Below are 50,930 nucleotides of genomic sequence, written 5' to 3'. Positions count from 1 at the left end.
GGCCGAATCAATACAGCATGAGCGGTCAGGGAGGTTCGTCCATGTCCGGTGACAGCACGAGCGGCCGGCGCCCCCTGTCCGGGCTGCGCGTGGTCGAGGTGTCCAGTTTCGTCGCCTCCCCGCTGTGCGGCCTGACGCTGTCCCAACTCGGCGCGGAGGTCATCCGCGTCGACCCCATCGGCGGCGCGGGTGACCGGAACCGCTGGCCGGTCACCGAGTCGGGCGAGTCCATCTACTGGGCCGGGCTCAATCGCGGAAAGCGTTCGGTCACCTGCGATCTGCGCAGTCAGGAAGGCCGGGAGCTGGTGCAGCGGCTGATCACCGCACCGGGCGAGGGCGGCGGCATTCTGGTCACCAACGCGGGCGGCCGCGGCTGGATGAGCCACGAGGCCCTGAGCGCGCTGCGCCCGGATGTCATCACCGTGCAGATCCTCGGCAAGCGCGACGGCAGCGCGGCGGTGGACTACACCGTCAACGCCGCCACCGGGTTCCCGCTGATCACCGGCGCCCGCACCCACGACGGACCGGCCAATCACGTGCTGCCCGCCTGGGATGTGGCCTGCGGCCTCTACGCGGCGCTGGCCGTCACGGCGGCGGTCCGCAGGCGCGAGTCGACCGGGCAGGGCTCGGCCGTCGACCTGCCGCTGTCGGATGTCGCGCTCGCCGTCGCGGGGCACCTCAGCTACCTGACCGAGGTGCAGATCAACGGCGTCGAACGCGAGGCGACCGGCAACGCCGTCTACGGCACCTACGGCAAGGACTTCCGGACCGCCGACGGCGCGCGCTTCATGATCGTGGCGCTGACGCCCCGGCACATGCGCGATCTGGTGCAGGTCACCGGCCGCGGCGAGGTGGTCGCGGCGCTGGAGAACTCGCTCGGCGCGGACTTCTCCCGGGACGCCGACCGCTACCGCTATCGCGAACTGCTCGACGCGCTCTTCGCCACCTGGTTCGCCGAGCACACCGCCGCCGAGGTCGAGGCCGCGCTCTCGGGGACCTCGGTGCTGTTCGACCGCTACCGCGGCTTCGCCGAGATCGTCGCCGGCGGCGAACTCGCCGACAATCCGCTGTTCAGCCCGCTGGACCAGCCGCGCATCGGCACCTACCTGGCCGCCGGTCTGCCCGCCGCGTTCGACGGCGAGCACCTGTCGACCGGCCCCGCGCCCGCGCTCGGCGCCGACGGCGTGGAGGTGGTGCGCGACCTGCTCGGCGCCGGGCAGGAGGAGATCGACGCACTGGTCGACGGCGGACACTTGGGAGGACCGGCCGGATCGCCGGCGCCGTGAACCAGGCCGACCAGCAGCACGCCATCGAGAAGAGGGCCAAGCTATGAGCGAATACGCCACCACCAACCCCGCTACCGGCGAGATACTCGCCCGTTTCCCCGAGGCGACCGACGCCGAGATCGACACCGCCGTCGCCGCCTCGAAAGCCGCCTATGACGACTGGCGGCGCGTCCCCCGCACCGAGCGCGCGGACCTGCTGCGCCGGGTCGCCGCGGGCTACCGCGCCGACTCCGACCGGCTGGCCGCTCTGCTGACCCTCGAGATGGGCAAGCCGATCAGCCAGGCGAAGGGCGAGGTCGCGCTCAGCGCCGCCATCTACGAGTACTACGCCGACAATGCCGAGGCCTTTCTGGCCGACGAACCGCTGACCATCGCCGGCACCGGAACCGCCGTGGTGCGTACCGAGCCGATCGGCCCGCTGCTGGGCGTCATGCCGTGGAACTACCCCTACTACCAGGTGGCCCGCTTCGCCGCGCCGAACCTGGTGCTGGGCAACACGATTCTGCTCAAGCACGCCCAGATCTGCCCGCAGTCCGCGCTGGCGATCGCCGAGGTGTTCGCCGAGGCCGGTGCGCCGGAGGCGGTGTATCTGAACCTGTTCGCGAGCAACGAGCAGGTCGCCAGGATCATCGCCGACCCCCGGGTGCAGGGCGTCTCGCTGACCGGTTCCGAGCGCGCGGGCGCGGCGGTCGCCGAGGTCGCGGGCAGACACCTCAAGAAGTACGTGCTCGAACTGGGCGGCTCCGATCCGTTCCTGGTGCTCGACGACGCCGATCTGGAGCAGACCGTGGCCGCCGCGGTGGGCAACCGGATGGGCAATGCGGGTCAGGCGTGCACGGCCTCCAAGCGCTTCATCGTGCTCGACGAGATCTACGACAAGTTCCTCGACGCCTTCGTCGCCGCCATGCGCGACCAGGAACCCGGTGACCCGACCGACCCGGACACGACGTTCGGCCCGCTGTCCTCGCAGCGCGCGCTCGACGATCTCGCCCGCCAGGTGGACGAAGCGATCGCGCAGGGGGCGACCGTGGCCACCGGCGGGCGGCGCGTCGACGGGCCGGGCGCGTACTACGAGGCGACCGTCCTCACCGACGTCACCCCGGACATGCGCGCCTACCGGGAGGAGCTGTTCGGTCCGGTCGCGGTGGTCTACCGGGTGCCCTCGGTGGACGCGGCCGTGGAGCTGGCCAACGACTCGCCCTACGGCTTGGCTGCGGCGGTCTTCGCCGCCGACGAGCAGCTGGCGGCCGAGGTCGCCGACCGGCTGGAGACCGGCATGGTGTGGATCAACGGCACCAGCCGCTCGGCGCCGGATCTGCCCTTCGGCGGCGTGAAGCGTTCCGGCGTCGGCCGCGAGCTCGCGCACTACGGCATCGCCGAGTTCGCCAACAAGAAATTGATCCGTAACCCGCGCTGACGGCGAACCTTTTCCAGCAGAGGAGCATTCGATGGCTGCCGACCCGGCCGCCCTGGTGTCACAGGTGTCCGACCAGGACTTCGCCGACATCCTGGCCCAGACCAGGACCTTCGTCCGCGAGGTGGTGGTGCCGCGCGAACAGGAGATCGCCGACACCGACCGCATCCCCGACGACATCCGCCGCGCCGCCGCCGACATGGGGTTGTTCGGCTACGCGATCCCGCAGGAGTGGGGCGGCCTCGGGCTGAACCTCGCCCAGGACGTGGAGCTGGCGATGGAGTTCGGCTACACCACCCTGGCATTCCGCTCGATGTTCGGCACCAACAACGGCATCGCCGGACAGGTGCTGGTGAACTACGGCACCGAGGAGCAGAAGCAGACCTGGCTCGAGCGCATCGCCTCCGGCGAGGTGGTGGCCTCCTTCGCCCTCACCGAGCCGGGCGCGGGCTCCAATCCGGCCGGGCTGCGCACCAGAGCCGTTCGCGACGGCAGTGGTGGCGCGAACGCGGATTGGGTGATCGACGGCGAGAAGCGCTTCATCACCAACGCGCCCTCGGCCGATCTGTTCGTGGTGTTCGCCCGCACCCGCGCCGCCGACGCCGACGGGCCGGGCATCGCGGTCTTCCTCGTTCCCGCCGACACTCCCGGCCTCGAGGTCGGCGTCAAGGACCGCAAGATGGGCCAGGAGGGCGCCTGGACCTCCGACGTGCGGTTCTCCGGTGTGCGCGTGCCGAATTCGGCGCTGGTCGGGGGCAGCGAGGACGTCGGCTACCGGGCCGCGATGGTGTCGCTGACCCGCGGCCGGGTGCACATCGCCGCGCTCGCGGTCGGCGCCGCCCAGCGTGCCCTCGACGAATCCGTCGCCCACGCGGCCACCGCTACCCAGGGCGGCACCGCGATCGGTGACTTCCAGCTGGTCCAGGCCATGATCGCCGACCAGTACACCGGCGTGCTCGCCGGGCGCGCGCTGGTGCGCGATGTCGCCGCCCGCTACGTCTCCGGTGAGGACCGCCGGGTCGGCCCATCGGCAGCCAAGCTGTACTGCACCGAAATGGTCGGGCAGGTGGCCGATCTCGCGGTGCAGATCCACGGCGGCACCGGCTACATGCGCGATGTCGCGGTCGAGCGCATCTACCGCGACGTGCGGCTGCTGCGGCTCTACGAGGGCACCAGCGAGATCCAGCGGCTGATCATCGGCGGTCAGCTGGTGAAGCAGGCCAAGCGGGAGGCGACCGGTGGGCAGCGCTGACATCGAGAACCCGGATTCCGGCGACCTGCCGCTGGCAGGGGTGACCGTGGTCAGCCTCGAACAGGCCGTCGCCGCCCCGATGGCCAGCCGCCACCTGGCCGATTACGGCGCCAGGGTGATCAAGGTGGAACGGGTCGGCGAAGGTGATTTCGCCCGCAACTACGACGCCGCCGTGCACGGCCTGGCCTCGCACTTCGTCTGGCTCAACCGCGGCAAGGAGTCGGTCGCCCTCGACCTCAAGAACGAGCGCGGACGGAAGCTGTTGCGGGAGTTGATTTCCCGCGCCGACGTGTTCATCCAGAATCTCGCCCCCGGCGCCGCCGCGCGCTTGGGCTTCGGCGCCGACGAACTGCGCGGCGAGCAGCCCGGCCTGATCGTGGTCAATATGAGCGGCTACGGCACCGACGGCCCGTACCGCGACCGCAAGGCCTACGACATGCTCATCCAGGCCGAGACCGGCCTGTGCTCGATCACCGGCACCCCCGAGACCGCCACCAAAACCGGTGTCCCTTCGGCGGATATCGCCTCGGGCCTCTACGCGCTGTCTTCCATCCAGGCCGCGCTGTTCCGCCGCGAGCGCACCGGGAAGGGCGCCACCATCGAGATCGCCATGTTCGACGCCACCGTCGAATGGCTCGGCCACTCCATGTACATGCAGATGTACCAGGACAAACAGGTCCAGCGCATGGGCCTGTCGCACGCCTCGATCGCCCCCTACGACGCCTACCCCACCGCCGACGGCCAGATCCTCATCGGCGTGCAGAACGATCGCGGCTGGCGTGTGCTGGTGACCGAGGTGTTCGGCGTTCCGGGCCTGGCCGACGACCCGCGCTTCGTCACCAATATCGACCGGGTCCGCCACCGCGCCGAAGTCGACGCGGCCGTGGCCGAACAGACCCGCCGCTTCGGCACCCGCGAACTCGATGAGCTGCTGGCGCAATTCGGCATCCCGGCCGCCCAGCTCAACGACATGAGGGGCCTGATCGCGCACCCGCAGCTCGCCGAGCGCGATCGCTGGCGCGAGGTCGGCACCTCCGCCGGGCCGATCCGCGCGGTGCTGCCGCCCATGACGTTCTCCGATGTGGAGATGCGCATGGACGCGGTGCCCGCGCTGGGCGAGCAGACCGACGCGGTGCTGGCGGAGTTGGGCGTAGGCCGGGAAGAGATCGAGCGCCTGCGCGCGGACGGAGTCGTGCAGTGATCCCCGGCGGAATCGCCACGCACGCTACGAGCAGCGGAATCGCCGCGCACGGTGCGAGCCGCACGCGCGGCACGACTGACAGGGGCCGTGGCGACACGGGCTCACACACACGAACGGATCGGAGCTGATATGGGCTTGCTGGAGGGTCGGGTGGCCGTGGTCACCGGCGCGGCCCAGGGAATCGGGCTGCACATCGCACGCCGCTTCGTCGCCGAGGGCGCCAAGGTGGCCATCGGCGACATCAACGACGAAGCGGGCGCGGCGGCCGTCGCCGAACTCGGCGGCGAAACGGTGGCCGCCTACTCGCACTGCGATGTCCGCGACGCCGGGCAGGTCCGCACGCTGATCGAGACCGCCGAGCGGTTCGGCCCGCTCGGCGTGTTCGTCAACAACGCGGGCCTGACCCGCGACGCCACCATGCGCAAGATGACCGAGGACGATTTCGACGCCGTCATCGGCGTCCACCTCAAGGGCACCTGGAACGGCACCCGCGCGGCCGCCGACCGGATGCGCGAGCACGGCGGCGGCGCCATCGTCAACATCTCCTCGCTCTCGGGCAAGATCGGCCTGCCCGGCCAGACCAACTACTCGGCCGCCAAGGCGGGCATCGTCGGCCTGACCAAGGCCGCCGCCAAGGAGGTCGCGTTCAAGAATGTGCGCGTCAACGCCGTGCAGCCGGGCCTGATCCGCACCGCCATGACCGAGGCCATGCCGCAGAAGGTGTGGGACCAGAAGATGGCCGAGATTCCGCTCGGCCGGGCGGGCGAGCCCGACGAGGTCGCGAACGTGGTGCTGTTCCTGGCCTCGGATCTGTCCTCCTACATGACCGGTGCGGTTCTGGAAGTCACCGGCGGAAGGTTCATGTGATGCGTGACGTGGTGATCTGCGAACCGGTTCGCAGCCCGATCGGCCGCTTCGGCGGCTCCCTGGCGAGCCTGTCGGCCGCCGACCTCGGCGAGACCGTGCTGCGCGGCCTGCTCCAGCGCACCGGCCTGGCCCCGCGCGCGGTCGAGGACGTCATCCTCGGCAACTGCTACCCCAACAGCGAGGCCCCCGCCATCGGCCGCGTGGTGGTGCTCAACGCGGGCCTGCCGGTGACCGTGCCCGGCATGCAGGTCGACCGCCGCTGCGGCTCGGGCCTGCAGGCGGTGTTGCAGGCGGGCATGCAGATCGCCACCGGCGTCAACGACGTGATCGTGGCCGGCGGCGTGGAGAGCATGAGCAATGTCGTCTTCTACGCCACCGACATGCGGTTCGGTGTGAAGGGCCCGGCCGTGAGCCTGCACGACGGCCTGGCCCGCGGCCGGGTCACCGCGGGCGGTCGTGACTACCCGGTGCCCGGCGGCATGCTCGAGACCGCCGAGAACCTGCGTCGCGACTACAACATCGGCCGCGCCGAGCAGGACGAGCTGGCCGTCACCTCGCATCGGCGCGCGGTCGAGGCCCAGACCTCCGGGGTGTTCGCCGAGGAGATCATTCCCGTCACGGTGCGCTCGCGGCGCGGGGAGACCGTCGTCGACACCGACGAGCACCCGCGCGCCGACTCCACGCTGGAGAAACTGGCGACGCTGAAGCCGGTGCTCGCCGCGAAGGACCCGGAAGCCACGGTCACAGCCGGCAATTCGAGCGGCCAGAACGACGCCGCCGCCCTGTGCGTGGTCACCCATCCCGAACGCGCCGACGAACTGGGCCTGCGCCCGATCGCGCGGCTGGTGTCCTGGGGCGTGGCGGGCGTCGAGCCCAAGATCATGGGCATCGGTCCGGTCCCGGCCACCCAGGCCGCGCTCGACCGCGCCAACCTGAAGCTCGCCGACATCGACCTGATCGAGCTCAACGAGGCCTTCGCCGCCCAGGTGCTCGCTTGCACCCGCGAATGGGGTTTCAGCACAAGTGATTTCGAGCGCCTCAATGTGCGCGGCTCCGGCATCTCACTGGGCCATCCGGTCGGCGCCACCGGCACCAGGATGATCGCCACCATGACCAGGGAGATGCAGCGCCGCGACGCCCGCTACGGCCTGGTCACGATGTGCATCGGCGGCGGTCAGGGTCTGGCCGCCATCTTCGAGAAGGTCTCCGCGTGACCAGGCTCGCCCGCACCGCCGGGCTCACCGAGGTCCAGACCGACATCCTGGCCACCGTGCGCGCGTTCGTCGATCGCGAGATCATCCCGAACGCGCAGAAACTCGAACATTCCGACACCTATCCCGCCGACATCGTCGAGCGCATGAAGGAGATCGGGCTTTTCGGCATCACCATCCCCGAGGAGTACGGCGGCCTCGGCGAATCCCTGCTCACCTACGCGCTGGTGGTCGAGGAGATCGCCCGCGGCTGGATGAGCGTGTCCGGCGTGATCAACACCCATTTCATCGTCGCGCACATGATCGCCCGGCACGGCACCGACGCCCAGAAGGCGCACTACCTGCCGAAGATGGCCACCGGCGAGATCCGCGGCTCGTTCTCCATGTCCGAACCCGACCTCGGTTCCGACGTGGCCGCCATCAAGACCCGCGCCACCCGCACCGCCGACGGCTACACCATCGACGGCGCCAAGATGTGGCTGACCAACGGCTCCACCTCCAACCTCACCGCTGTGCTGGTGAGAACCGATCTCGGCGCCGGGTCGCACAATGCCGACAAGCCGCACAAGAACCTCACCACCTTCCTGATCGACAAGCCCGAGGGCACCGGCGAGGTCCTGCCCGGCCTCACCATTCCCGGCAAGATCGACAAGATGGGCTACAAGGGCGTCGACACCACCGAGGCCCTCTTCGACGGCTTCCGCATCGGCGCCGACTCGATCCTCGGCGGCGAGCCCGGCAAGGGCTTCTCGCACATGATGGACGGCATCGAGGTCGGCCGCGTCAATGTCGCCGCCCGCGCCTGCGGCATCGCCATCCGCGCCTTCGAACTGGCCATCGGCTACGCCCAGCAACGTTCCACCTTCGGTAAGCCGATCGTCGAACACCAGGCCATCGCCTTCAAACTCGCCGAAATGGCCACCAAGGTCGAAGCCGCGCACCTGATGATGGTCAACGCCGCCCGCGCCAAGGATTCCGGCGAACGCAACGACGTCGTCGCGGGCATGGCCAAGCTCATCGCCAGCGAGTACTGCGCCGAGGTCACCCAGGAGGCCTTCCGCATCCACGGCGGCTTCGGCTACTCCAAGGAAGCCGAGATCGAACGCCTCATGCGCGAGGCCCCCTTCCTGCTCATCGGGGAAGGCACCAGCGAGATCCAGAAAACGATCATCAGCAAGGGCCTGCTCCGCGAGTACCGCCTCTGACCTGGACGTCCTGTGTCGCATCGCCCTCATAGGTGCGACACAGGACACCGGACACGGGCTCACAGGGATCGAGCGGCGGCGTACTCGGGGAAGCGCTCCGCGAGGCCGTTGTCGAGAGTCACGGCCCGCCCGTGGACCCTCGGTCGATCCCGCGACTGCTCCAGCACACCGCCAACGCGCCCGGTGGGCGGACGGCGCCCGGCGGGCAGACGAATGCCCCGCCACCGATGGTGGCGGGGCATTGTCGGGTGCAGCCGGGTCCGGCGCGATGGTGCTGCCGGGGCCGGCGCGGGCGGGGGAACGATCAGTCCGGCGGTTCCTGGACCACGCCGGGGGCCTCGCCGATGCTGCTCTGATCCACCTCGGCGCTGCCGGGGCCGAGATCGTGGGCGGGCCGGCGATCCTGGGCGGCCTGTTTCTCCGCCGCGCGCGGGTCGGTCGACGGCTCGGCGTCGTGGGCCTGCTCGGCGCGGGCCAGCTCCTCGCGCAGGCGGTCGGCGGTGGCCCGGTCGCCCGCGTTCTCGGCGGTGGTGATGTCCTGATGGAGCTGGGCGATCACGTCTCGGGAAACCATGATTCCTCCTGGGTCGGCCCGGTATGGGCAGGGACAGCGGGCCGCCGACAGATCTGTCGGCGGCCCGCCTGAATCCAGCCGGTGACCGGGTCAGTTGTCCTGGTGCGAAGACTGGCGTGCCTCGTCGACATCGGCCTTCGCGCGCGCCTTCTCGGCTGCGGCTTCCTTCTCCGCGGCCTCGCGCTGCGACTCGGCCTTCTGCTGCTGAGCGCGGCCTTCCTCGGCGAGATCGTGCTTGCCGGTCACCGCGCCCGCGGCTTCCTTGGCCTTGCCCTTGACGTCCTCGACGACGCCTTCCACGCCTTCGCTGATACCGCTGGTGTGTTCTGGCATCTGTCCTCCTAGATAGTTAGGACCCTGACAACAGAGGCCTACCCGGCCTCGCGGATCCCAATCAGACGCCGCCGTGCGAGCCGGATCACGACATCCCGCGGCGGCGTCCGACGGCGGCAAGCGGCAGGCCGGGCCGACGAGCTCTCGTCGACCCCGCGTCGAGCACCGGCTCAGGAGGCCAGTTGAGCGGCCCGCGACCACACCCGGTGTCGGGGCAGCGCCTCGGCGATCAGCGCGAACGCGGATTCGATGCTGGAAGCGGTCTCGATGCCGTCGAATCCGTCCGCGATTCCGGCCGTGCGCAGCGCCGCCTCACCCGCCGGGGTGTAGGCGACGACCTTGAGGTGACGGTGCGCCTCCTGCAGGAGAACCGTGAGTTTCGGGTCCGGCAGGGTCGCGGCGACGAGCAGGGCGTCGAATTCGATGGAGCGCGCGGTGTCGAGCGTGCGCGAGATCGGGACAGCGTGCTTCCCGGAGCCGAGTTCGCCGCCGTGTGCGGCGATGACCAGCGGAGTCATCGAGCCGTCGAAGGCCTTCTCGATCGTCGCCGCCAGATCCTCGGCGTCGGTGTCGTCGTCGGCGACGATGCCGATGATCCGCCCGTCGGCGGGCCAGCTGCCGCGGATCTGCGGCAGCGCCTCGGAGGTGGTGACCTCGCCACCGGCCGGGGCATCGCCCTCGACGGAAAGGCCGAGATTACCGGCGACGGTCTGCGCGAGTTGTTCGTCGATATTGCGCAGGACGTTCACTGTGCGCTGTTTGATCGACTTCTCGTAGCACTTGCCGAGTTCGAAACTATAGGCGTCGGCCACGTGCTGCTGTTCGATCGGGGTGAGGCTGGCGTAGAACAGGCGCGCGCCGCTGAAATGATCGTCGAAACTCGCGGGCGCTTCTCGCACCTTGGCGCCCTCGACCGGGGCGGGGAATTCGATCAGTTCCTCGCCGGGTCGCGCGGTGAACGGGCAGCCGCCGTCGAGACTGTTCGGGCGGTACGGCGCCGCGCCGGCGTGCACCGCGGTCTGATGCATGCCGTCGCGGAACATGTCGTTGATTTCTGTGTGCGGCCGGTTGATCGGCAACTGCGCGAAATTCGGGCCGCCGAGCCGGGAGATCTGGGTGTCGAGGTAGGAGAACAGCCGTCCCTGCAGGAGCGGGTCGTTGGTGAAATCGATACCGCGCACCACATGACCGGGATGGAAGGCGACCTGCTCGGTCTGGGCGAAGAAGTTCGTGGGATTCGCGTTCAGTGTCATCGTGCCGATGATCTGGACGGGCGCGAGTTCCTCCGGCACGAACTTCGTGGGGTCGAGCAGATCGATCCCCTCGAACATCTGGTCCTCGTTGTCGGGAAACACCTGGACGCCGAGATCCCATTCCGGATAGGCGCCCGCTTCGATGGCATCGGCCAGGTCCCGGCGATGGAAGTCCGGATCGACGCCCGCGGCGATCTGCGCCTCTTCCCACAGCATCGAGTGCACGCCGAGCTTGGGCTTCCAATGCAGTTTCACCAGAACGGTTTTGCCGTCGGCGTTGACGAACCTGAAGGTGTGGACGCCGAAGCCTTCCATCATCCGGTAGGAGCGCGGGATCCCGCGATCGGACATGTTCCACAGGGTGTGCGCGGTGGCCTCGGTGTGCAGCGAGACGAAATCCCAGAAAGTGTCGTGAGCGCTCTGGGCCTGCGGGATCTCGCGATCCGGATGGGGTTTGGCGGCATGGATGACGTCGGGGAACTTGATGCCGTCCTGGATGAAGAACACCGGAATGTTGTTGCCGACCAGATCCCACACCCCGTCGTCGGTGTAGAACTTGGTGGCGAAGCCACGGGTGTCGCGGACGGTGTCCGCCGAGCCACGCGAGCCGAGCACGGTGGAGAACCGCACGAATACCGGTGTCTGCTTGCCTTTCTGGAATACCGACGCGCACGAAATGCTCTCGGCCGCGCCGTTGGCGACGAATACGCCGTGCGCCGCGGCGCCGCGCGCGTGCACGACCCGTTCCGGGATCCGCTCGTGATCGAAATGGGTGATCTTCTCGCGCAGGTGATGGTCCTGCAGCAGGACCGGCCCGCGCGGCCCGGCCTTGAGGGAATGATCCGTATCGGCGATCCGCGCGCCCTGCGCCGTGGTGAGGAACGCGCCCTGTTGCGCGTCGGCCCCTTCGGGCTGCTCGACGACCGCTCCGGTCGGGGTCACCGGCGCCGGCGCACGCTGATCGGGTTTCGGCGCCAAGGGCTCCCGAGGTTCGGTCGGCTCGGTCGGCTGGGCCGGTTCCGAGGAAGGGACTCCGGGCGGCATCTTCGACATCGTCACACCTCTCTACCGGGGGTTTCCTGGCACGCGGTCGCCGGCCGGGCAGTTGCCCGACCGGTCGACGCACCCAGGCACTACCCGGTTCGATCCGGTGCAATCAGCCGGCGCTCGCCACGGCGGACAGGTCAATCCGCGGCGGTCCACGGGATATTCGGCGCCGTGCCGAGCAATTCCCGCATGTGCTGGTCGGCGCGTACCGGTGGAGTGTCCGCGGGGATGACGAGCAGGTCGAGCTGCGCCCCCTGGCGTCCGGACAGTCGGATGACATCGGAGGACTGGTCGATGTCGGGACCGGTGACCTCGATACCGTCCTCACGGTCGATGCGGCGTTGATCGGCGCTGAAGACGTTCCAGTCGAAGGCAACCCTGGCGATGGGTCCCAGTTGCGGAGTCACCGCGCTGACCAGGTCGTGGAGTTCGGAGGTGAGATTGTCGGTGCGCGGCCACCACGCGCCGTCGACCAGGCCGAGCGAATCCGCGGGATCGGCCAGCAGGACCCGGGGAGTGCGGGTGGGGGCGCGGAAAGGCTGCGCGACAGGGCGGACCGATTCCTCACGCGTCTCGAAGTGTCTGGGGACGGGGCTCGTTGCGGTCACGGTGTCACTACCTTCCTTGTCGTTCCAGTAGACGTCACCGGGATCGGTATGTCAACGTTGTAGACCTACGTTGGAGAGCGTAGGTCGCGCCGAGGTCAGGAGTCACCGTGGGAAAGATGCCCGCCGAGCGGAGCAGCCGGCGTACGGGCGAGAATCGACGGGGCGAGCCCCCGGTGACCAGGGATGGGGTGCTGTCGGCGGCATTGGCCATCATCGACCGGGACGGCATCGACGGTCTGTCCATGCGGCGCCTGGCCGAGGCGGTAGGGCGGGACCCGATGGTGATCTACCGCCACCTGCCGAACAAAGCGGCGGTGCTCGACGGCGTCGCCGAGATCATCTTCGCGCGCCTGCGGGTGGACCCGTCGGACCGGGACTGGGCCGGGCAACTCAGGTCGGTCGCGCGGGATTTCCGGCAGCTGGCGCTCGACCATCCGAATGCCGTGCCGCTGTTGGTGACCCGGCCGTTGGCGACTCCGCTCGGACTGCGCCCGCACGCGGTGGTGCGGCCACTGGAAGACATTCTCGCGCTGCTGACGCGCGCGGGATTCTCCGGAGTCGACGCGCTGCACATCTACCGCACCGTCTTCGGATTCCTCTACGGCCATGTGCTCAACGAGTTGCAGGAGGTCGTCGAACGGCCGGAGGAAACCGACGAGGTGCTGCGCCTGGGCCTGTACCGGCTGCCGATCGGCGAGTTCCCGCTGTTGCGCGGCCTTGCTCCGGCCCTGGCCGCCTACGACGGGGCGGCCGAACTGGAGCGAGGGCTGGACATCCTGCTGTCCGGGCTCGCGGGCCCGGCAGGCGCGGCTCGCTGACCGATCAGCGACCGGCGCAGCGCCCGAACGGACCCGCTCTCGACTCGTGGGCGCAGCGATCAGTGGCCCGCCTGATCGGTCAGCGAGAGCCCTTCCTTCGCCTTGACCCGGCGATGCTCGAGCAGGATCCAGGCCGCCCCGCCCAGCAGGCCGATCGCGCACACGATGGCGCCGATGATCACCCATCCGGCGAATCCGTAGGCGGCCGCGGTGAGCGTCAGGCCGAGCGCGACGATGCCGAGCACGAACAGGACGATGCCAGGGACGTTGTAGCCGTCTTCGATTCCCTCGCCCGCGTGGCTGCGGATAGTACGTGAATGGTCCGGGAAGCCTCCGTCGCCCTCGTGGATAGTGGCTCGGTTGGGGTCGTTGGCCGCTCCGAGATCTGACATAGCGCATCTCCTTCGAACTATTCCGCCGTATCTCCGGTCTTGACCGTTTCGAACCCGGCAAACCCGGCCGCGCGGAAATCCTCGTCACAGCCGGTCCGGCCCGGCGGTCGCCCTACAGGACGGCGAGCGCCAGGCTCGCGGCGACGACGAGCGTGATCCAGAGCGCCATGACGGCGAAGCCCGAGCGTCGCGTGCCGAAGCATTCGGCCACCTCTTCGTGCCGGGCGATCCGAGCGCTCACCGTTCGAGTGGTGGAGGCGTTCATCCGATCATCTCCTCGTCGTCGAACCGAGTTCTTCTCTTCTGCAGGCCATACCCGAAGGCACACCGCCGCAACGAAATCCGGCCATTCTTCCGTCGTGGCGATGATCACCGCGCCTTTTCGGTCCTCCTGGTTGAGCACACGGGACCCGGGTAGCACGAGAGAAAACGTCGCAGGAGGACACCACCTCGTTCCTTCCACCATGCCCCCGGAGAAAGTCTCCGGATTCGGTGACGACGTGCCGCTCGGCCGAGCCGGCCAGCCCGCGGAGCTCGCCCCGGCCTACGTGCTGCTCGCCTCCGACGACGGTAGCCATATCTCCGGCGCGCGGATCGCCGTCACCGGCGGGCGCCCGATTCTCTGAGCGGTCTTCCAGGGCCTTCGTCCGTTTCGGGGACCGGACCGCGGGTATAGCCCGAGCAGTTTGCTTGATCAATTTCTTGGGCAGGGGGATCCCCGATGACCAACGCCGTCGCATCGTCGCCGACGCGCCCCGCCGCGCGAGGCCCGCTCTCGGATGCTGTTGTCGGTCTGCTCGGCCGCTCCCCCGGATCGCCGCCCCCGGCCCTGGGATCCATCGACGACCCCTTCGGCGACGACCTGCAGCTCGCCCTGCACACCTGCTACGAACTGCACTATCAGGGGTTCCCCGACGTCGATCCGGGGTGGGAGTGGGATCCGGGCCTGCTCGGGCTGCGCGCCGAGATGGAGCGGGTGTTCCTCGACGCCCTGCGCGCGGCCGTCCCCGGCGGCGACGAGCTCGACGACGAGCTGGAAGCGCTGCTCGTGGTGCCCGACGAATCGTCGGGGACCGGCGCCTTTCTGCTCGGCGAAGGGCAGTGGTGGCAGGTCCGCGAGTACTTCGTGCACCGATCGATCTACCACCTCAAAGAAGCCGACCCCTATGCCTGGGCCATTCCGCGATTGCGCGGTCAGGCCAAGGCCTCGCTGGTGGCGGTCGAGTTCGACGAGTTCGGCGGTGGCCGCGGCGACCGCGTGCACGCGCAGTTGTACGCGGACCTGCTCGCGGGGGCGGGCCTGGATCCGGGCTATCTGCACTACCTGGACGACGTCGGCGCGCCGATGCTGGCCCTGGTCAACATGATGTCGCTGTTCGGCCTGCACCGGGTGCACCGCGGCGCACTGGTCGGGCATTTCGCGACCGTCGAGATCACCTCGCCGCCGGGATCCCAGCGGATGGTCGAGATCCTGCGCAAGTTCGACGCCGACCCGGCGTGCGTGCGTTTCTTCGCCGAACATGTCGAGGCCGACGCCGTCCACGAACAAGTCATGCGCGCCGGAGTCATCGGGGATCTGCTCGCCAGGGAACCCGAACTGCGTGCCGCGGTGACCTTCGGCATCCAGGTCACGAACTTCCTGGAGGACCGCTTCGCCGATCATGTCCTCGAGGCGTGGCGAGCCGGTCGCAGTTCCTTGCGTGAAGGAGCGATCGATGCATAACCCGCTGCACAACCCGCTGCGTATCCCACGGCGAGCTCTGCTGCGTCCCCCGGGGGTCTATCCACCACAGGCCGACACCTGGCTGCTCGCCCACGCCCTGGCCGAGGCCGGGATTCCGCGCGGAGCGCACGCGCTGGACGTCTTCACCGGTACCGGCGCACTGGCGATCGCCGCCGCGCGGATCGGCGCGGCGACGGTCACCGCCGTCGACATCTCGCGCCGGGCCGCGGCCGCGGCCTGGGTGAACCTGCATCTGCGGGGCGTCTTCGCCGAAGTGCACTGCGGCGACTTCGCCTCGGTCTTCGGCCGCCGCCCCTACGACCTGGTGGTCGCCAATCCGCCCTACGTTCCCGCCCCGCACGACACCCCCGTCGGCGCCGCGCGCGCCTGGGACGCGGGCACGGACGGGCGCGCGGTGCTGGATCGGCTCTGCGAGCTGGTGCCCTCCGCGCTCGCGCCGTGCGGCACCGCTCTGATCGTGCACTCGGAACTGTCGGACCCCGGGCGGACCATCGACGCACTGCGCGAGCACGGCCTCAAGACCGCGGTGGTCGCCCGCGCGACCGTCCCGTTCGGCCCGGTCCTGCGATCGCGGTCGGCCTGGCTGTCGGCGACCCGTCGCATCGAACCCACGACCGATACCGAAGACCTGGTGGTGATCCGCGGTGACCGCATCCGACGCTGACCGCAAGCGGATGACCTTCACCGCCGACGGCCCGGCCCTCGTCGAGGGGCCGATCGACCTGGTCACCGCCGACGGGCGGACCATCCACTGCGATCGCTTCCTGGTGGCCGTCTGCCTGTGTCGCCGCTCGAAGAACTACCCGCTGTGCGACACCAGCCATCGGCGCCGCAAACGCGGCGCCGCCGGACCGCCCATCCCGGCGCCCACGACGCCGGTCACCTGAACAGGCGCAGGCCGCTACGCCTCGTGCCCGGGCCGCAGATCGGCGACCATCGAGAACCGCAGCACGTCGGCCTCGCTCGCGGGATCGGCGCCGCTGTCCGGCGCGAGCAGCATCCCCATGTGATCGCCGAAGTCGTGGCGCTCGATCACGGGTCCACTGAACCACCCGGCCGCCGCCGTCAGGATCGGCACGCCGTCCGGCCCCGGCTGCCATGCGCACCGGGCGAATTTGTCGATCGTGTCCTCGGTCCGGCCGCCGAACAGCGCGGCCAGCGCCTTGTCCTCCGGCCGAAGCAGGTGCACCGCAAGCCTTTTCGCGCGCATCGCGATACCGAAGGTGTGGTTCTTCTTCGACACGCCGATCAGGAACCGCAGCGGGTCGATGCTGATCTGGGTGGTGAAGCCGACCAGGCAACCCGCCTTCTCCGCACCGTCTTGCGTAGTGACGACGAAGACCGGGTAGTCCGCCGCCGCGACGACGGCCTCACAACTGGTTTCCGACTCGATGGCTCTGTCCGACATCCGATGCCCCCTTCGAGCGACACAACGGGTGCCATTGCAACACATCGTGGTGATCGGCTCGATTCGATCCACCCGCCGATCCCGCGGCGGGTGTCGTCGGACGTGCGCCCGACAGAGGGATCAGCTGTTCAGCGTGGGCGGCGGCGGGAGGTGAGCAGGCCGGCCAGCCAGCCGATCGCGAAGACCAGCAACAGGATCAGCCACAGCGGCGAGTGCACGGTGACCAGTAGGAATTCGATCTCGACGGTGGCGCGATTGGCGAAGATGAACAGCAGCGCCAGCACGGTCAGCACGAGCGCGAGCCACTGGTTCAGCGACACCCGCGCGAGCAGCGACCGCTTTTGCGCGGGCGCGGCGGCCGCGTGCCGGCCCTCGGGATCACGACCGGTCCGGCTCACGCCAGGGCCTTGGCCTTCAACAGCTCGAATTCCTGCTCGGTGATCGCGCCCTCGGCCAGCAGCCGCTTGGCGTCGGCGATCTGCGCGGCCGGGCTGGTGCCCGCCGTCTCCCGGATGTAGGTCTGCTGCTCGGACTGCCACTCCTGCGCCTGCGCCATCGCCCGTTCCTGCATGCCCTTACCGCGCACGATCACGTACACCAGCGAGGTGAGCAGCGGGAGCAGGAAGAGGAAGACGATCCACACCGCCTTGACCCAGCCGGAGGTCTCCCGGTCACGGAAGAGGTCGGCGATGATGTGGAACAGGACCAACAGGTAGGCGATGAACGCGAAGCTCACCACGATCAGCCACAACACTTCCCAGAACGACATGGCCCACCTCGGGGATGTAGTCGAGACATCGCCGATTCGGCGACTGCGTTCACGGTATGACCGGGTGCGCCGGGCCGGGATCACCCGATCCGGGTGAAGCCCACGGCGCCGATCACGCGGTTTGCCCGAGCCGGCCCCGGGTATGGGCGTACAGGAATCCGTCAGAACGCACGCGACCGGGAGACCAGCCGATGAGCCGACCCGACGACCGCCCCGCCGACGAGAGCGTCGAGGAGCCCGACGAGGAGAACACCTCCGAGGACGAGCCCGCGAGGGCCTCCGGCGACCTGGCGGGCCCCGGCCCCTACGGCGGTCAGCACGACGATCCCGATGTCTAGCCCGGATTGAAACAACGGCGGTCCGGGTATCACCCGGACCGGTCGGCGCACCCACCGCACGCGGGGCCGGCCGGCCGCGGGAACGGAAGCCGGAAGGACGCAGGTATGGCTGGAGCCGACTCACTCGCCGAAGAACTCGCCGACATCGCGACGCGCACGGGTCTGCAGATCGCCGTCGCGGAATCGCTGACAGCGGGCAATCTCGCCGCCGCGCTCGGGGCGGCCCCGAATGCCGGCGAATGGTTCCGCGGCGGCATCGTGGCCTACTCGCGGCACGTCAAGCATCACGTCCTCGACGTGCCGCCGGGCCCGGTCGTGTGCGAAGCCGCCGCCGAGTCGATGGCGAGCGGGGTCGCGAAGATGATGGACGCCACGCTGGCCGTCGCCGTCACCGGCGCGGGCGGGCCCGATCCGCAGGACGGCCACGAACCCGGCTCGGTGTGGTTCGCCGTCGCGACCGACGAATCCTGCGAAGCCTCCCACCGGAAGTTCGACGGCGAGCCCGAAGACGTGCTCGCGCAGACCGTCGAACACGCGCTCCGGCTGCTGCTCACCACGGCCGGGAAGAAGACGAGAGGACAGTAGTCGCCCTGGTGATCAGCGCGGCCCCTGCGGCTCGCCGACGTCCTCGTGCCTGCCATCGGCCCGCCGCCCCACCACGATGTCGGCCAGACGTCGCAACGATTCCCGGTTGCGCGGAGCCAGCATCGCGTCCTGCAGCCCGCCGGGCAGCATTCGCGCGGGCCCGCCGCTGACCCGTTCGGCCATCGCGATATCGGTGCGCCCCTCCCCCGCGGGCCGCAGCTCGAGTCGCACCCAGGCCGACCCGAACGGCCATGAGCGGGCCCGCAATTCGAGGTGGTTCGGCCGCTCGACCGCGATCACCTCGGTGGTGTCGTGCAACGTGACAGGCCACGGCCCCACGCCGTGATGGATACGGGAACCGACGGCGGGCCACTGCGCATCGACGTCCCGGATGTGTGAGGCGCCGACCACCCACAGCCCGTACCACCAGCCTTCGGCCAGGACGTCGAAGATCTCCTCCGCCGAGGCGGGCACGGTGACGACGATCTCGCCGGGCTCACCGAGATCTTCCTTCGAACGATGAAGCAGACTTCCGAGCGTGCTGAACGGCATGACTCAGGCCTCCTCGATTCGACACCGCACCACCACGGCACGGGGCCGGAACTACCCCGCCCACCCCGTCTCAAACGCCCCCGACCCCGACATGCCGAAACCGCGGGCCGAGAGAAGTCGGGACCCCTTCCGCAGCGTTGTCGGCGAGCACATGGGCGCACGGCACCGCGCGTCTCTCCGGTGGCGGCGTCGATGCGTCAGGCGAGGCGGGTGACTTCCACGACCACCTCGTGGTCGATCGAGCGGCCGCCGGAGAAGATGCCCTTCAGCGGTGGCACATCGGCGTAGTCACGGCCCACGGCGACCGAAACGTGCTGTTCGCCGATCGCGGTGGCGTTGGTCGGGTCGTAACCCCACCACTCGCCGGTCCACGCCTCGATCCAGGCGTGGCTCTCCCCCGCCACGGCGACACCGATCTCCGCATCCGGGTCGGGATGCAGGTACCCGGAGACATACCGGCACGGTATTCCCATGGCGCGCAGCAACAGCAGCGTCAGGTGAGCGTAGTCCTGGCACACGCCCGTACGGTCGGTCCAGGCCTGCACCGCGGACGTGTGGACCGAGGTGGTGCCCGGGACATAGGTCATGGTCGAGTGCACCCATTCCGTCGCCCTCGTCACCGCCTGTGCCGGATCGACTCCGGCGGCGAGTTCCGCTGCCTCCGCATGCAGTTCCGCGTTGTCGGGCACATACGCGGTCGCCGCGAGCAATTCCGCATATGTGTCGAGGGTGCGCTCCGAACGCAGGTCCGACCAGTCGCACCCGCCCCGGTCCACCACCGCCGCCGGTTCGGTTTCCACCACCGAATAGGCCGAGACCTCCAGCGCGTCGTGCGGGGCGTTCACATCGAATGCCGTGACCGCGGTGCCCCAGTAATCGGTGTAGCGATAGGGGCGAGTGGCCGGAACGGTTTTCACCCGGTTCAGGATGACGTTCTGGCGGCCGTCCGAGCGCGGTGTGAGCCGGGCTTCGTTGAACGACCCGGTCACCGCCGACTCGTAGGCGAATCCCGTGGTGTGCACGACACGTAGACGCCGGCTCATCCGATCACCTTCTCCGCATATTTCCCCTCCAGCACCGGCGCCGGCTCGTCGTGCCGGTGGGCGTCGGTCCACGTCACCCACGGCGCGGCGTGGAAATACTGCAGGGCGATGGCCTCGGTGACCTCGTGGCAGGTCTGCTGCAACGCGCTGAGCCGGTCCTTCAGATCGTCCAGAAGCACGCCGGGCGGAAGGAATTCGAGTTCGCTGCGGGCCTGCCCGAGCAGCCGCTGCGCCTCGTTGCGCGGACCGCGCGATCCGTCCGGCAACTGATCGAGCTCCCGCAGGCACTCCTCGGCCAATCGCACCGAACGGAAGACCGAACGCGGGAAAAGCTGATCCAGCAGAATGAATTCGGCCACCAGTCGCGCATCCAGCACGCCGCGGTGCGTGCGCAGATAGGAGTCGTGCGCGCCCGCGGAGCGCAGCACGCTCACCCAGGCGGGTGAATCGCCGGGTTCGCCGCCGCGCGAAAGCAGCAACCGCACCGTCATGTCGACCCGCTCGAGCGAACGCCCGAGCAGCAGGAATCGATAGCCGTCATCGCGGCTCAGGGTGGAGTCGGCCTGCCCGGCGAACATCGCGGCCCGGTCCTCGATATACCGGAAGAACTCGTACGGTCCGAGTTCCCTGGCCGCGCGAATGGCGCCGCCCAGACCGTTGTAGGCGGTGTTCAGGCACTCCCACAGCTCGGTGGAGGTGACCTCCCGCGCACCGCGCGCATTCTCCCGCGCCGCGGAGATGGACGAGACGATCGAACCGGGTTGCCGTCGGTCGAAGGCCACCAGCTCGGTCAGCGACCACACATCCAGCCGGTCCGGTGGCTGCTCGATACCCAGCACCCGCAGCAGCACCCGGGCGGCCCGATCGGGGTCGACGGTGGCGTCCTCCAACAGTTGATGCACTGTGACATCGAGAATCCGCGCCGTATCGTCGGCCCGCTCCACATAGCGGCCGATCCAGAACAGGGATTCCGCGTTCCGCGCCAGCATCGCGCCTCCTACTGCTGTTGTTGCTGTTGTTGCTGCGCCTGTGATTCCGAGAAGGTGCGATCGCGATCGGTGTGCCCGGTGACGGCGGGTTCTGCGACCAGTTCGGCGGCCCGCTCCCGGTCGGCGGCTGCGCGCGGCGCCAGCACCCAGGTGTCCTTGCTGCCGCCGCCCTGGCTGGAATTGACCACCAGCGACCCCTCCGGCATCGCGACCCGGGTGAGCCCGCCGGGGAGCACCCAGACCCGCTCCCCGTCGTTCACCGCGAACGGCCGCAGATCGACATGCCGCGGGGCCAGCCCGTCACCGATCATCGTCGGCACCGTCGACAACTGCACCAGCGGCTGGGCGATCCACCCGCGCGGTTCGGCCGCCACCCGCCGCCGGATCTCCTCGCGTTCCCGCGGCGAGGCGTCCGGCCCGAACACGATGCCGTAACCACCCGAGCCCTCCACCGGTTTGATCACCAATTCGTCGATCCGGTCGAGGACTTCGGCCCGTTCGTCGTCGAGCCAGCAGCGATAGGTGTCGACATTGGGGATCAGCGGTTTCTCACCGAGGTAGTACTCGATCATGGTGGGCACGTAGGTGTAGACCAGTTTGTCGTCGGCGACGCCGTTGCCGACCGCACTGGAGATCACCACGTTCCCCGCACGCGCCGCGTTCAGGATCCCCGCCACCCCGAGCACCGAATCGGGGTTGAAATGCATGGGGTCGAGGAATTCGTCGTCGATGCGTCGATACACCACATCGACCCGCCGTTCGCCGTGCGTGGTGCGCATGTAGACGAAGTTGTCGCGGCAGAACAGATCCCGCCCCTCCACCAGTTCCACACCCATCTGCCGGGCCAGCAGCGAATGTTCGAAATAGGCGGAATTGAACACTCCCGGCGTGAGCACCACGACGGTCGGATCGGAGGTGTTCGTGGCGGCCGAGGAGCGCAGCGCCCGCAGCAGATGCCCCGGGTAGTCGCCCACCGGCCGCACCCGATTGGCGGCGAACAGATCCGGGAACACCCGCGCCATGGTGCGCCGGTTCTCCATCACATACGACACCCCCGACGGCGACCGCAGATTGTCCTCCAGCACCCGGAACACACCCTGCTCGTCGCGGACCAGATCGATTCCCGAGACGTGGATCCGCACCCCGTTCGGCGGCGCGAATCCCGCGGCCGCGCGGTGGAAATTGGGGCAGGTCGTCACCAGCCGCCGCGGCACCACCCCTTCGCGCAGGATCGTCTGTGCGCCGTAGACATCGGCGAGGAACATCTCCAGGGCCCGCACCCGCTGCGCGAAGCCCTTCTCCAACCGCGACCATTCCGCCGCCGCGATCACCCGCGGCACCGGATCGAGCGGGAACGGTCTTTCCTGCCCGGAGAGGGAGAAGGTGACCCCCTGATCGACGAAGGCCCGGCCGAGCGCGTCCGACCGCGCCGCCAGCTCGGCCGCGTCCATCCGCTCGAGCGCCGCCTGTATACCCCGATAGGGCGGGCGGATCCGGCCCGCCGGATCGAACATCTCGTCGTAGGCACCGCGCCGGCGGCCGACCTGGTAGCCGTCGAACATCGACGGTGGATACTGCGAAGAAATGGCGACCGCTGTCATGAACCGATGGTCGCGCGGAAAATTTACCCCTGAACTTCCGTGCGGGTTAAATTTTCGAGTCGGAGCCGTTTCACAGGCCGGATCACACACCGGGCGCCCCTCGCCACGAAGGTGGCGGCCGACACCACTGTGAAACCCGCGATACCCCGGGTGTCCTTCGCTCGCCGCCCCCGACCGCTACGGCAGCGAGATCGACACGCTCGCCGACAGTGCCGGATGGATCCCGGCGACCCCGGACGACGAGCCCGAGGAGACGGTCACCGCCTCCGGACATCTCGAGGCGCTGCGCGAAGCGAGGCGCGCTCTCGGGCGAACTCCTCGGGTGGGTCTGTCTCGGGTCGGTTCACGAACTCGAACGAGCCCCCGGTTCGGCCCGGGGGGCTCGTTCAAGTGCGGTTACGGGACTGGGTGTGCCCCTATCTGGTTGTGATTGCGCCTAGCGGTCGGAACGTGCCGATGTCGAATTGGGTCAGTGGGCCGGGCGGTTGTCCGGTGGAGGAGTAGGCCGTGTTCGCCGGTGGGAGGTCGGTTCCGGCGTACGGCGCGTTGGGGAAATCTGTGGCTCCGACGTTGAACGAGTCGTACGGGCACCCCAGGGGGGTGGAGTAGCAGGCGGCGCCTTCACCGACAGGGCTGTACCCGTAATGGGTGGTGTTGTAGGAGACCGTCCACACGACTTGATCGGGCAGTGTGGTGCCGGCCGGGAAGTTGAAGGTGAGGATGGTGGCGATGGAGTTCTGGCATCGGCCACCGTTCGGCAGGGACCCGGACAGGTTCGGTGCGCCGTTGGGGTTGAACCACTTGCCCGCGTTGGTGCCGGTGCAGTTGGTGTTGTCGGCCGAGGGCCGGAAAGGGACGGAGAAGGTCTGGGTCACGGTGGCCAGGGGTGTGGTCAGGTTGCCTACGGAGTAGACCTTCGCGGTGATCGGAATGTCGAAGGTGGCCCCGGATGCTGTCACGCAGTCTCCGGTGTTCCAGTGCCCGCTCGTTCCGCAGGCGAAACTTGCGAACAGCACTTGCATCGAGGCGAGTTGTCTCGCGGTGCCCGCAAGTCCTACCGCGTCGCCGAATTCGTTGGTCGCTTGCGCCTCGAAGCCGAGGCTGGCGGCGAGACAATTCAGCGCGCCGAAGGACAGCGCGTTGTAGGCGAGATTGGTGTTGCCCTTGTCGCACACCTTCGATTTATGGTCGTCGCAGTCGCCCGAGATGCCGCTGGATCCGGTGCCGCCGGATCCGGTGCCGCCGGATCCGGTACAGGCTGAACCGCTCCAGCCGCAATCGCTCGAACCGCTCCAGCCGTGGCAATCGGGACCGTTTTCGTTACCGATGGGTGCCGGTGGTGGGGCAGATGCCGGAGTGAGTGATAGCGGGGCGGCGGCGGGTGTGAGTGGTGGTGGCGCGGCTGCGGGTGTGAGTGGCGGGGAGGCGGCTGTGGGTGCGAGCGCGGTGAACGACATCGCGATCGCTGCGGCGGCACCGATCCCGAAGCGGATTGCGCGGGCAGCGATAGGCAGAGCTCGTTTCGATCTGGGCTTGCGCATGCGTGTTCCTCCAGGTTTGTGGAGCGATTCACATGGTGACCAGCAACTTTGCTCGACTTTGCCGTTCGGACTGTACAGCGAGCGTCCACTACCGCCCGGTAGCGAAATACCTCGACTTCTAAGACCGTCAGGGCCTCCATGCGCGCAGCGCCGCCGGGGATCACGATCCGAGGGCTCTGTCCGTCGCCGGGGCAGTCAGCGCAACCATGTACCACTGGACCGTCGACCGAAGCCGACGTACGCGGCCGGGCGCGGCGGTTTCGCCGGGTGGGCATGGACTCGCTCCACGGCCTGAGGGGGTTCGAAAACCACGACACCGGTTCGTCGGTGCGCGGTGTCAGGTTGCGGCACATGACAATCGACTGACCGGGACCGGACGCGCTTCGGTCCCGTATCGCAGTAGCGCAGACGCTGAAGGCCGCCGCTTTCGACGGCTCGAGGTATCTCTCCGCTTCCCGGGCGGGAGTGCGCGACGGGCGAATCTCCAACGAGGACAGTGCAGGCAACTGGTTCACCCTCATCAGGTACCCGGATTCCCGCGCGATTCTGTTCGGCCACGACGAGGACAGTTCGTTCTGGCATCAGGCATACGACCCGCTGAGCGATGCGCCCCCGTGGGTACGTGCCGCCGGACTGACCAGTGACCATCCACGTATCCGCCACGATTCGGAGGTGACCTTCGTGTACTGGTGGGATGGCAGCCGGTGGAATCGGTCTCGGAGGTGAGGACGGCGCGTTCTCGGGGCTGAGAAATACCGCCGACCCCGACCGCTACGGCGGCGAGATCGACGTGCTCGCCGAGGGAACCGGATGGATCGCCGACGAGTTGGACGACGACCCCGAGGAGACCGTCACCGATCCCGAACACCTCGAGGCGCTGCGCCAAGCGGGCCGACCGAGGCGAACTCACGGGCGAATTCTTCGAGTTTCTCGGCGCCGACCGACCTGCGGTGATCGACTACCTCACAGCCGCCGGGGTCGTGCGCTGACCGCGCGGCGTCGCGGGATTTGTTCAGCCCCCTCGACGCGTTGTGACGAGGCATGACAAGAGCGGTTCCGGGATGAACGGGGTGACTCGGGGAGGTGAGGTGTCGTCACCGGCCCGGAAACCGGGGAAGAACGTGGAGCCGCCTGGGGGAATCGAACCCCCGACCTTTTCATTACGAGTCAGGACGACTACCACAGATCACTATCGACTATCTCCATTCCAAAGAATTCGCTCTCTAACAGGCAGTTTGATGACTGTTCGCCACCTTCGACTACTGCAGGTTTCGCGCCCATATAGAGTCCGCTGCCGATTTTGTTGTGACTTAGTTGGACCCCCGCGCTCTCCAACTTCGGCGTGTCGCCACTACGACACACCACCAATTCCGGCTCACGCTACCTGCTGGCAATCACTACTAGCCGAGGCTTGGCTAGCAGGCACGTAACCAAGGTGAGGTCCAGGGCCGCAACCTAGCTCATCCCTGGACCAACACCAGTGGGACTACTTTCCGTCGCCTCCCCTCCAGTTGTTGCGCCACCACTCGCGCAAACGAGCAGTCAACTTGTCAGTCTGGTCGAGAAAGTACGGTGCCGTCACAATCAGTGCAGCAATGATTTCCGAAGACATAGTTCGCCCTTTGATGAAGTCGGGAAGCCCGGCCCGAGGCCAGCAGCCTGAACTGCGCAGCGCCGGTGAAGCCCACCCGGCCCGAAGCCAGTCGGCGGTGCCACACCCGACAACATCACTCGGCCCATAGCCAGCAGTGCTGCTGTCCGTTGCCCGGCCCACAGCCAGTCGACAACACAAGGACCATACAGCCCAACCCACTCGCTGTCGAACATACGTACGGACATCGCCACAGAGGTCGACCAGCACGCAGCCTTGTTGCCCTGCCAGCGGTGCGTGTCAGGATCCGCTTGTCGCGACGAGGCGAGCCCGAAAGGTCACCCCATGACCCCAACCGGACTGACGGCGAGGGCGGCGACAGATCACCGACGACGAACAGGCGACACGCCCAGATGTTGTAGGTTCGCGCATCGCCAGGCACTAGGTGTAGTGTCCCCGCAATGAAGGACGCACATACGTTCGACGTCGAACGAACTATGGGCTACCTCCTTGCCGCGTACGTCAGCATTGCCATTGGGTCACGAGTCAGGATGGTTAAATGTCGAACGACACCTTTTCCGACGAACACAAGATTCTCGGACGAGACCTCTCCCAGTCTAGCCGCGGCACGCTAATCTTGCGGACGAAAAACGGATATCTACAGCCTGGCCGGATTCTTGAGTTGGTACCTGTAATTACAGATCCGAACGGTCTCTGGCTGACAACGATTGAATGGGCAGAAACGCCCGCAAGCGCCGCGTACATCGCGCAGTCGAAAATCGCTTTCGACACCGAGTTGACGATTTCCACCCATGCGGTAACGAAAGCCGTTCCGGGAACTGCGGCTGCTACGCTTCTCGCCAACCCCGATAAGTACATTTCACCGCCCGAGGGACGAAAGATCGAGGTCTTCGAGACCGAATTAACTCAGAGCGGCGGGCTCACTCGCGCGAAGGTTGAGAGTGCAGAGGTTCGCGCTGAGGAGTTGCACCCTAGCGATATCGGCCAAAATTTCTCCAATGCCGATGAAGATAGCGGCGTGAATTACCAGATAAAGCTGCTGAACTACCGAGTGGTCAGCGGTGGGCCGCGACCAGGAGTAACGGTATGGCTCCGCCATGGCGCACTCGAATCCCGTCCTGCGTACGAGAATGATTGGCATGTGCGGATGGACCATCTGTTTAACTTCGTCACCTTGACTCCACAGGCCTAGATCGAGATCATGAGCGCGTTCTCAGACTTTTTCACTCAGCCTGGATTCTGGGCCGGAACGCCGATCGGGGTGATCGTGGGCGGCATCGGCGGCGCCCTAATTGCCGCAAAATCAAGCAAGGCCAGTGATGCACGAAAGGCTGCACAAGAAGACAAGACCAAGGCAGAGGACCGAGAACATCAGCTTGAGGTCGAGCGCGAAAAGCGAGCCTACGAGGCATGCACAGAGCTGTACACGCAGGCGAGTGAGCTCCTTATTAAATTCATCGACGTCCGGGGCATATTTAACGAGATACGAGATCGAATACTCACTTCAGCTGGCATCGGGGACCCGAAGGCGTCCGAGAAAATCGATCTCGTATCATCCCAGATAGATGATATGGCGCAGCTCGCCAAGGTCTACAACAAAGTTAAATTTAATGCCCCCAGCGAGATCGTCGGTGAAGCCACAGAACTTTATCAATCACTGGCTGCAATAACTCAGCAGGCTACACACCCAATGGCAAAAGCTGCCGCAGTCAACGCAGCAGGAAAGACACTAGACAAATTCATCAATACGTATCGCAGCTACTACGGGCTCGAGACCTACAGCGAAGACGACGCGAAGCGCAGTACTGCCACTTATCTTGACACTCTGAAACAACAGGTTCGAGAATATCTCGCAGACTCGCAACAAAGTCGTCCCACTGACCAGCAAGCATAGCCATGCGAAACTAGGCGAACGCAAGACCCCAGGCACCACGACCGGTTGGCAAGCCCCAGGAGGGGCGCGGCAGCCTATATTCCTGCTGCTTTCGCATGCTCACAGTGCTGAGAGACTTCGGTGGCATGATGATGGATTCGCGTCTGACCTGGTTGTGCGCCAGCGGCGCCCGGCCACAGCGGAGCGGAGGCCGGGCGTCGGGCGTGGCGCGGCTCTGCCGCGCTCTTCTTGATCCTGTAGAGGAATATTCGGCAGTTCATTCACTCAGGAGGTCTCCTGCGCTCCCCTCCTTTTTCTTTTGAGCGCAGGACACCTTTCTGCCTTCTTTCCCTGCCCTGACAGAATTCTTAGAACCTGGCGCACCCCTTGACTACCGCGAATGATGCTCACAGCCCGGACAAGCTCCTGCGAGGACGCGTGCCCCTTCCGCACAGTCCAGCGTGCGACCCGAAACCCGGCCCGATGACGACACTGCGGGACGATGGTCGATAGACCGGTTTCAGTCGGTGGTGATCGCGATGACGGGGTCGGTGCCGGTGGCCTCGGCGGGTTCGATGCCGGGGAACTGATCGCCACCGTCGGTGGATGTGGCGGGGTGGTCGACCACCGCCGGCCTGGGGGAGGTTGATGGTTCGGGCCACCATGTCCAGGCGGTGATCGTGATCGCCAACAGGATCGCGGCGGTGAGAGCGCGGGTGAGGATGCGGTGCAGGTGCATGAGTGATCGTTTCTGTCGAGCTGCGAGTTTCGGCTCACGGATTGGGGGTCCAGCCGCGGACGCGGGGGATGACGGCCTGGGGTACGACCAGGTTGGCTGCGAGGGCCAGGGCTTTGGCCGCGGTGCCGAAGTGGGCGAGGCTGGGGGCGAGGATCGCCGTGGCCCCGGTGGTGTGGGCGGTGTGGGTGATCAGGGTGGTGGGCATATACGTGTTGTCGTCGATGGTGAGTACTTCGCCGAGTCGGCACCCGTGCCAGGCGGCCAACGCGGCCAAAGTCGCTCGGTCCTCGGTTTCGGATTCGCTGACGGCGAGGTTAACCACCGCGATGGCCATGTTCACGAGTCGTCACCTTCGATGCGGCCACGGTCGCGGAAGTACCGGTAGTCGTCCCTGCTGACGATGAGGGCGGCGACCTTGGTCGAGCAGTGCCCGAGGCATTCGCCGTGGAGCAGCAGTGCGGTCGCGGCGTCGGCGGGGGAACGTGTGGGCCAGTGCGGGTTGTCGTGGCGGCGCTGGTCGGTGGTGGTGCGGATGCTGGGGGCGTGTTCGAGCGGGATGACCACACCAGAAGGCGACGACGGCGGAAGGTCAGTGACCACGGTGTTGCTCTCCTGGGTCGTGCGGCCGGTCCAAGTAGACAGGGAGGGACTGGTGGCCGTGGGAAACGAAGCTGGCCAACGGTTTCAACTCGTGTGCTGGGGTGGCGAGTATCAGGTCGGGGAAGCGCCCGAACAGGGCGGGTAGTGCTTCGGCAGCTTCCAAGCGGGCCAGGGGCGCGCCGAGGCAGTGATGGGGTCCGTATCCGAAGGACAGGTGTTCCTTGTTCGGGCGGGTCGGGTCGAAGGCGTCAGGTTTGGGGGCGTGCAGGCCCGGGTTGCGGTTGGCGGCGGCGAAGCAGGCGAGGAGGGCGTCACCGGCTCTGATGTGTTCGCCTGCGATGTCGATATCGGTGACCGCGTAGCGCAGCGGCAGGTTCGCCACCGGTGGCGCGTAGCGCAAGGTCTCTTCGATCAGTTGCGACCACGTGATGGTGCCGACGCGCAGCTGAGCGAGTAGTTCGGGTCGGGTCAGCACTTGGTAGACGGTCTGGTCGATCAGGTTCACCGTGGTCTCGTATCCGGCGCTGATCACCAACAGCAGTGTGTGGACCAGTTCTTCTTCGCTGAGCCGGTCTGCCTGCTCGTCGCGGTGGCTGATGAGCAGGCTGGTCATGTCCTCACCGGGGTCGACGCGACGACGCGCGACCAGAGCAGACAGGGTGTCGACGAGTTCGGTGAAGGTGTCCTGTGGATCGCGTTGCGGGCTGGTGGAGAAGATCTCATCGACACACACCCGCAAGCGCACCTGAAGATCGGCGGGAACGCCCATCAGGGCGGAGATCACCCGCAACGGCACCTGGGTGGCGTAGTCCTCGCGCAGGTCGATCACCGCCCCATCGGGTCGAGCGGCGAGATCATCGAGCAGCCTGCGAATGATCATCTTGATCTGCGGACGCAACGCGGCCACCCGGCGCGCGGTGAAGGCGGGACCGACGAGTTTGCGCAATCGCTGGTGGTCTTTGCCGTAGGCGGTGAACATGTTGCGCACCGACACCCAGGCGATCTGCGGCCAATCGGCGGGGACTTGTCCGGCGATGAAGGCGGGCCAGTGTTGGTGGGCGTCCTTGGATACTCGCCAGTCGGTGAACAGTTGCTTGATCACCTCGGGATCGGTGACCGCCCACGCGGGGATGTCGCCGGGCAGCACCACCCGAACCAGCGGTCCTCGGTCGCGGAGAGCGATGGCTTCGCCGGTGATGTCGGTGCCAGCGACATCCAGCACGATCGGAGTAGGAGAAGAGACGGGTTGCAGATCGGTCATCACAGATCGCCTAACACTCAGCGGACGGTCGAAACGGGCAGTGACGGAGCAGGGGTGAACACGACGGGCAGCGCTTCCAACGACCGGTGGAACGGGCCAGGCCGCCACCTGAGCCGGTCGGCAGGGATCGCGAGTTCAATTTCGGGGATGGCGTCGAGGAGCTGATCGATCGCGTCACCGGCGATCTGCTCGGCCATGGTGCGGGCGGGGCAGCGGTGTGGGCCTGCGCCGAGTCCTAGATGGGATTCGTTGCCGTAGATGTTGCCGCCGACCACGGCCGGATCGTTGTTGCACGCGGCCAGGCTGATCACGATCGGCTGATGCGCCGGCACCCAGGTATCGCCGATGAGTTGCGGTTGACGCGGGTAGGACATGCAGAAGTTCGCCAACGGCGGGTCACGGAACAACACATGGGTGAGCGCGTCACGAGTCGAGACCGCGCCCCCGATAACTCGGCCTCCGAAGTCTGGGCGGGTCATCATCAACGACACGGTGTTGACGATCAGATTCGTCAACGGCTCACACGCTGCGGCATACAACGTGAAGAGCTGATGAACCGTTTCCTCGTCGTCCAGGGCAGCCGAATGAGCCAGCAGCCAGGAAGTGACGTCCTTGCCCGGGCGGGCGCGTTTGCGGGCGACGAGTTCGGCCAATGCCGCCACCGCCAGACGGTTGCCTTCGCCCGCGTCGGCAGTGGTGTCGAACATCATCGCCATCCCGGTCGCGGCCTGCTCACTGACATCGGGATCACACCCGATCAGCTCGCTGATCACCTCGAACACAAACGGGAACGCGTAGTCGCCGAGCAGGTCGGCCCGCCCCTCACCGCTGAACTCGTTGATCAGCCGAACGGCGCTGCGCTCGACCACCGCGTGCAGAGCGATCAGATCCACCCGGCCCAGCGCGTCCACGTTCGCCGCGCGGTACCGGGCGTGTTCGATACCGCTGCTGCGCAACGCGTTCGGACGTTTCTGCATCATCGGCAGCACCGGGCACTCGGCCGGAATGCCGCGCTGCCAGAGACCGGGATCGGCGGGGAAATGCTCGGGATCGTTCAAGATCGACAGCGCGGTCCAGTAGCCAATCACCAATGTCGCCGCGACACCCGGAGCCAGCCAGACCGGCACCACCGACCCGAACCGCTCACGCATCCGGGCGTACGCGGCCTGCGGGTCCGCGGCGAAGTCGGCGGTGTAGAGCGGAACACGGAACTCGTTGTCGGCGTCGAGGGGCGAGCCACGCCCGACGGGGCAGCGCGTGGTACGAGGGACGACGGATTGCGTTGTGGACACGATGATCTCCCAAATTTGGGCCCGCGTGGGTAACGTGCTCCCTGGCCAGCCTGGGCGGTGCGAAGAGGCCGTGACCTAGGACCTTGGGCGGTTGAGGCGCCAGCAATCGTGGGCATCATCTTCGGACCGTTACCTTTGAGCTAAAAATTGATAGGGGCAGCGCATTTCGTGGGTCGGGACGGCGTGCCGCTGCGTGGTCGTGGTGATTCGTTTCCGTGGTGCAGCGGATGGCTACTCCGGGAGCCGGGACAGTGCAGCCGCTACTGCGCAGACGCTCCATTGGTCTGCGCCGTTGAGGTCGGCTTCCCGGCTCCCGGAGCGCATTCCAGGTTGCCAAAACAGCGCTCTACCAGGAAGGATTGGAGCTGGAAGCTTCTACCAGCTTTTACCAGGTTCGCTACGCCACAGGGGGATCCGATGGCCGACGTGACGGTTTGGACGGGTGCCGTTGTCAATGCGGTGCGCAAGGCGATGCGTCTTTCGCAGTCGCAGTTCGCAGAGCGGGTACGAGTCGACCAACGCACGATCAGTTCATGGGAGTGCGGCAAGAATCGGCCGATCAGTGCAGCGGGTTCCCGGGCGCTCGACGAGCTCCTTGACGAGCTGACCGAGGGGGAGCGTCGACGGTTCGAGCAGATGAATGACTCGAAGGTAGTTTCGTTCGGTAATGATGATGGTATGGACCGTCGTCACTTCCTCCAAGCCGCTGCACTTGCGCCGCTGGCATCGCCCGCACCTGACCTATTGGCCAGCCTTGCCGGCGGCGATCCCGGCCCCCTGGCCTTGGTGCAAACCTCTTACACCGTGGATCACACAATCGCCGCGGCGCTGGACCATGCCACCATGCGCAGGATGTTGCTGTGGGCACAAAACGATCCATCCGAGATCATCCGGGTGAACGCGGCGGGGATCCTCGCCAAGACCACTGACGCTCCTGCAGAAACCATCGCAGGCATCCTCGCTCACGACCATGATGTAAGCCGCCGCTACATGACCGCCGTGCTCTCTCGGGTGCTCGACATCGACCACGGCAACGCCGCTGGCTATGTCATCGCGCCAGAAACTCTGCCGTCCCCGGAGGCGGTAGCCGCGAAGCTGGCAACGGAATCGATCAACCGCCATGACGTTGGTGCCCGCTGGTGCGCTGCCACCATGCTGGCACGGATGAGTCCCTACCTTCGCTAGCATTGGTCTCATGCATGTCTTCGAGGTCGAATCAGGCGAAATCATGGCGCAATTCGAGAAACTGGCCGCCGAGAAGGGCATCCGCGACGCCGCGATTGTCTCGCTCATCGGCGGCCTCCGACGCTTCACAATCTCCACCATGCCCACCGACGACGAAACAGCCGACAACATCAGCACCTACAACGTGACTGCCGAGATGCACGGCAACGGCGAGATCCGCGATGGCAAGGTGCACATCCACGCCACGATGGCCATCCAAGGCGACCACGCAGTTGCCGGACACCTGCACTCTGCCGAAGTTGACCACTGGTTCGCTCGCGCCTACGTTCTGCCGATCCCCGTCTGATCGATTGGAGAGCCCTCCGCGGATCGCAGAGTGCCGAGGAAGTCATGCGGCCGTGCGTCGATGAGCCTGGATGCTGCCGCCGTCGCATCCGAAAGCCGCGTCCTGCGGCAAACGGCAATTAGCAACAACTGGAAGGGGAAAGTGTGGGGGCCGACGAGCAATTGGGTCTGGACTTCGAGGTTCAACGGACCGCTTGGGGTGACTGGGTGGACGCTGACCGCAGGACAGCCCAGGCACGGAAGTTCATGCGCCGTGCGGGTATCGCCCGAATCCCGGCCGAACCCTGGCTCTCCGACGCACCGGAGGTTCAGCGGCTCAATGTCCTGGTAGCAGAGCTTTTTCCGGATATGGAGACAGCCGCGAAGCCGGAGAACGCGGCTACGGTGGACGAGTTCATCTGCTTTGTCGGCGAATGCTACATCAAGTTCGCACGGGCTCAATGGTTCGACTTCGAATGGCATGGCCGGGACCATTCCTTCTACGACAGTGTGAATCCCGCGCTTCGGTGGCTCGGAGAGGACGCCGAGGAAGAGGTCACGGCGTGGGAAATCATGGAGAGCGTCGCAGACCATGCCGCATTCGGCGAAGCATTCTCTGTATTTGTCGACGAAATGCGCGAAGAATATGCCAGGTTTGCGGATTCGGCCACGTAACGGCCGATAGCTCAATGCTGCACAACTGAGAAACCAGCATGGCCGGGGGGTTGGCTAGCCATGTCTCGTGACGGATACGACAAAGACCGTGAGACGTTCGACAACAATGCGCGCGGTCGCATCTGGGAAAACGGCACCGATCGATATTTTCGCGATCGCCAACGCGGCTATTCGAGGCCGTTACGGGAACATGAATTACTCGCCGATGGTGGCAAGTATCGTCGCTACGATAAGCAGCAGGGCCGCATCGAGAACGGTCCTGTCCGAGCCATCGAAGACAAGTCGGGTGAGATCGGTGGACGTAAGGACGTACGTCAGCTGCGCCAGGACTACGAGTTGATCCGGGACGGAAAGGTCGAACATTTACTGCTGCGTTCGGTTTCCGGTGAACGAATCTCACCGGCAGCGCAACAGTGGATCGAGAAGTTGCAGCAGGATTTTCCGGACAAGTTCACCCACCAGATAGTTTCGCGGGCGGATGCTCGCGAGGTCTGGGCGTTGGGTCGGCAGCTGGAGCGGGGGCAGCAGCTCGAGTTGCCCGGTGTGGGTGAGAGAGCGCGGGACCAGGTCCGGGAGCGTAAGGACCCTGGGCGGCTGAAAGCGTTCTCGAGGGCGCTCGAGACGGGCAAGTCGTTGGCCGAACAGCGTGAGCGCCACCGGGAGCAAGTGCGGGAGCAGTTGCGCGAGATCGCCGAACGCGCGAAGACCGGCCGGCCTGTCGAGGTCGACATTTTGCAGAAGCAGCATGAGCGGTTGAGCCGGAGGCTGGAGAACATCAGGGAGGCCGAGCGCCGGAACGCGCGTGGTCTTCTGCGGTCGCTGGGGTTGCGGTTGAGTGAGAAGCAGATGCGCACGATGGAGCAGTTGAAGGAAGAGGAGCGGGAGCGTCGCCGCGAGGATGTGGTGCGCGGTCTCGACCAGATCGGACGTGAGATCGAGCGGGGGCATTGGCGGGAGATCGCCGACCAGCACAACACGCGAGTGCAGCAGTTGGGTATCGAGCATGTGCGGTCGGTGGAGCAGCGTTTCCAGGGGCGGGCGGGGTTGGAGCGGGAGATAGCGGTCGAGCAGGCTCGTCGGCAGGCCGACCGGTTGTTGCTGACTCCGGAGCGGATCGACGGATTGGACCTGGAACGGTTCCGCGCGGTCCGTGACGGCCAGGAAGCCGGGCACAGCGCACCGGATAAGGCTCACAGCTATCAGCGGTCGGGAGGTCCGGCGGTCAAGGTCGAGCACGATGCTCCGGAGCGGCGCTTGGCGCGGATGGTGCGCGATGTCGACCGCGGCTTGTCGGTTGATCAGGTCTTGACGCGTGAAGTCCTGGAGGTCAGCAGCGCTGAGCCTATCGCCGAGGCGACAAGGCAGGAGCGGTTGCATGCACCGACGAGCCAGGGACGGCATCGAGAGGCTGAACGTGAACGAGAGCGGGGGATCGAGCGGGGGCCGGATCGCGGCCGGTAATCTCCCAGATCTACTACCGGGCAGAATTTCCCGGTCGGGGTGAGATCGCATGTTTTGCATCGTCGTGACACGCTGGCCGAAAGATTTTCGGCGTGCGGGCTAAGTGTTGCAGACTGCATCACCTGGCGGTTTTCGGACATGCCGCTGGGTTTGCTGCCTGCGGGTTCTTGTCCTGGAGTGCGATTTTGCGGTTTGCCGATTATCAGGTGAACGCGGTGGTGCCGAAATTTGCGTACCTTCAAGTCCTTGACGGGCGGCGGTGCGCTGGCATCCTAGATGGTGGGAGCAAGGCCGTGAACGGGCGGTGGAGCATCCACCGGATTGGGCGCGCGGGTACCGCGACCGTTCGGTGAACGGTCCGAGCCGGTCTTCTCCCATCGGACGATATCGACGTGGTAGCAGCATCGCCGGGAACGCGACGCGCCCCGCCTGGTCCGAGTAACGGAGTGCTGTACCCGACGGCACCCCTCGAGGAGAGGCCCCGACCCGATGAGCCCATAGAACCCGCCGAGAGTGGTTGCCCCCCTGCGTCAACAGGGGGGCAACCCGAGTGAGAACCACTTCCGGGCATCACAGGGCGTGCATCCCTAGCTCGGAGCCAGCGAATCCCCGCTCGAGCAGAAACCGAGTTCTGCCATGTCCACGGTAAGGCATGTGCGGGTCCAGGGTTGTGCAGACTTCTGGATTCACCGCACCCTCCCCAGCGGCGGATCACCGTCCGCCGGTTGCCGAAGTCCTCCCATTGTCGCTGGTAGATGCGGGTTTTCACCGCATGCGATCACAGCCCCGACCACAGCGTCTCCCGCTGTACGAACGGGCTCTTGCGAATCGTCCGATCTTCCCAGCTCACAGGAGGTTTCTTCTCTCATGACACAACCTATGCAGTCTTCCCAGACCGAAGCCCAGCAGCGCCGTCGGCGCGGGTTCAGGATCGAGTTCGACGAGTTCTTCTTCGGTGGCCTGCTGGCGATGGGGCCGGTACGTCCGGCCACCGAGTTCAGTCAGGATCGCAGCCGTCCGAGTCCCCAACTGCGCGATGAGGACACCGGATTGTGGGTGTGGCGGTTGCCGGTCAGTGATCCGGCGGCGTCCTCGTCGACTCGGATGAGCTATGACGTCTACATTCTGGCCGAGTCCGAACCGGTCATGCCGTCGGAGCTGGTGCCGGGGGTGTGTCCGATTCGGCTCACCGATGTGACGATCGCGCCGCGTCTGGCCGGGCCGGATGACCGCCGCTATATCGCATACACCGTGCGCGCACGCGGTATCGAAGCCGCTCACGACGCCCAGATGTCCGGTAGCGGCAAGCCAGCCGGACCGATACGCGGCAACACGGCCCCTGGACGCGCGGAGAAGACAGTCAGCGACTGAGGTGAGCGGCGCGGGCGGGTCGACTCTCCTGGGTGATGCCGGCCGATTCTGGCCCGTCCCGCGCCACTTCCCGCTGCAATCCAAAGCCATTGCTCTGAAATGGTTTTCACTGCCGCTCGCTGTCCCACAGCGGTCGTCGGGCGGTCATTGCTCGAGGAGAGTTGATCGTGGTTCGTACGCAGGATCGTAGACAGCCGTCCGGACAGTCGGATGCGTTCGGGGTGCTCGCGGAGATGGTGTTCGAGGCTCTGTTGGGGTTGTTGTATGCGGGGGTGATCGTGGCGGGCTGGCTGATCATGTTCCCGATGCTGTCGCTGCCGGTCGCGGCCGTGGTGGGGGTGGGGATGTGGCAGGGCTGGCCGTATGGGGCGCTCGCCGGTCTGGTGGCAATGACCGGGTGGGTGTCGTGGGCGGTGTGGTGGCCGCGCTCATGGGATCGGTGGGTGTGGGGGCGTATCCGGTTCCGCTGGCTGCGGTGGTGGCGCTACACCGCCTCGTGGAAGCGCGTGATGGCCATGCACCAACTCACCGTGGACGTGGACGGCAAGGTCCAAGTGCCCGGCGTCGGTGCAGTGGTCGTGGGTCCGGTCGCGGACCTGGTGGACGTGCACATGGTGACCAGCCAAACCCCCGACGATTGGACACGGGAAGCCGAAGCGCTGTCGCATGCGTGGCGTGCGGTTGGGGTGCGGGTCGGGCAACTGCGTAAGGGGTGGGTGCGGTTGCGGGTCGTGCGCACAGACATCCTCACCGATCCCGTCCCGTTGTCTCGGATCGAACCGGCGCGGGTCGATCTCGAGGCGTTGCCGATCGGGCGCACCGAACTCGGCCGGGTGCAGACGGTTCCCCTGTTGGGTGCTCAGTTGTTGGTTGCGGGCGCGATGGGTTCGGGCAAAGGATCGGTCACCTGGTCGCTGATAGCGGCGGCGGGACCTTTGATTCGGGCCAGGGTAGTGCAGGTCTGGTACCTGGACCCCAAGGGCGGGATGGAGGCGGGATATGCCCGCGACTGGTTCGCCCGGTTCGCCTACGACAACGGCGAACGCGCCCTGGCGATGCTTCAGGAAGCGGCGGCCATCGTCCAAGCACGCGGTGAGAAGTACATGACCCGGCGCGAACGCAAGATCACGCCGAGTGTCGACGAACCGCTGATCGTGCTGATTATCGACGAATTCGCTTCACTGACAACATATTTCACGGACAAGAAGATCCGTGACGAAGTGACACGGCTGCTGTCGCTGATCCTGACCCAATCCCGCGCAGTCGCCGTGCCCGTCATCGGGTGCCTGCAAGACCCATCCAAAGAAGTCCTCGCCTTGCGGCAACTGTTCCCCTACCGGCTCGGGCTGCGGATGACCGAATCGACCATGCCCGACATGGTATTCGGGCACAGAGCACGCGACCGGGGAGCCGAATGCGACCTCATCCCCAAGAACACCCCCGGCATCGGCTACGTCCAGGACGAGACCGGCCCCGACATCGAACGCTTCCGCGCCTACTGGGTCAGCGACGACGATATCGACTGGATCATCCACACCTACCCCTCACGACACCCCGACATCAGCGGGCCGACATTGAACACCGGCGACGGGCCGGAGGGATCGCTGTGAGCGCCGGTCATGACCGAACTCTTGTCCTGGGTCCCGACGCACGCGAGGAACGGGTGCGCGAGATCCTGCCCGACTTCGACGCCATCGCGCTGGCCACCGCCGCCGAACACGGCGTGTGCCTGCGGCCGATGCTTCTCGAACAACACGACACCGTCACCGGCACGAAGGAGTTTGTTCCGGTGCCGTGCGGCAATACCCAGGAGTCGGTGTGTGCACCGTGTGCTCGTAAAGCGCAACGGTTGCGGATGATGCAGGCGCGGGAGGGCTGGCACCTGGACCACGAACCCCGCATCCAACACCGGCGCCCGAGCCTGGATCAGCAACAACTCATGCTCTACCGCGCGGACGTGTGCGCCCTGCTCGAAGCCACCACTGCCCTGGGCGAACGCGCAGAGTTGACGGCTGAAATCTCCTGGATCGACAAGCAATTGGTGGCGCTCGGGATGCGCGGGCGAACACCGGCTGCGCCCAAAGACGCTGACACCACCGATGCCGATGCCGCTGACTCGTCCGCATCCGGTGAGCCGTCCACGCCGCATCGGTCGACCCGCCGTGACGACGACGCTCCTGATCTGCCGCGCAATCCGATCGACAAGTCACGCACCATAGGGCGCGAGTATGCCGGCCGATACCGGCCGTCGATGTTCATCACTCTCACCCTGGACTCCTACGGCCAGGTCCACCGTGACGACGGCACCCCGCTCGATCCCGAGCGCTACGACTACCAGCGGGCGGCGTGGGATGCGATCACCTTCGCCGCACTCGTGGACCGGTTCATCCAGAACCTGCGGCGCGTCATCGGCTGGGAAATCCAGTACTTCGCCACCATCGAACCCCAACGACGCGGCGCACCACACATCCACCTCGCCTTGCGGGGGTCGGTGCCGCGCCACCTCATTCGGCAAGTGGCCGCGGCGACCTACCGCAACATCTGGTGGCCCCCGATCGAGAACCCGCGCTACTCCCCCGACACGGTGCTACCGGTCTGGGACCGCGAACAGCGCACCTTCGTCGACCCGCACACCCGCCAGCCCCTCACCGACTGGGACGACGCCGTAGCCGACCTGGACCGGCCCGTCCACAAAGCCAGGTTCGGTGTCCAAGTGCATTACAAGGGCATCCTCGGCGGCACCTGCGAAGGCCGACCGCCATATCGGGTACCTGTGCAAGTACCTCACCAAATCGGTCACCGAAACACTGGCCGCCCGATCTCCTCGCCAACACACCCACTTCGATCGGTTACACGCCCACCTCGCCCGCACACCGTGCTCGCCGCGCTGCCCGCTGTGGCTGCTGCACGGCATCGTGCCCAAGCACGCGGGCGCACGCACCCGCCCCGGCAGCTGCAAAGCCCGCGCACACCGACGCTCCTCCCTCGGCCTGCCAGGACGGCGGGTACTGACCTCGACCCGCTGGACCGGCAAAACCCTCGGCGACCTCAAAGCCGACCGACTGGAGTTCGTCCGCCGCACCCTCGCCGCGGTCGGTATCGACAAACCCACCCCTGAAAAGGGGCGCTACACCTGGTCCACCATCGCCCCGGGCACCCGCGTGCCCTCGCGCGCGACACTTCTCATGCGCGCCATCGCCCAACGCCAAACCTGGCGCGCCGAATACGAACACGCACTGCTGGCCACTATCCCTCAGAGTCCAGCCGGTGAGCGCGACGGGCCGGACTCGAATCTTTCGGCAACCACCCGCCAGCAAACTAATGGCAACAATATTGGCCTTGACCAGGTAGGACGACCGGATGTCTGCTGAACCCAACCCCATCGTCCCGCTTCGCCGGTGGGCCACGACCAAGCAAGCCGCCGCGCACATCTGCGTGAACCCCGAAGTGCTCCGGCGCTGGAACCGCGACCGGGAGAACCACCCGTGGCTACCGAGACCCAGACGGGTCGGAAAGGATTTCCGTTGGGATCTGAACGCTCTGGACGCCGCGCTGGCGGCTCGGGAGGACGACTGACTGTTCCGGTGAGGGGGCGGTGGTGAAGCGCGGCAGACCCGCTCGCCCCATCGGCGTCCCGGGCGCTCCGATGCTCACCGAGTTGTCGCCAGGGCACTGGTGCGCACGGATTCTGGTTCGCGACGCCTCCGGCAAGCGCCGTGACCTCAAACGGGTATCGCCGGTCAAGCTCGACGCTCGAGGCCGGAAGGTCCCCGACCGCAACGGATCGCGGGCACTGGACGCCGTCATGGCCGCCGCTACCTCGATCCGGATCGACCTGGGCGGTGAGCTGTCGGAATCGACCACTGTTCGGCAACTGTGGTCGCTGTACCGAGCGCACCTGGTCGAGCAGGAACGCGCGAGCAGCACTGTGGACCGCTACGACCTAGCGGCTGAGATGTTCACCACAGCGTTCGGCGAACGGCGCCTGCTCGAAGTCACGACCTCGGCGATAGAGGCGTTTCTCAAGCAGGTCGGGGAAGCGCGAGGTCCGTCCACGATGCGGACCGCACGGAACGTCCTGTCGGGCATGTTCCGCTATGCCGTGCGCAAAGACGCGCTCACGGTGAATCCGGTCCGGGAATCGCAGATGGCCAAGAACATCGAGGCCAAGGGCCGTACCGGTGGCGCGCGTGATCTCACCATCGATGAACTGCGGTTCATCCTCACCGCTGTGCGCACTTCCGAGACACCATGCCCGCGCAAGCTGTCCAAGGCCGAACGCGACCGGGGTACGCCGGTCAAGGCATACACCCCGCCGACCGTCGCCGACTACTGCGAGAGCGCCGACCTGGCGGACCTCGTGACGCTTCTCGCGGCGACCGGGCTACGGCGTAGTCAGGTGCTCGGCCTGCTGTGGTCGGACATCGACCTGGCGGCGTCCACTCTGCGATGCACGGGCAAGGTGGTGCGTGTCAAGGGTACGGGCCTGGTGCGCACCGCCAAGGACGACGACCCCAAGAATCGGCGGGGAACAATCGCCTTGCCGAACTTCGCAGTCGAGATGCTCAGGCGACGCAAGGCGGCTCTGGCCACACGCAAGGCGACTCTGGCAGCACGCAAGTTGGCCTCTCCACCCGAGCCCGATGCACCGGCCACCCTCGATCTCGTGTTCCCCTCCGCCGTATGGACGCTTCGCGATCCCCAGAACGTCGGTCACGAGTGGCAGCGGGTGCGGGACGCGCTCGGCATGGCCGACGACATCACCGCGCACAGCTTCCGCAGCGCCGTCGCCACCATCCTCGACGACGCTGGACTGTCGGCACGGATCACCGCGGATGTCCTCGGCCACGCCGACCCGGCGATGACCCAACGCCACTACATGGCACGCGGGCGAACCCACCACGCCGCCGCTCGAGCACTCGAACGTGCGGTCACCGGTGCAGGGCGATAGTTGGGAGTTAGTTGGAAGATGAGCTGCTTTCCGTTCGGTTTGTGTCCGCCGGAAAGCAGCTCTGACCAGGAGAGATGGAGCCGCCTGGGGGAATCGAACCCCCGACCTTTTCATTACGAGTGAAGCGCTCTACCGACTGAGCTAAGGCGGCGTGCCTTTCGGCCACCGGAGTCTATCGTCTCGACCTTCGGATCGCGAAAACGGGTGGTCAATCGGTCCGGGCGGCGATGAAGGCGGCGACCATGGCGGCGACGGCGAAGCGGGGTTTGACGTTGAGGTCGATGGCTTCGCGGCACTCCAGGACGGCGTCGATGCTGCGCAGCAGGCCCTCGGGCGGGACGCGGTCGGCGAGGTCGCGGATGTCGTCGGTCATGTCGGGGTGGGTCAGCGTGACCGAGGACAGGTCGTGTCCGGCGAAGCGGACGGCGAGGGCATCGCGGAACAAGCCCGCTATGTCGATGAGGGCGAGGTCGAGGGCGTCGCGGCCGGTGCGGGTGAGGCGGGATTTCTGGCGGCGTTCGAGTTCTTTGAGGATGCCCGCCGAACCGCGGGTCGCGCCCGCCGATCCCTTGCCGGTGCCGCCCGCGCCGAGGGCGGTGGCCATTTCGTCGCGTTCGCGTTCGTCGCGTTCGGCGCTCATCTCCTTGGCCTCGTCGTCGGCGGCTTTCACCAGCGCGTCGGCGGCGGCATAGGCCGCGGCGGGACGGGCGGCGGCGGTGGCCAGGGCGAGGGCGCGTTGCCTGCGGTCGCGGGCGTGGGCGTCGGTGGCGAGGCGGCGGGCGCGGCCGACATGTCCGCCGCTGATCGAGGCGGCCCATTCGGCGGCCTCGGCGTCGAGCCCGTCCTGGTCGCGCAGCACGGCGGCGATATCGGTGACCGACGGGGTCACCAGGTGGATGTGCCTGCATCGCGAGCGCAGTGTCACCGAGATGTCCTCCGGGTCGACCGAGGGCGCGCAGAGCAGGAACACGGTGCGGGCGGGCGGTTCCTCCACAACCTTCAACAGGGCGTTGCCCGCGCCTTCGGTGAGCCGGTCGGCGTCCTCGACCACGACCACCTGCCAGCGGCCGGTGCTCGGCCTGCGCGCGGCGATCTGCACGATCTCGCGCATCTCCTTGGTGCTGATGCTCAGCCCTTCGGGCACGACCCGGCGCACGTCACCGTGCGTGCCCGCCATGGTGGTGGTGCAGGCATGGCAGCGACCGCAACCCGGAGTCCCGGGGTCGGTGCACTGCAGAGCGGCGGCGAAGCAGAGCGCGGCGACGGACCGGCCGGAACCGGGCGGGCCGGTGAACAGCCAGGAGTGCGTCATCGCGCCCTCGACGACACCCGCGCGTGCCGCCACCGCCGCAGCCGTCAGCTCGGACTCGACGGCGCGCTGCCCGACCAACCGATCGAAGACTCCCGCCACGACTACACCCTAACCGCCGGGTCCAAGCGCTCCCGCCGGGGCGAGGTCCGGGCTCAGGAGGTCTCCGCGCTCGAATTCGCCGAGGCCTTCTTCGCCGGCGCCTTCTTGGCGGCGGCCTTCTTCGCGGCGGACTTGGTGGCGCTCGCCTTCGCTGTCGCGCTCTTGGCCGCGGTCTTCTTCGCGGCGGTGGTGGTCTTCTTCGCCGCCGTCTTCTTCGCCGGGGTCTTCTTGGCGGCAGCCTTCTTCGCGGTCTTCTTCACCGGACCACGGGCCCGCCGGTCGGCGAGCAGTTCGGCGGCCCGCTCGTCGGTGATCGACTCGACCTCGTCGCCCTTGCGCAGGCTGGCGTTGGTCTCGCCGTCGGTGACGTAGGGGCCGAACCGGCCGTCCTTGATCACCATCGGCTTGCCCGACACCGGATCGACGCCCATTTCGCGCAACGGCGCGGCCGAGGCCGACTGACCGCCGCGGCGCTTGGGCTCGGCGTAGATCTTCAGCGCTTCGTCGAGGGTGACCGAGAAGATCTGGTCCTCGGACGCCAGTGATCGCGAGTCCGAGCCCTTCTTCAGGTACGGGCCGTAGCGGCCGTTCTGCGCGGTGATCTCCTCGCCGCTGGCGGGATCGGTGCCGACCACGCGGGGCAGCGACAACAGCTGGAGCGCGTCCTCGAGGGTGACGGTGCCCAGGTCCATCGACTTGAACAGCGAACCGGTGCGCGGCTTCGGCGCGGCCGCCTTCTTCGCCGCGGTCTTCTTCGCGCCCTCGGGCTCGGGTTCCGGCTCGGGCAGGATCTCGGTGACGTAGGGACCGAAACGCCCTTCCTTGGCGACGATTTCGTGCCCGGTCTCCGGATCGACGCCGAGGCGACGGCCTTCCTGAGGTGTCGCGAACAGCTTCTCGGCGACCTCGACGGTCAGCTCGTCGGGCGGCAGATCGTCGGGCAGATTCGCACGCTGGGAGATCGGATCGCCGTCGGGATCATCGGGATCGGTGACCAGGCGCTCCAGATACGGCCCGTAACGACCGACCCGGACCACCACATCGCGGCCCTCGTCGTCGGTGAACAGCTTGATCGAGTTCACCTCGCGGGCATCGATGTCGTCGAGCTGCCCGCCGACCATCTTCTTCAGGCCACCCGAACGCGCGACCGAACCCTCGGCGCCGCTGTCGCCACCGAAATAGAAGCTGGACAACCAGTTTCCGCGCCGCTCCCGGCCACCGGCGATGGCGTCGAGATCGTCCTCCATCCCGGCGGTGAAGTCGAAGTCGACCAACCGGCCGAAATAGGCCTCCAACAGCCCGATCACGGCGAACGCCACCCAAGACGGCACCAGCGCGCTGCCGCGCTTGTAGACATAGCCGCGATCGAGGATGGTCTTGATGATCGAGGAATAGGTCGACGGGCGGCCGATGCCCAGCTCTTCGAGGGCCTTGATCAGCGAGGCCTCGGTGTAGCGGGCGGGCGGATTCGTACTGTGCCCATCGGGATTCAGCTCGACGGCGGTGACGTTCTGCCCTTCCTCCAGCGCGGGCAGGCGGGACTCGGCGTCGTCGGACTGGCCGCCCGCCTCCTCGTCCACACTCTCGACATAGGCCTTGAGGAAGCCGGCGAAGGTGATGGTGCGGCCGGAGGCGGAGAACACGCACTCCTCGCCGGTCCCCGCGACGCCGGTGATGCGCAGCGTCAGGGTGGTGCCGCGCGCATCGGCCATCTGTGAGGCGACGGTGCGCTGCCAGATCAGCTCGTAGAGGCGGAACTCGTCGTTGTCCAGGCGCGAGTGCAACTGGCCCGGGGTGGCGAAGGTGTCGCCGGCCGGCCGGATCGCCTCATGGGCCTCCTGCGCGTTCTTCACCTTGCGGGTGTACTGGCGCGGCGTCGGATGCACGTACTCGGCGCCGTAGAGCTGGGTGGCCTGGGCGCGCGCGGCCGCGATCGCCGACTCCGACAGCGTGGTGGAGTCGGTACGCATGTAGGTGATGTAGCCGTTCTCGTACAACCGCTGTGCCACCCGCATGGTGCGGTCGGAGGTGAAGCGCAGTTTCCGCCCGGCCTCCTGCTGCAGGGTCGAGGTCATGAACGGCGGGTAGGGCTTGCGGCTGTAGGGCTTGGACTCCGCGGAGGTCACGGCGAGATCCACGCCGTCGAGCGCCTCGGCGAGCCTGCGGGCGCGGGTCTCGTCCAGCACGACCACGCCGTTGGCGGACTTCAGCTGCCCGTCGGGGCCGAAATCCCGGCCGCCTGCCACGCGCGCGCCGTCCACGTTCACCAGGCGCGCGCCGAACGTACGCGGATTCGCACCGTCGCCCTGTTCCCCGGTGCCCGCGTCGAGCTTGGCGGCGATGTCCCAGTACTCGGCGGAACGGAACGCCATCCGCTCGCGCTCGCGCTGCACGATGACTCTGGTCGCCACCGACTGCACCCGGCCCGCCGACAGCTTCGGCATGACCTTCTTCCACAGCACCGGACTGACCTCGTAGCCGTAGAGGCGGTCCAGGATGCGGCGGGTCTCCTGCGCGTCGACCAGATCCGGGTCGAGTTCCCTGGTGTCGGCGGCGGCCGCGCGGATGGCGGGCTCGGTGATCTCGTGGAAGACCATCCGGCGCACCGGGACCTTCGGCTTGAGCGTCTCGAGCAGGTGCCAGGCGATGGCCTCGCCCTCACGGTCGGGGTCGGTGGCGAGATAGAGCTCGTCGGCGTCGGCGAGCAGGCTCTTGAGTTCGGCGACCTTGGCCTTCTTGTCCGGGCTCACCACATAGATGGGCTCGAAGTCGTTGTCGACGTCGACGCCGAGCCGGGCCCAGGACTGCCCCTTGTACTTGGCGGGCACGTCGGCCGCGCCGCGCGGCAGGTCGCGGATATGACCGACCGAGGCTTCCACCGTGTAGTTGCGCCCCAGGTAGGGGGCAATTTTGCGAGCCTTGGTCGGGGACTCGACGATCACGAGACGACGCAGGGGACGCCCCTGATCGACTGCACTGCGGTCTCGTGTTGCCACCGGCGAAAACACCTTTCCTTCTCAGAACCCGCGTCACGCACCCTCGCATCGTGCACGGCTTCGGGGCAGGCGACGACTACGAACATCGCTACCAGAGACGTTTATACCTCGACGACGGCAGCGGTCGGGCGCGTGCGACCCGAACCACCGAGCGTACGTGATGGGAGATGGTAGCGCCCCACCCCTCGGGCAGCGCCTTACCCCGGAAACAGCTCGTCCCTCATCCCGATACCGGTGATGAGGGACGAAGCTGGATATGAATGCCGCTCAGCTGAGCGCGCGGACTCCGGTGGCCTGGGGGCCCTTGGTGCCCTGGCCGACCTCGAACTCGACCTTCTGGTTCTCCTCGAGGGTGCGGAAGCCCGAACCCTGAATCTCGGAGTAGTGGACGAAGACGTCAGCGGAGCCGTCCTCGGGCGCGATGAAGCCGAACCCCTTCTCCGCGTTGAACCACTTCACAGTTCCCTGTGCCATTATGTTCCTTCTCTTTTCTTACCGGAACGGCGGACAACTGGGTTCGTCCACCGGGCCCGTTCCGACCGCTGTACTCTTGGCCTCTCCCTACGGGGAAAGCACCGCAGGGAGAGCGCCAAGCACACCGCTCGCAACATCGATCCTGCTGATGGTTTGGACTTTCGATCCGTCCCTCGAACACAGAAGCTTGCGACCAGGAACCAGTGAACCATGTCTCCGAGGAATTCAACAGTCGAGTTACCGACAATTTGCAAAAAACTTGATCTTGCGAATGCGCGGATAAGGGACACAATCCCCGAATCCAGACTTACGGTTTGTTTGCGGCGGGATAACCGGGCAGTAGCTCGGCGAGATGGCTGTGACGCGGGTCGCTATTCCGCATCGAATAGGCAGGTTGGACGACCGAGAGAGCGCACCATGACAGCTGGTAGGCGCGCAGCCGTGCTCGCGTCGTGACCGCGGACCGCGAAATCGGCCCGGAGACCTCCGCTGGCTACGGGCGATCGTTGCTGAATCGTGTCCGAAATTCCCCGGACGACCCCCGGTTGACGCACGTGACCGATCAACCCGCCCGGGATGCCCGCACCACCACCTGGCCGGCCTGGGCACATCCCGAGGTCGTCGCCGCCTTCGAAACCGCGGACATTCCCGCACCGTGGACGCATCAGACCGAAACCGCCGAGCTGGCCGCGAGCGGGCGCCACGTGGTCCTGAGCACCGGCACAGCTTCCGGTAAATCACTCGGATATCAACTGCCGGTGCTCACCGCGCTGCGCGAAGATCCCAAGGCCACGGCCCTGTACCTCGCGCCGACCAAAGCGCTGGGCGCCGACCAGTTGCGCGCGGTCTCCGAACTCACGCACGAGGGCGCGCTGCGCGATATCCGCCCCGCCACCTACGACGGCGACACCCAGGCCGAGGTCCGGCAGTGGGTCCGGGACAACGCTCGCTGGATATTCACCAATCCGGACATGCTGCACATCGGCATGCTGCGCTCGCATCAGCGCTGGGCACGGGTGTTTCGCAGACTCCGCTACATCGTCGTCGACGAATGCCACTCCTACCGGGGGGTCTTCGGCTCGCACGTCGCGCTGGTGCTGCGCAGGTTACGCCGTGTCGCCGCCTGCTACGGAGCCGATCCGGTCTTCGTGCTCTGCTCGGCGACCACCGCCGATCCCGCCGACGCGGCATCGCGCCTGGTAGGCGCGCCGTGCACGGCCGTCACCGAGGACGGGTCGCCGCGCGGCGCCCGGACCGTCGCGCTCTGGGAGCCGCCGCTGGTGAATCCCACCGGCGGCGAGAACGGTGCGCCGGTCCGCCGTCCGGCCACCGTAGAGGCGGCGCGCATCATGGCCGATCTGGTGAGCGAGGGCGCCCGCACGCTGACCTTCGTCCGGTCGCGCCGCGGTGCGGAACTGGTCTCACGGGAGACCCGCAGGCTGCTCTCCGAGCGGGATCCGGCGCTGCTCGAGCGCGTCGCCGCCTATCGCGCGGGATATCTCGCCGAGGACCGCCGCGCGCTCGAAGCCGCCCTGTCCGACGGCACACTGCTCGGCGCCGCGACGACGAACGCCCTGGAGCTGGGCGTGGACATCGCGGGCCTGGACGCCGTGGTCATCGCCGGTTTTCCCGGCACGGTGGCCTCGTTCCTCCAGCAGGCCGGCCGGGCGGGCAGACGCACCCAGGGCTCGCTGGTGGTGCTGGTCGCCACCGACGATCCGCTGGACACCTACCTCGTCCATCACCCCGAGGCGCTGCTGGGCAAGCCGGTCGAAGCGACCATCACCGACCCGGCGAATCCCTGTGTCCTCGGACCGCAGCTGTTGTGCGCGGCCGCCGAACTGCCGATCACCGACGCCGAAGCCGAGGCCCTCGACGCCCGGGAAGTGCTCGCCGACCTGGCCCGAGAGGGTCTGGTTCGGCACCGGCCGGGTAAACAGCCCGGTTCGGGCCGCTGGCACATCACCGCGCACACCCACCCGCACGACGATGTGGACGTGCGCGGCGGAATCGGCGCGCCGGTGATGATCGTCGACGGCGAGACCGGCCGGTTGATCGGCACCGCCGACGCCGCCCGTGCGCCGTCCACCCTGCACGAAGGCGCTGTGCACCTGCACCAGGGCGAGACGTACGTGGTCGACGAGTTGGACCTCGAGGGCGGCGTGGCATTCGTGCACCAGGGCGATCCCGGCTGGACCACCACGGCCCGCTCGCTCACCACGCTGACCATCGACGGCATCGTCGAGGAGCACGCGCACGGGGCTGTGATCAGCGCCTTGGCGCAGGTCAGCGTGACCAGCCAGGTGACCGGCTACCTGCGTACCCTGCCCACCGGCGAGGTGCTGGACATGGTGGAACTCGACCTGCCCGCCCGAACCCTGCCCACCAGAGCCGTCCTGTACACCGTCGACCCCGAACTGCTGACCGCCGCGGGCATCACCGCCCGCGGCCTACCCGGTGCGCTGCACGCCGCCGAACACGCCGCCATCGGCCTGCTCCCGCTGTTCGCTACCTGCGATCGGTGGGACATCGGCGGCGTGTCCACGGCCGAACACCCCGATACCGGCCTGCCCACGGTGTTCGTCTACGACGGGCAGCCCGGCGGCGCGGGCTTCGCCGAGCGTGGCTTCGCGCGGCTGCGACCCTGGCTGGCGGCCACACTCGACGCCATCGAGTCGTGCGCCTGCGCCACCGGCTGCCCGTCCTGCGTCCAGTCGCCCAAGTGCGGCAACGGCAACAGCCCCCTCGACAAGGCCGCGGCAACCCGCCTGTTGCGTGCGGTGATCACCGAACTCGGCACGCCCGCTCTGCATGCCATCGACGCAGGTGAGAGCGCGGAAATCGGCTCGCTGCCGGATGCCTGTCCAGGGCTGGGCACATAGCTGTCTGTGGGCTGGGTCACGATCGGCAGGTTGACTGGACAACCACCATCCCCTGGGCGATCGCCCCACCGCCCGAATAAAACGGAATAGTTTCATGTTAACTACAACATTGCCGCAGATGCATACCGGCCGCCCGGCTATCGCGATTTGAATTACTGCAATCGGACTCGTATAGATACCGCATCGTAATTATCAATGCGCACGTATTCGATAATTGAAGCTTGCAGCATCCCACTGTGGAACATTCAGAACCGGTCGGTCTTACTAATCGGCGGGTCCCGCCCGTGCACTCGCATGCACCGTCCGCGCACCCAGCACGCCGACCGATACATTCTGTTCCACCGATACCGTCACCTCCCATCCCGCCACCTCGCACGAGGCGACCGTGCCACTCATTCGCCCCACCACCGCGACCGCCTCGGCGCACGCCTGCTCCGTTCCGCCACGCAACGCACCCGCCGCCGCGAGAGCTCCGAGATCCGCGCCCGCCTGCACCCGATGCCGCGCCACCACCACGGTGCCCAGGCTCACGAACATCGACGTGACCGCGATCAACGCGACCAGCGCGACGCACGCGTACACCGTGGCCGCCCCGGTGTCACCGCCCCTGCCCATCCGGTGCCTCCGTCCCTGGCTCGCGTACCGCGACCGCCTCGGCTCGCAGCCGCAACGGCAGCAGCGGCGTGCGCGCGGAAACCACCGCCACGATGAATGCGCCCTCGCGCCGCACCGAGATATCCGCGCCCGGCGGGGCCACCCGGCCGGCCGCCGCGCGCGCGACCGCCGTGTCCCCCCGCGCCTCGAGCCGGGCGGCCTCACGGGCGGCGTCGACACAGCGGACCTGCGCCGACGCCGCGAGCACCGCGCCGAGGCACAGCATCACGACGATCATGATCGCCGCCACGGCAATCGCGGCCTCCACGGTCACGCCGCCGTCCTCGGCGCGCAGGCGGCGAGCAGCCGCCGCGCACCGGTACGCCCGGTACACCGGCACATCCGACCTGTCCACGGGCCAGGTCAGACGCTGGTGTTCAGGGCCTTGTCGATGATCCCGGTGAGCGCGTCCACGATGGAGTCCCCGGTCACCACTCCGTAGAGGACGGCGCCGAACGCGGCCGCCGCAATGGTGCCGATGGCGTATTCGGCCGTGGACATGCCCTCGTCCGCGCGCACCGCACGCACCAGCCGAGCCGACAGCTCCCGGCCGAGCCCGCGAAGGACCTTTCGCACCTTCCGGAGCGCGGGGCGGATGGCCTTCCACCTCGCGACAGCCGACTCGAGTCGGATTGCGCCAGGACCGAGGCCCACCGTCGTCCGGGCGCAGCCCGTGGGCGCCGGGCGTGCGAAGCGCACTGTGCTGGGCGCGCACCGGCGCGTCGATCGTGGCGACGCGGCGGACTCCCCTGCCTCCTCAGCGGACTGTCGGCCCGACCGCCGGCCGATGGCCATCTGCGTCCGGGAGTGGAGCCAGGCGAGCACGACAGCGAATCGGTGCTCGGCCCATGCCACCACCGCCGCGCGTGGCATTCGACTTCGCCTCACGAGGCGCAACAACCCGAGATGGCGCGGCACGGAGCACTGTGCGGCGGCAGCGATCGGCAACACCCGTGGGGAGCCGATGGGTGCGCGCAGTTCGGGGACAGCGCGGCTGCCGTCGGGGCGCGAAGCCTTGTCTGCGGGCGCACCAGCCGCGTCCGGCGCACCAACCGCGTGCGGCACAGGAGCCGCGTCGGGCACACCAACCCAGTCCGACACACCAGCCGAGTCCGGCACGCCAGCCGAGTCCGGCACG

Annotated in this window: 49 protein-coding genes, 1 tRNA gene and 2 pseudogenes; 26 read left to right on the top strand and 26 right to left on the bottom strand. The window is 67.3% G+C overall.

Annotated elements, in window-relative coordinates; translation table 11 throughout:
* Positions 1-41: 41 nt before the first annotated feature.
* The 7 genes from ON26_RS01580 to ON26_RS01550 all read left to right on the top strand — a co-directional run bounded on the left by ON26_RS01580 (position 42) and on the right by ON26_RS01550 (position 8,436).
* Complete coding sequence (locus ON26_RS01580) at positions 42-1,286, top strand: CoA transferase (protein WP_040794116.1); 1,245 nt, start codon at positions 42-44, stop codon at positions 1,284-1,286.
* A 43-nt stretch (positions 1,287-1,329) separates the two neighbouring features.
* On the top strand, positions 1,330-2,703 hold the full coding sequence (locus ON26_RS01575) for an NAD-dependent succinate-semialdehyde dehydrogenase (protein ID WP_040794115.1): 1,374 nt from the start codon (positions 1,330-1,332) through the stop codon (positions 2,701-2,703).
* Between the two features lie 31 nt (positions 2,704-2,734).
* Entirely contained in the window at positions 2,735-3,952 is a 1,218-nt protein-coding gene (locus ON26_RS01570) for an acyl-CoA dehydrogenase family protein (RefSeq protein WP_040794114.1), read from the top strand.
* On the top strand, positions 3,939-5,153 hold the full coding sequence (locus tag ON26_RS01565; RefSeq protein WP_051026498.1) for a CaiB/BaiF CoA transferase family protein: 1,215 nt from the start codon (positions 3,939-3,941) through the stop codon (positions 5,151-5,153). Before ON26_RS01570 ends, ON26_RS01565 begins: the two co-directional genes overlap by 14 nt.
* A 129-nt stretch (positions 5,154-5,282) precedes the next feature.
* Positions 5,283-6,020, top strand: a complete 738-nt coding sequence (gene fabG / locus ON26_RS01560; RefSeq protein ID WP_040794113.1) for a 3-oxoacyl-ACP reductase FabG — start codon at positions 5,283-5,285, stop codon at positions 6,018-6,020.
* A complete protein-coding gene (locus ON26_RS01555) occupies positions 6,020-7,234 on the top strand; it encodes an acetyl-CoA C-acetyltransferase (RefSeq protein WP_040794130.1) in 1,215 nt (404 codons plus the stop codon). The genes fabG and ON26_RS01555 overlap by 1 nt, the downstream gene beginning before the upstream one ends.
* Complete coding sequence (locus ON26_RS01550) at positions 7,231-8,436, top strand: acyl-CoA dehydrogenase family protein (RefSeq protein WP_040794112.1); 1,206 nt, start codon at positions 7,231-7,233, stop codon at positions 8,434-8,436. The genes ON26_RS01555 and ON26_RS01550 overlap by 4 nt, the downstream gene beginning before the upstream one ends.
* A gap of 304 nt (positions 8,437-8,740) precedes the next feature.
* Here ON26_RS01550 and ON26_RS01545 read toward each other — a convergent pair whose 3' ends face one another.
* The 4 genes from ON26_RS01545 to ON26_RS01530 form a co-directional block, all read right to left on the bottom strand.
* Complete coding sequence (locus tag ON26_RS01545; RefSeq protein ID WP_157171754.1) at positions 8,741-9,010, bottom strand: hypothetical protein; 270 nt, start codon at positions 9,008-9,010, stop codon at positions 8,741-8,743.
* A 90-nt stretch (positions 9,011-9,100) separates the two neighbouring features.
* Positions 9,101-9,343, bottom strand: a complete 243-nt coding sequence (gene mbp1 / locus ON26_RS01540; protein ID WP_040794110.1) for a microaggregate-binding protein 1 — start codon at positions 9,341-9,343, stop codon at positions 9,101-9,103.
* Positions 9,344-9,513: 170 nt separating this feature from the next.
* Positions 9,514-11,649 carry a catalase gene (locus ON26_RS01535; RefSeq protein WP_040794129.1) on the bottom strand — a complete coding sequence of 712 codons (2,136 nt, stop codon included), beginning with the start codon at positions 11,647-11,649 and terminating at the stop codon, positions 9,514-9,516.
* A 131-nt stretch (positions 11,650-11,780) separates the two neighbouring features.
* Positions 11,781-12,251, bottom strand: coding sequence for a DUF5994 family protein (locus tag ON26_RS01530; RefSeq protein WP_051026496.1), 471 nt, complete (start codon positions 12,249-12,251; stop codon positions 11,781-11,783).
* Between the two features lie 107 nt (positions 12,252-12,358).
* Between ON26_RS01530 and ON26_RS01525 the strand changes: the two genes are divergently transcribed.
* Positions 12,359-13,069, top strand: coding sequence for a TetR/AcrR family transcriptional regulator C-terminal domain-containing protein (locus ON26_RS01525; RefSeq protein WP_373280916.1), 711 nt, complete (start codon positions 12,359-12,361; stop codon positions 13,067-13,069).
* Between the two features lie 59 nt (positions 13,070-13,128).
* Here the strand turns inward: ON26_RS01525 and ON26_RS01520 are convergent, their stop codons facing one another.
* Entirely contained in the window at positions 13,129-13,461 is a 333-nt protein-coding gene (locus ON26_RS01520; protein WP_245545683.1) for a hypothetical protein, read from the bottom strand.
* 112 nt (positions 13,462-13,573) lie between these two features.
* Entirely contained in the window at positions 13,574-13,864 is a 291-nt protein-coding gene (locus ON26_RS33805; RefSeq protein ID WP_169333672.1) for a hypothetical protein, read from the bottom strand.
* Positions 13,865-13,910: 46 nt separating this feature from the next.
* Here ON26_RS33805 and ON26_RS32015 point away from each other — a divergent pair.
* From ON26_RS32015 to ON26_RS01505, 4 genes and pseudogenes are all read left to right on the top strand, one after another.
* Positions 13,911-14,087, top strand: a pseudogene (locus ON26_RS32015) (SDR family oxidoreductase); the annotation flags it as partial.
* Positions 14,088-14,182: 95 nt separating this feature from the next.
* Positions 14,183-15,184 (top strand): iron-containing redox enzyme family protein, encoded by a 1,002-nt coding sequence (locus ON26_RS01515; RefSeq protein WP_040794108.1) that lies wholly within the window; start codon positions 14,183-14,185, stop codon positions 15,182-15,184.
* The gene (locus ON26_RS01510; RefSeq protein ID WP_051026495.1) at positions 15,177-15,869 is read left to right on the top strand and encodes a HemK2/MTQ2 family protein methyltransferase; all 693 of its coding nucleotides are present in this window, start codon (positions 15,177-15,179) and stop codon (positions 15,867-15,869) included. The genes ON26_RS01515 and ON26_RS01510 overlap by 8 nt, the downstream gene beginning before the upstream one ends.
* Positions 15,850-16,092 carry a CDGSH iron-sulfur domain-containing protein gene (locus ON26_RS01505; RefSeq protein ID WP_444543698.1) on the top strand — a complete coding sequence of 81 codons (243 nt, stop codon included), beginning with the start codon at positions 15,850-15,852 and terminating at the stop codon, positions 16,090-16,092. The genes ON26_RS01510 and ON26_RS01505 overlap by 20 nt, the downstream gene beginning before the upstream one ends.
* 14 nt (positions 16,093-16,106) lie before the next feature.
* On the opposite strand, the gene ON26_RS01500 is transcribed toward ON26_RS01505, so the two are convergent.
* The 3 genes from ON26_RS01500 to ON26_RS01490 form a co-directional block, all read right to left on the bottom strand.
* Positions 16,107-16,613: a flavin reductase family protein gene (locus tag ON26_RS01500; protein ID WP_040794107.1), complete on the bottom strand. Its 507-nt coding sequence runs from the start codon at positions 16,611-16,613 to the stop codon at positions 16,107-16,109.
* A gap of 128 nt (positions 16,614-16,741) precedes the next feature.
* Positions 16,742-17,011, bottom strand: a complete 270-nt coding sequence (locus ON26_RS01495) for a LapA family protein (RefSeq protein ID WP_245545682.1) — start codon at positions 17,009-17,011, stop codon at positions 16,742-16,744.
* Entirely contained in the window at positions 17,008-17,382 is a 375-nt protein-coding gene (locus tag ON26_RS01490) for an SHOCT domain-containing protein (RefSeq protein WP_040794106.1), read from the bottom strand. The genes ON26_RS01495 and ON26_RS01490 overlap by 4 nt, the downstream gene beginning before the upstream one ends.
* 191 nt (positions 17,383-17,573) lie before the next feature.
* Here ON26_RS01490 and ON26_RS33075 point away from each other — a divergent pair, with 191 nt between their 5' ends.
* Both ON26_RS33075 and ON26_RS01485 read left to right on the top strand, forming a co-directional pair.
* Complete coding sequence (locus tag ON26_RS33075) at positions 17,574-17,720, top strand: hypothetical protein (protein ID WP_157171752.1); 147 nt, start codon at positions 17,574-17,576, stop codon at positions 17,718-17,720.
* Between the two features lie 105 nt (positions 17,721-17,825).
* Positions 17,826-18,305 carry a CinA family protein gene (locus ON26_RS01485; protein ID WP_040794105.1) on the top strand — a complete coding sequence of 160 codons (480 nt, stop codon included), beginning with the start codon at positions 17,826-17,828 and terminating at the stop codon, positions 18,303-18,305.
* Between the two features lie 12 nt (positions 18,306-18,317).
* Here the strand turns inward: ON26_RS01485 and ON26_RS01480 are convergent, their stop codons facing one another.
* From ON26_RS01480 to ON26_RS01460, 5 genes are all read right to left on the bottom strand, one after another.
* Positions 18,318-18,857 (bottom strand): SRPBCC family protein, encoded by a 540-nt coding sequence (locus ON26_RS01480; protein WP_157171751.1) that lies wholly within the window; start codon positions 18,855-18,857, stop codon positions 18,318-18,320.
* 197 nt (positions 18,858-19,054) lie between these two features.
* A complete protein-coding gene (locus ON26_RS01475) occupies positions 19,055-19,900 on the bottom strand; it encodes a transglutaminase family protein (RefSeq protein WP_040794104.1) in 846 nt (281 codons plus the stop codon).
* Positions 19,897-20,889, bottom strand: coding sequence for an alpha-E domain-containing protein (locus tag ON26_RS01470; protein WP_040794103.1), 993 nt, complete (start codon positions 20,887-20,889; stop codon positions 19,897-19,899). Before ON26_RS01470 ends, ON26_RS01475 begins: the two co-directional genes overlap by 4 nt.
* A gap of 8 nt (positions 20,890-20,897) precedes the next feature.
* On the bottom strand, positions 20,898-22,451 hold the full coding sequence (locus ON26_RS01465) for a circularly permuted type 2 ATP-grasp protein (RefSeq protein ID WP_083883649.1): 1,554 nt from the start codon (positions 22,449-22,451) through the stop codon (positions 20,898-20,900).
* Positions 22,452-22,906: 455 nt separating this feature from the next.
* Positions 22,907-24,031, bottom strand: a complete 1,125-nt coding sequence (locus ON26_RS01460) for a hypothetical protein (RefSeq protein ID WP_157171750.1) — start codon at positions 24,029-24,031, stop codon at positions 22,907-22,909.
* Between the two features lie 2,150 nt (positions 24,032-26,181).
* Here ON26_RS01460 and ON26_RS33070 point away from each other — a divergent pair.
* Positions 26,182-26,835: a hypothetical protein gene (locus ON26_RS33070; protein ID WP_157171749.1), complete on the top strand. Its 654-nt coding sequence runs from the start codon at positions 26,182-26,184 to the stop codon at positions 26,833-26,835.
* Positions 26,836-26,844: 9 nt separating this feature from the next.
* Positions 26,845-27,537: a hypothetical protein gene (locus tag ON26_RS33065; RefSeq protein ID WP_157171748.1), complete on the top strand. Its 693-nt coding sequence runs from the start codon at positions 26,845-26,847 to the stop codon at positions 27,535-27,537.
* Between the two features lie 499 nt (positions 27,538-28,036).
* Here the strand turns inward: ON26_RS33065 and ON26_RS01445 are convergent, their stop codons facing one another.
* The 5 genes from ON26_RS01445 to ON26_RS01425 are packed head-to-tail and all read right to left on the bottom strand — an operon-like array spanning position 28,037 to position 31,408.
* Positions 28,037-28,255, bottom strand: coding sequence for a hypothetical protein (locus tag ON26_RS01445; protein WP_040794098.1), 219 nt, complete (start codon positions 28,253-28,255; stop codon positions 28,037-28,039).
* 34 nt (positions 28,256-28,289) lie between these two features.
* Positions 28,290-28,595: a hypothetical protein gene (locus tag ON26_RS01440; protein ID WP_157171747.1), complete on the bottom strand. Its 306-nt coding sequence runs from the start codon at positions 28,593-28,595 to the stop codon at positions 28,290-28,292.
* A complete protein-coding gene (locus ON26_RS01435; RefSeq protein ID WP_040794096.1) occupies positions 28,592-28,819 on the bottom strand; it encodes a hypothetical protein in 228 nt (75 codons plus the stop codon). Before ON26_RS01435 ends, ON26_RS01440 begins: the two co-directional genes overlap by 4 nt.
* Positions 28,820-28,844: 25 nt before the next feature.
* A complete protein-coding gene (locus ON26_RS01430) occupies positions 28,845-30,116 on the bottom strand; it encodes a cytochrome P450 family protein (protein WP_040794095.1) in 1,272 nt (423 codons plus the stop codon).
* Positions 30,117-30,133: 17 nt separating this feature from the next.
* Positions 30,134-31,408: a cytochrome P450 family protein gene (locus ON26_RS01425; protein ID WP_040794094.1), complete on the bottom strand. Its 1,275-nt coding sequence runs from the start codon at positions 31,406-31,408 to the stop codon at positions 30,134-30,136.
* A 417-nt stretch (positions 31,409-31,825) separates the two neighbouring features.
* On the opposite strand from ON26_RS01425, the gene ON26_RS01420 reads away from it, so the two are divergent.
* The 9 genes and pseudogenes from ON26_RS01420 to ON26_RS01385 all read left to right on the top strand — a co-directional run bounded on the left by ON26_RS01420 (position 31,826) and on the right by ON26_RS01385 (position 41,375).
* Positions 31,826-32,593, top strand: coding sequence for a helix-turn-helix domain-containing protein (locus tag ON26_RS01420; protein WP_040794093.1), 768 nt, complete (start codon positions 31,826-31,828; stop codon positions 32,591-32,593).
* Positions 32,594-32,603: 10 nt separating this feature from the next.
* Positions 32,604-32,939 carry a PCC domain-containing protein gene (locus ON26_RS31415; RefSeq protein ID WP_051026494.1) on the top strand — a complete coding sequence of 112 codons (336 nt, stop codon included), beginning with the start codon at positions 32,604-32,606 and terminating at the stop codon, positions 32,937-32,939.
* A gap of 143 nt (positions 32,940-33,082) precedes the next feature.
* The gene (locus tag ON26_RS01410; RefSeq protein WP_040794092.1) at positions 33,083-33,592 is read left to right on the top strand and encodes a hypothetical protein; all 510 of its coding nucleotides are present in this window, start codon (positions 33,083-33,085) and stop codon (positions 33,590-33,592) included.
* A 60-nt stretch (positions 33,593-33,652) separates the two neighbouring features.
* Positions 33,653-35,053 carry a hypothetical protein gene (locus ON26_RS01405; RefSeq protein ID WP_157171746.1) on the top strand — a complete coding sequence of 467 codons (1,401 nt, stop codon included), beginning with the start codon at positions 33,653-33,655 and terminating at the stop codon, positions 35,051-35,053.
* Between the two features lie 879 nt (positions 35,054-35,932).
* The gene (locus ON26_RS01400) at positions 35,933-36,424 is read left to right on the top strand and encodes a hypothetical protein (RefSeq protein ID WP_157171745.1); all 492 of its coding nucleotides are present in this window, start codon (positions 35,933-35,935) and stop codon (positions 36,422-36,424) included.
* A 167-nt stretch (positions 36,425-36,591) separates the two neighbouring features.
* A complete protein-coding gene (locus tag ON26_RS01395) occupies positions 36,592-38,034 on the top strand; it encodes an FtsK/SpoIIIE domain-containing protein (protein WP_157171744.1) in 1,443 nt (480 codons plus the stop codon).
* Between the two features lie 128 nt (positions 38,035-38,162).
* Positions 38,163-39,795, top strand: a pseudogene (locus tag ON26_RS35210) (replication initiator).
* A complete protein-coding gene (locus tag ON26_RS33060) occupies positions 39,785-40,000 on the top strand; it encodes a hypothetical protein (RefSeq protein WP_157171743.1) in 216 nt (71 codons plus the stop codon). The pseudogene ON26_RS35210 and the gene ON26_RS33060 overlap by 11 nt, the downstream one beginning before the upstream one ends.
* 70 nt (positions 40,001-40,070) lie before the next feature.
* Positions 40,071-41,375, top strand: a complete 1,305-nt coding sequence (locus ON26_RS01385; RefSeq protein WP_040794090.1) for a site-specific integrase — start codon at positions 40,071-40,073, stop codon at positions 41,373-41,375.
* A gap of 75 nt (positions 41,376-41,450) precedes the next feature.
* On the opposite strand, the gene ON26_RS01380 is transcribed toward ON26_RS01385, so the two are convergent.
* The 4 genes from ON26_RS01380 to ON26_RS01365 form a co-directional block, all read right to left on the bottom strand.
* Positions 41,451-41,526 (bottom strand) — tRNA-Thr (locus ON26_RS01380).
* A gap of 57 nt (positions 41,527-41,583) precedes the next feature.
* Positions 41,584-42,786 (bottom strand): DNA polymerase III subunit delta', encoded by a 1,203-nt coding sequence (locus tag ON26_RS01375; RefSeq protein WP_040794089.1) that lies wholly within the window; start codon positions 42,784-42,786, stop codon positions 41,584-41,586.
* A 53-nt stretch (positions 42,787-42,839) separates the two neighbouring features.
* Positions 42,840-45,728 carry a type I DNA topoisomerase gene (topA, locus tag ON26_RS01370; protein WP_040794088.1) on the bottom strand — a complete coding sequence of 963 codons (2,889 nt, stop codon included), beginning with the start codon at positions 45,726-45,728 and terminating at the stop codon, positions 42,840-42,842.
* A 321-nt stretch (positions 45,729-46,049) separates the two neighbouring features.
* On the bottom strand, positions 46,050-46,256 hold the full coding sequence (locus ON26_RS01365; RefSeq protein WP_011206895.1) for a cold-shock protein: 207 nt from the start codon (positions 46,254-46,256) through the stop codon (positions 46,050-46,052).
* Between the two features lie 506 nt (positions 46,257-46,762).
* Between ON26_RS01365 and sftH the strand changes: the two genes are divergently transcribed.
* Positions 46,763-49,138: a DEAD/DEAH box helicase gene (gene sftH / locus ON26_RS01360; RefSeq protein ID WP_174375353.1), complete on the top strand. Its 2,376-nt coding sequence runs from the start codon at positions 46,763-46,765 to the stop codon at positions 49,136-49,138.
* Positions 49,139-49,402: 264 nt separating this feature from the next.
* On the opposite strand, the gene ON26_RS01355 is transcribed toward sftH, so the two are convergent.
* The 3 genes from ON26_RS01355 to ON26_RS01345 form a co-directional block, all read right to left on the bottom strand.
* Positions 49,403-49,753 carry an Rv3654c family TadE-like protein gene (locus ON26_RS01355; protein ID WP_040794087.1) on the bottom strand — a complete coding sequence of 117 codons (351 nt, stop codon included), beginning with the start codon at positions 49,751-49,753 and terminating at the stop codon, positions 49,403-49,405.
* Complete coding sequence (locus ON26_RS01350) at positions 49,737-50,066, bottom strand: TadE family type IV pilus minor pilin (RefSeq protein ID WP_174375352.1); 330 nt, start codon at positions 50,064-50,066, stop codon at positions 49,737-49,739. Before ON26_RS01350 ends, ON26_RS01355 begins: the two co-directional genes overlap by 17 nt.
* Positions 50,067-50,155: 89 nt before the next feature.
* Entirely contained in the window at positions 50,156-50,335 is a 180-nt protein-coding gene (locus tag ON26_RS01345) for a DUF4244 domain-containing protein (RefSeq protein WP_083883648.1), read from the bottom strand.
* Between the last annotated feature and the right edge of the window lie 595 nt (positions 50,336-50,930).

It is taken from the genome of Nocardia higoensis NBRC 100133, from assembly GCF_000308595.1.
In the GTDB taxonomy this organism is placed as follows: domain Bacteria; phylum Actinomycetota; class Actinomycetes; order Mycobacteriales; family Mycobacteriaceae; genus Nocardia; species Nocardia higoensis.
Note: the sequence above shows the minus strand (reverse complement) of the source record. Positions and strands in the feature narration are given on the sequence as shown.

What these genes read in the sequence shown, in the direction of transcription:
- ON26_RS01580 (WP_040794116.1), top strand. Translation starts at nt 42, where the DNA reads ATGTCCGGTGACAGCACGAGCGGCCGGCGCCCCCTGTCCGGGCTGCGC.
- ON26_RS01575 (WP_040794115.1), top strand. Translation starts at nt 1,330, where the DNA reads ATGAGCGAATACGCCACCACCAACCCCGCTACCGGCGAGATACTCGCC.
- ON26_RS01570 (WP_040794114.1), top strand. Translation starts at nt 2,735, where the DNA reads ATGGCTGCCGACCCGGCCGCCCTGGTGTCACAGGTGTCCGACCAGGAC.
- fabG (WP_040794113.1), top strand. Translation starts at nt 5,283, where the DNA reads ATGGGCTTGCTGGAGGGTCGGGTGGCCGTGGTCACCGGCGCGGCCCAG.
- ON26_RS01555 (WP_040794130.1), top strand. Translation starts at nt 6,020, where the DNA reads ATGCGTGACGTGGTGATCTGCGAACCGGTTCGCAGCCCGATCGGCCGC.
- ON26_RS01545 (WP_157171754.1), bottom strand. Translation starts at nt 9,010, where the DNA reads ATGGTTTCCCGAGACGTGATCGCCCAGCTCCATCAGGACATCACCACC.
- mbp1 (WP_040794110.1), bottom strand. Translation starts at nt 9,343, where the DNA reads ATGCCAGAACACACCAGCGGTATCAGCGAAGGCGTGGAAGGCGTCGTC.
- ON26_RS01535 (WP_040794129.1), bottom strand. Translation starts at nt 11,649, where the DNA reads ATGTCGAAGATGCCGCCCGGAGTCCCTTCCTCGGAACCGGCCCAGCCG.
- ON26_RS01520 (WP_245545683.1), bottom strand. Translation starts at nt 13,461, where the DNA reads ATGTCAGATCTCGGAGCGGCCAACGACCCCAACCGAGCCACTATCCAC.
- ON26_RS01515 (WP_040794108.1), top strand. Translation starts at nt 14,183, where the DNA reads ATGACCAACGCCGTCGCATCGTCGCCGACGCGCCCCGCCGCGCGAGGC.
- ON26_RS01510 (WP_051026495.1), top strand. Translation starts at nt 15,177, where the DNA reads ATGCATAACCCGCTGCACAACCCGCTGCGTATCCCACGGCGAGCTCTG.
- ON26_RS01500 (WP_040794107.1), bottom strand. Translation starts at nt 16,613, where the DNA reads ATGTCGGACAGAGCCATCGAGTCGGAAACCAGTTGTGAGGCCGTCGTC.
- ON26_RS01490 (WP_040794106.1), bottom strand. Translation starts at nt 17,382, where the DNA reads ATGTCGTTCTGGGAAGTGTTGTGGCTGATCGTGGTGAGCTTCGCGTTC.
- ON26_RS33075 (WP_157171752.1), top strand. Translation starts at nt 17,574, where the DNA reads ATGAGCCGACCCGACGACCGCCCCGCCGACGAGAGCGTCGAGGAGCCC.
- ON26_RS01485 (WP_040794105.1), top strand. Translation starts at nt 17,826, where the DNA reads ATGGCTGGAGCCGACTCACTCGCCGAAGAACTCGCCGACATCGCGACG.
- ON26_RS01480 (WP_157171751.1), bottom strand. Translation starts at nt 18,857, where the DNA reads ATGCCGTTCAGCACGCTCGGAAGTCTGCTTCATCGTTCGAAGGAAGAT.
- ON26_RS01475 (WP_040794104.1), bottom strand. Translation starts at nt 19,900, where the DNA reads ATGAGCCGGCGTCTACGTGTCGTGCACACCACGGGATTCGCCTACGAG.
- ON26_RS01470 (WP_040794103.1), bottom strand. Translation starts at nt 20,889, where the DNA reads ATGCTGGCGCGGAACGCGGAATCCCTGTTCTGGATCGGCCGCTATGTG.
- ON26_RS01465 (WP_083883649.1), bottom strand. Translation starts at nt 22,451, where the DNA reads ATGTTCGACGGCTACCAGGTCGGCCGCCGGCGCGGTGCCTACGACGAG.
- ON26_RS01460 (WP_157171750.1), bottom strand. Translation starts at nt 24,031, where the DNA reads ATGCGCAAGCCCAGATCGAAACGAGCTCTGCCTATCGCTGCCCGCGCA.
- ON26_RS33070 (WP_157171749.1), top strand. Translation starts at nt 26,182, where the DNA reads ATGTCGAACGACACCTTTTCCGACGAACACAAGATTCTCGGACGAGAC.
- ON26_RS33065 (WP_157171748.1), top strand. Translation starts at nt 26,845, where the DNA reads ATGAGCGCGTTCTCAGACTTTTTCACTCAGCCTGGATTCTGGGCCGGA.
- ON26_RS01445 (WP_040794098.1), bottom strand. Translation starts at nt 28,255, where the DNA reads ATGCACCTGCACCGCATCCTCACCCGCGCTCTCACCGCCGCGATCCTG.
- ON26_RS01430 (WP_040794095.1), bottom strand. Translation starts at nt 30,116, where the DNA reads ATGACCGATCTGCAACCCGTCTCTTCTCCTACTCCGATCGTGCTGGAT.
- ON26_RS01420 (WP_040794093.1), top strand. Translation starts at nt 31,826, where the DNA reads ATGGCCGACGTGACGGTTTGGACGGGTGCCGTTGTCAATGCGGTGCGC.
- ON26_RS31415 (WP_051026494.1), top strand. Translation starts at nt 32,604, where the DNA reads ATGCATGTCTTCGAGGTCGAATCAGGCGAAATCATGGCGCAATTCGAG.
- ON26_RS01405 (WP_157171746.1), top strand. Translation starts at nt 33,653, where the DNA reads ATGTCTCGTGACGGATACGACAAAGACCGTGAGACGTTCGACAACAAT.
- ON26_RS01400 (WP_157171745.1), top strand. Translation starts at nt 35,933, where the DNA reads ATGCAGTCTTCCCAGACCGAAGCCCAGCAGCGCCGTCGGCGCGGGTTC.
- ON26_RS33060 (WP_157171743.1), top strand. Translation starts at nt 39,785, where the DNA reads ATGTCTGCTGAACCCAACCCCATCGTCCCGCTTCGCCGGTGGGCCACG.
- ON26_RS01385 (WP_040794090.1), top strand. Translation starts at nt 40,071, where the DNA reads ATGCTCACCGAGTTGTCGCCAGGGCACTGGTGCGCACGGATTCTGGTT.
- ON26_RS01365 (WP_011206895.1), bottom strand. Translation starts at nt 46,256, where the DNA reads ATGGCACAGGGAACTGTGAAGTGGTTCAACGCGGAGAAGGGGTTCGGC.
- ON26_RS01355 (WP_040794087.1), bottom strand. Translation starts at nt 49,753, where the DNA reads ATGGGCAGGGGCGGTGACACCGGGGCGGCCACGGTGTACGCGTGCGTC.